This window comes from Pelovirga sp. C15f (assembly GCF_057178085.1).
Genome location: NZ_JBXUCV010000006.1, coordinates 1 through 56,514, shown reverse-complemented (window position 1 = coordinate 56,514; position 56,514 = coordinate 1). Strand labels below are relative to the sequence as shown.

Sequence of the window (56,514 nt, the reverse complement as noted above, 5' to 3'; positions counted from 1 at the left end):
CGATGAAAGCTGGCAGAATCTGCCGGTACCTGAAGGTTTGACCTATGCCTGGGATAAGGAATCAACCTATATCCGCCGGCCGACCTTTTTTGATTCGCTGGAGATTGCGCCTGGTTATCCGGGGGTTAAAAATGCCGGATTGCTGGCCCTGCTCGGCGATACCATCACGACCGATCATATTTCTCCGGCCGGATCGATCAAGGCAAGCAGTCCGGCAGGAATCTATCTACGTGAGCACGGGGTGGAAGAGAAGGATTTCAATTCCTACGGATCACGCCGCGGCAATCCCGAACTGATGGTCCGTGGCACCTTTGCCAATATTCGCCTGCGCAACCGGATGATTCCAGGCAGTGAAGGGGGGGTCACCAGACACTACCCTTCCGGTGATGATCTGAGTATCTATGATGCATCGCAACGCTACATCAACGAATCGGTCCCGCTGATGGTGGTGGCAGGCAAGGAGTACGGCACCGGTTCCAGCAGGGACTGGGCGGCCAAAGGGACGTTACTGCTTGGGATCAAAGCGGTACTGACCGAAAGTTACGAGCGTATTCATCGCTCCAACCTTGTTGGTATGGGGGTATTGCCGCTCCAGTTTACCGGCGAAGACAGCGCTGACAGTCTGGGGTTGGACGGTAGTGAAACCTTCAACCTGCCAGCCGGCCCAGCCCTGCAGGCAAAGCAGAAACTGCCGCTTGAGATTGTTCGTGCAAACGGTCAGCGCCAGACCATTGAGGTGCTATGCCGGATCGACACCGATCAGGAGGTGGCTTTCTTCCAGAGCGGCGGCATTCTTAACCATGTACTCTTGGAGCTGATGAAAAAATAAGAACATATCAGGGCAGGTCGATCGTGACAACGCCGGTGGAAACAACCATTTCCCCCGGCGTTTTTTTCTGGACAAGGATTCAAACAACCTCGATATCGCTGATAATGATGTGTGCGCCCTCGACCTGCCAACGGACATTGTAGCGGTCGAGGCGACAGCCGTAGGAATGTTGGTCGTCCCTCTGATGGCGATAAGCCGGACGTGGATCGAGGGCCAGGGTTTCGCGGATCAGGGTTTCCAGCTCCGGGGTCTGAGAAGAGAAATCGCTCAGTTTACGACGGGCCGGAGCGCTGAAAATAATCTCCAGACAGGATGTTGGCTCGCTGTCGGCAAAACCACCCTGCGCATTCGGAATATTGTCAGCGTAAGGGATATATGGCTTGATGTCGATGATCGGCGTTCCATCGATCAGATCTGCTCCCAGAATCTCCAGGGTTATCGTCCCGGCTAGGTTGTGAATGTCCAACAGTTTGACGGCGGATAAGCCGATGGGGTTGGGGCGAAACGGGGAACGCGAGGCGAAAACCCCGACCCGGCGATTTCCTCCCAGCCGTGGTGGTCGCACGGTTGGGCTCCACCCCTGATCCATATGCTGGTGAAAGACAAACAGTAGCCAGATGTGACTGAACCCCGCGAGTCCGCGCACGGATTCGGTTGAGTTGAATCCGGGTAGAAATTCAATCAGCGCTTTTACTGATGGTGTCAGACCGGATTGGCGTGGCGTGGCGAACTTTTCTTTGAATGGCGACCGAATGACAGCAATCGGGCTTAGAGAGATCTTGTCCATCACGAAACTTTCGCAGGTTGCACCGAGGAAAACGGATCGTTCCTGCTGCTGAGCCAGACCCCGAAAAAGACCAGAATACAGGCAAATAATTGAGACATATTCAGTTTGTCCCCCAGAATAATCATCCCCATGATCACCGCGAATACCGGAATCAGATTGACGTAGGCGGCAGCACGGTTAGCTGGTATTCTGCTGACCCCGAGATTATAACAACCATAGGCCAGACAGCTGATGGCTACCCCCAGGTAGATGACGGCCAGAGCCGGGACGGTTTCCCAGCTGGTTGGCAGCCCCGCACCCGGCAACAGCAGAAATGGCAAAAAAAACAGACTGCCGATAAACGCCTGAAAAGCTGTCAGGAACAGGGGCGGGTAGTGACTGCTTAGGTGTTTTACCGAAATGGTATAACCGGCAGCGCAGACCATCGCCAGAAACTCCAGAAAATTACCCAGCAAGGGGCTGGGAGCGTTGTCACTGCTGTCTCCAGCCAGGCTCAGCCAGACAACACCAACAATAGCTACCCCGAAGCCGATCAGGGTCTGGCGACGGATCTCTTCTTTGAGCAGGCCCCAGGCCAGAACAGCAACCAGCAGCGGCAGAATAGCCGAAACCATTCCTGCCTGGGAAGCACTGGTTAATTCGAGGGCCCTGGCTTCAAACAGAAAATACAGACAAGGTTCGCAAAAAGCCATTAACAGCAGGTATTTGATATCCCTACGGCGGAATTTCAGGCGGCTGAAGGCCGGGATAAAGATGACGAAACATAAGGTTGCAATCAGCATGCGACCGAAAACCACCTGCATCGGGTGGTATCCCACGAGGGCCAGCTTCATGGCCACAAAAGAGCTGGCCCAGAGAACCATCGCCAGCAGCAGACAGATTTGTGGTAACCAGTGGTTGAATTTGCTCACGTAAGCCTCCCTAAAAAGATCCTGACGAAGATAATACCCGCTGAAAAATCTTGCCAGAGAAAACTGAGAGAGGTGGTCAGTTCGTGTCTGTCTATGCGAGAATCAGATCTTATGAGTTCAGGACTGACTAAAGCTGGTAGTTTTTTAGCAGCTGGACAAATAACCTGGAAAGATTCCGTTCACGAAAAACCATTACCGGAGAACAAGATGCCAACGCGTGAAACCTGTATGTCTTGTTTAGATGCTATTCGTCAGTTTTTTATGCAGCGCCTGAAAACCACACTGCTGCTCTCTGTCAGCAAGAGGCACTGGTTAAATTCGGCCTGTCTGCTCAGTTTAATTCTGGTCCCGGTGGGGGCCTTTTCAGCTCTGGCAGCGGATATTCCGTTGCCTTTTGACGACGCTGACTCGGGAATAAACAGCGACTGGCGTGAACAATCTTTTCGTGCAACAGATCCTACCCGGTATCGGTTGACAGAAGAAGGCGATGCAGTGGTGCTTGAGGCTGAAAGTCACAAGCAGGCGTCAGGATTGATTTATGAAATTGATGTGGATCTGGCGAGCTATCCGATTCTGGTGTGGCGCTGGAAGGTAGACGGCATTATTCCTGCCGGCAATGCCCTGACCAAAGAGGGGGACGATTACCCCGCCCGCGTCTATGTGGTGTTCCCCCACTGGTTCAAGCCTAAAACCAGAAGTATCAACTACATCTGGGCCAATCGTCTGGTGCAGGGGGAGGTTGTTCCCAACCCCTTTTTCGGCAACGCCCGTATGGTGGCGGTGCAAAGCGGTAATACGCAGGCCGGAACCTGGGTCGCCGAATGCCGGAATGTCTATCAGGATTATCAGAAGATTTTTGGTGAGGCGCCACCGCAGGTTGGTGCCATAGCGTTGATGACCGATACCGACAATACCGGTGGGAAAGCCCGCGCCTGGTATGCTGATATCCATCTGGTAGCCGCAGAAAGGGATGCTGATCCGTCCGCTTACTGTCCTTAAACACAATACCGGTCCACCCTTGTCGAAGCCCCGGCAGCAACAAGGTGAGGCACGTTCTTATTGCTTGCTTTCTTGTTTTTTAAAAGCCTCAAGGTCGGGAACCAGCAAAGAGCGATAGGCGGTTTGAAGAAGCCCGGCGCGTTTGAAATGGGCAATTTCCTCAGCGACAGCTTCACGGGTTGCCCCCACAAGGTAGGCGATATCCTTTTGGGTAATTGCCAGCCGGATGCCGTTTTCTTCCTCGATACCATGGCGCTCTATCAGGCGTAGCAGGGTTGTTTTCAACCGGTCGGCCACTGATTTAAAGGCCAGATCCTGGAGCCGGGTTTCTACTTCGCGCAGGCGAAAGCCGATCAGTTTCATGATATTGAAGGTCAATTCCGGATGTTCTGTCAAAAACTGCTGGAAATCGTTACGCGAGAAGATGCAGACCAGGCTGTTCTCGGTTGCTTCGGCAAAGTGCGACCGATGCTTTTCATCGGCAATAGCGAGTTCGCCGAAAATTTCACCAGGGCCAAGGACATCAAGGCTGATTTCATTGCCATCGGCATTCACCATCCCCAGGCGAACGCGCCCTTTTTTAACCAGATAAATCTTGTCACTGACATCACGTGACAAGTAAAAAGGCTGGCCACGCAGGCACTCTTCCATTTTGCTAATATCTGCCAGATATTTCTGGTCCTCATCACTGAGGCTGGCAAAAACGCCGCCGGTATTCTTGATGTACCAGATTTTGTCCTGCATTGCTTCTCCTCTGATAAACGTTAAGACTCCACTTTAGCAGGTTTTTACTTGATTAAAATAATTAACTTTGCAAATAAATCAACAACTTCGTCCGAAAAGTAGTCCAGCTTATATTTTCAAGGGCCCAAAGAGCGGTCTAATGACCGTAAGGCACTCAACATTCTTCAGGAGTCGAACCGATGAAAAAATATTACCCCGCCAAGAAAGATCTTTATTGCGCAATATTTTTCATCATGCTGACATTTTTTTCTGCTTCAACTGCGTTGGCCCTAATAACCGGAGATGCCGCCCCTGAGTTTGCTGTACGCGATATGCAGGGCATTCAGAGAACCTTGACGGATTATCAGGGGCAGGTCGTCATTATTAATTTCTGGGCAAGCTACTGTCCTCCCTGTCGCCAGGAGAAACCATCGCTTGAGCAACTCTACCAGGATAAGAAAGATCAAGGGTTGCAGATCCTGGCGGTAACCGCTGAAAAAGAACGGAAGATCACACGATACCTGAAAAAGTATCCGTTAAGTTTCAGCGTTTTACACGATGTTGAAGGCACCATGCATCGCGATTACGGAGTGTTAAGTTATCCACAGACTTTTGTTGTAGATCGTTCGGGAGCAGTTGTTCAGATTTTTTTTGGAGCCCAGGAGTGGACCGGTTCAATGGTGGCGGAGATGATCGGTCCACTCCTGGCCGAGTAAACACTCAATAGCGGGAGAATACAGATATGGGTGTCGATGTTACCATCTGGGTCGCTTTTTTTGCCGGTATTCTGTCGTTCTTGTCTCCCTGCGTGTTACCCCTGGTGCCTGCCTATCTGACCTATATCTCTGGTCTTTCCTTTGCTGATCTTAAAGACGAACAAACGCCTTCGGCCGGCAGAATCCATGTTTTATGGCACGCTCTGTTGTTTGTTACCGGCTTTTCTCTGATCTTTATCGTCCTAGGTGCCCTGACGGGTCTGGCCTCCGCATCGGTTAATTTTTATCTGCGTGATGCTTTGGGGGTGATTCAGAAGGTGGGCGGAGTGCTGATTTTTCTGTTCGGTATCCACTTGAGCGGTCTTTTTCGCTTCGGCCTGCTGTTGAGGCAAAAGCAGATCCCTCTGCAGCATAAACCGGCCGGGCTGATGGGCACTTTTCTGATCGGTATTGTCTTTGCGGCCGGCTGGACACCCTGTGTTGGACCAATTCTGGGAGCTATTCTGGCGGTTGTTGCGGGCAGTGGTGGCGGCGTCGAGCAAGGCACCATCCTGCTCAGCTTTTACTCCGCCGGTCTGGGCATCCCCTTTATTCTTTCTGCCCTTGCATTTAACCGTCTGGTCGGCATTTTTGACCGGATGAAAAAACATATGCACTTGCTGGAAGTGATCACCGGTTCGCTCCTGATGGTTACCGGTTTGCTTTTGTTTTTTGATCTTTTCAGTGAAATTACCTGGTACTTGTATGAGCTGATGCCGGAGGGTCCGGGTTGAGGCAGGCGCGGAGCTAATGGCCGGGAGTTGCCCTGTGAAGTGGAACCGCGAGAAGACAAAAAATTCCAGCGGCGGTCCTGGCTGCAGGCCCGCCGCTGGACAAATCCGGTCACTAACCCCCGGTCTTGTCTTGCTCAACGAGATGCTCGTTGATATCAAAGACAGCACCACAACTGGGACATTTGACCATGGTCGGTTGGCCGGCTGCGCAGGCGGTCAATGACAATGCCAGCAGTAAAAGAACACTCCAACCCGCTAATTTTTTCATAGTATTTCTCCTTTCTTAGAGATCAAAAGACTCGATCGAGTCGCCTTGTTAATTATAATAGTAAGAGACGGGCGACAATAAGAATGTAGTCAAGAATACAATTGCAGAAATATTTATGATTTTTTTTGAAAATTAAAATAAAAGTTAAATTTAAAAAGTAGTCATGATTACATTCTCCTTTGTAGATAGCAGGTATGTATGCCAAAGGGTATGAAAGATTTTTTAAATAAAAGGAGAAAACAATGAAATATTTAACAGGAGCAAGGTTTCTTTTTTTATTGTTTCTACTGGGACTTGCTGTGGGATGTGCCGGCCCTGCTAAAAGGTTGGATCCAGTCAATGCCATTGCCTTGTCTGCTCCAATGGCCCCAGAGTTTGAGTTACATCGGCTTAGCCCCGATCTGGGTCTTGTTCTTGAAATTTTACCGGAACATTGGCAGGTCAGCTTCGAGGTCACGCCGCAGATGATTGAACATCAGGCCGAACATGAAGAGGAGAATGCTATCAATGCCGGAAAGCAGATCTCCAGAGCAGAGGCGAAGGAACGCGCGCGCCGGTTTTTTGAAAACAGCAAGGATCTTCATTTCCTGAACACTCGCAGTGAGGCCCATTTTTTGTTCAGTTTTGCCAAACTCAAAGCACAGCAACCTGAACCGACTGCCGACCATGTTGCTGGCTCGGTCCTTGCGGCAATCTCCGGGGTAACCGCAGAAGGGTGGACCAAGCATGCGCAAAGCCATCGGTCTGTCCAGGTCAGGGGCGCCCAGCACGCCCACTATTTTGAAATAGATTATACCCAGCATGATGAACGCCAGATATTTCAAGGTGTGGTTGGTTATGCACAGCCCTACTGGTTCTGGTTTTATACCTATGACCATCTGCAGGACCCACAGGATCAACTTCTGTTGAAGCGGCTTCTTGAGACATTCGAAATCCGTACCGGTAAGGCACAATAAAGTTCTTTCTGAAACAATGACTATTGGCCGGAAGGCTGTGCAAATCCGGTCAATAGCTCCTCAACCTTCTCTTCTTTAAAAGCCACTCTGCTTTCTTTCTGTTTTTTCTGTAAAAGTAATTAAAACGACATTTTATTCATTCAGAAACCGCTAGATTAAAAATAAACTCGGTTTTCCCACCCGGAGACCAAACGCGCAGCTGAGCAGTTACCCGTTGTTTTTGCCGGATGCGACTCTGATGAAAGTTATGCTATGTGGGATAAAATTGATTATCTGAAAAAATTGAAACTTTTTAACGGTTTGGCTGAAGATGAGCTGTGTCGTTTGACAAAAACAGCGGATATGTTGCGCTGCAAACGCAATACAGTTGTTTATGTCGCCCATGATCCAGGTGACAGAGTTTTTGTCCTTTGCGAAGGACGGGTCAAATTATCGCGTTCGAGTGCTGAAGGTCGTGAAGTTGTTCTTGATGTGCTCGTTACCGGAGAGCTGTTTGGCGAGATGGTCATCTGTGGGGAGTCTCTGCGAACCCACAGTGCGGTCGCGATCGATGATTCTCTGCTTTACGCACTCAAGCGACAGGATGTTGAGGTGGTATTACAGGAAAATCCGGACCTGGCGATGCAAATCTTGTGTCACGTTGGAGACCGCTGCGCAGAACTGGAGCTGCGTCTGGAAGATCAGATATTCCTGCCGGTTGAGCAGCGACTCCTGCTGACCCTCTGCAGGCAGGCGGGTCGGCATGGGGAACACTGCGTCGATGGTAGTGTTGTCATCCGCCTGATTCAGAAAGACCTTGCCCATCTGATCGGCGCTTCACGTGAGACAGTGGCGGAGCTGCTTGCCGCCTACAAAAAAAAAGGCATTCTGACAACGGGCTATCGGTCGATCAGGCTCATTGATGTTGATGCGATAGCATCCGCACTATCTGCTGAAGGGGTTTGTGACTCAAGGAACATTCAGTCCCATAACGGCTTCAGGCAAGGCTGTCGGTTGCCATAGCGCAGTGATCTACCCCCTCCAGCACTTATCTCCTGACTGGAAGTGTCAAGTTAGATATTCTCCTTCCTGTTCGGAGGGTTTTTTTTTCAAATCCATAAAAGCAAAAGCGTCATTAAAACCTGCCGGAGTGTAAGCTGTGTTACATTCTATCTTCACTGATATCATTAGCATTAAAACCAGGGATTATTTAAAACAGTTATTGACACGAAGAACAATCATTGAACAATTGATATCAGCCGTAATGAACCCCGTGGTTATCTCCAGCCACAGACCCTTGAGGGGCTATAATCCGGGTTCGACCCTTAAAAGTGTCATGCAGAAACGGGTCATGCTCGGATATCATCGTTGCTATTCCTGCTTTGCCTGCGCTACCAGTTGCTCTGAAGAGGGTGGATAATGACATGCTTACACCTGGGAACGGATGCCCTCGGGTAACTCTTCAACCCCGACCCGGTGGTAAGGACGGATCTGAATGATTCCATATTTTACAAGAGATCGTGAGAGGTTGATATGACGGGTCACTGGAAAAAAATTCTGACGGTCGGCATTATTGCCATTTTTTTGGTGTTGTTTTTTGTGTTTGACTTACACCAGATGCTGACTCTGACGGAGTTGAAGGCACGCCAAGAGGCTTTTTATCAGTATTATCTTAATCACCGCCTGCTGACCCTGGGAGGCTATTTTGTTCTCTATGTCCTGGTAACCGCATTGTCGTTGCCGGGCGCTACCGTTATGACCCTGGGCGGAGGAGCCCTGTTCGGTTTCTGGCCGGCCCTGCTGGTTGTCTCTTTTGCCAGCACCATCGGTGCCACTCTGGCTTTTCTGGTCAGCCGTTTTCTGTTGCGTGACTGGGTCCAGGGGAAATTTGGCGAACGCCTGAAGGCCCTTAATGACGGCATCGCCAAAGAAGGGGGCTTCTATCTGTTTACCTTGCGGCTGGTACCGCTTTTTCCTTTCTTTGTGATCAACCTGCTGATGGGGCTGACCCCGATGCGCACCTGGACCTACTACTGGGTCAGCCAGGTCGGGATGCTGGCAGGTACCGTGGTGTATGTTAACGCCGGCACCCAGCTTGGCCAGATCCAAAGTCTGGGCGGGATTTTATCGCCGGGACTGCTCTTTTCTTTTGTTCTGCTCGGAGTGTTCCCCCTGGTTGCGCGTAAAGGAGTTGATATTGTGAAGAAACGCCGCACCCTGAAGAAGTTTATCAAACCGAAGTCCTTCGATTACAATATTGTCGTCCTGGGCGCCGGTTCCGCCGGTCTAGTCAGTTCCTATATTGCGGCGGCGGTGAAGTCTAAAGTCGCTCTGATCGAGCGTGACAAGATGGGGGGCGATTGCCTTAATACCGGGTGCGTGCCGAGCAAAGCCCTGATTCGTTCAGCAAAAATCCTTAACTACGGGCGCCGGGCCGATGAGTTTGGCCTGCGCCGAACGGATATCGATTTTGATTTTTCCGAGGTGATGGCACGGGTTCAGCAGGTCGTAACAAAGATTGAACCCCATGACTCGGTGGAACGTTATACCGGTCTCGGCGTTGACTGTATTCAGGGCGAAGCGCGAATTACCTCTGCGTATACAGTGCAGGTCGGAGAACGCATCCTGACCACCCGCAATATCATTGTCGCTACCGGCGCTGCCCCCTTTGTGCCACCGATCCCGGGGCTGGATCAGATCGACTATCTGACCTCGGACAATCTTTGGCGACTACGCGAATTGCCGCAACGCCTGGTGGTGCTGGGCGGCGGTCCAATCGGCTGTGAAATAACCCAAGCCTTCGCCCGCTTTGGCGCGCAGGTGACTCAAGTTGAAATGGCGCCGCATCTTATGGGGCGAGAGGACACGGATGTCGCAGATTTTGTCCGCCAACGTTTTGTCGCCGAAGGAGTGCAGGTCCTGACCAATCATGCAGCCAAAGAAGTGGTAGTCAAGGGCGAAGACAAACTGCTGATTTGTGATCACCAGGGGGAGAGGGTGGAGATCCCCTTTGATCAACTCCTGGTTGCCGTCGGCCGCAAGGCCCGGGTTGCCGGGTTCGGCCTGGAAGAACTGGGCGTCCGTCTGAACGACCGCGGTACGGTCGATGTCGATCCTTTCATGCGGACCAACATCCCCAATATCTTCTGTGCCGGCGATGTGGCCGGCCCGTACCAGTTCACCCATGTTGCCGCTCACCACGCCTGGTATGCAGCGGTTAACGCCCTGTTTGGCGAGGTAAAAAAGTTTCGGGTTGATTACCGTGTGATCCCCTGGTGTACTTTTACCGATCCCGAGGTCGCCCGTGTTGGCCTTAATGAAGCCGACGCCCGCGCCCAGGGAATCCCTTTTGAAGTGACCCGCTTTGAGCTGGAAGAACTCGATCGCGCCATCGCCGAAGAAGAAACCCACGGTTGGGTCAAGGTCATCACTGTGCCGGGCAAGGATAAAATCCTCGGCGCCACCATTGTCGGAACCCATGCCGGCGATCTGATTGCGGAATATATCCTGGCGATGAAACAGGGTCTGGGTTTGAACAAGATTCTTGGCACCATCCACCCCTATCCGACCCTGGCGGAAGCCAACAAGATGACCGCCGGGGCCTGGAAAAAAGCCCATGCTCCGGAAACACTTCTGGCCTGGGTAAAGAAATATCACGCCTGGCGACGGGGTTAATATGGGTGGGACGCTGCAAAAAAGAAAACCACTGTTTATGCATATGGAAGAGCAGATCAGCAAAGAACCGGAGCCGATCTGTATGCTCTGTTTTTTTCAACCCGGCCACTTTTTTCTTCCAGCCAGGCAGACCGGTGCCGCGATTCCTGAGGGTCTCCTCCCGGCAGGATTGACAGCCGCTATCTGACTGATGGTGGTGAGGCCGACGGACTGCTGACAGCGCCACCGACGCTGCACCGGTAAAAGACTGGGGAGCTCTTCAAAAATAAGATTGCGGAACCTTATTCGGGGCACTAAGTTGTTTTAATTTGAGCGTTGGGAGTGATTGGGCATGTTTTGTAGGTTGATGCTATTTGTTTATTTGTTGTTATCTTCAGTCAGTTCAGTGGTTGCTGCGCCTTATTCAGAACCGGATAAAAAGTCAAAGTACTTTGATACGTTCACCGTTTATTGGGAGAATGATCTGTTTGCCGGGACAGACCGCGACTATACCAACGGGATCAAATTCAGCTGGAGCACTCCTTTTGGTGAAATGGCAAAAACCAGCCTCCCTGAATGGAGTTATACTTTTTTCGAGCAACTGCCTTTTATCGGCAGAGCAGACAGCAATCATGCCGTCAGCCTGTCATTGGGGCAGGACATCTATACTCCCGAAGATACAGAAACAGCGACGCTGGTCAAAGACGACCGTCCCTATGCGGGGTACACTTATCTGGCGGCGGGATTTCATAGCCGGAAAGAACGCCGCAAGGACAATTGGGAGTTTCGTATAGGGATCGCCGGCCCTGCGGCGCTTGCACAGAAAACACAAAATATTGTTCACGATCTGATCGCGGCCGATCGAGCTGAAGGCTGGGATAATCAGCTGGAAAACGAGCTGGCTATTGACTTGATTTACGAAAGTCAATGGCGCTGGTGGTCGGCTCCAATCGGGGGCGGTTTTGGGGTTGACGTGATTCCGCATGTGGGGGGGCGCATCGGCACCGTCAATGTGTACCTGAATGCCGGTGCAGAGGCGCGTTTCGGCTGGAATCTACCCAGGGATTTCGGCAGCTGCCCGATCCGTGGAGGATGTGAAACCAACAGCGCGTTTAGTGATTACTCTGGGATTCGTTCGAATTTTCAGTTTTTTCTGTCGGTCGACGGCAAAGTCGTCGCGCATGATATGTTTCTCGACGGTAATCTGTTTCAGGACAGCCACAGTGTCGATAGAGAGCCCTTTGTCGGTGAGCTGATGGGTGGTTTTGTCTGGCAACCAGGTTTAACGAAACTGACCTATTCGTATATTTACCGAACCAAACAATTTGACTCACAAAACGATAATCAAACCTACGGATCCCTCAGTTTATCCAGGTCATTCTGAACATCGACAGTAGCGGCATCGTTACCGCAGAAATGCCAATGAAAAAAAGTGTAACCAGGTGATGTTTCCTGTACGAAGAGAGGAAGGGGGTTTGACGCCGATTTTGATATAGCCTCAATTTTTTTGCTGCAAATCAAAAATCAGGCAGTTCATCAACTCCTCTTTGGTTGCGCCGTCCAATTCAAGAAAATTGACGGCGAAGCCACCATCAAACAATCTGACAACCGTCGCTGATATTTCAAATGCCAGGGTGCCGGATGATTCACTCTTCAGTGGTAGTTTGATCCGGACATTTGACCCTAAAGGCAGGGTCTCTGTCTCTGTTAAAATGGCACAACCACTGGCCGAAACATCGACCGCCTTGCCGTTGAAGACCTGGGCGTCATAGTGCACGGCGATCCAGGTGTTTAACAGATTAAAGCGTAACCCCTGCCTGCGTTGTTCCTGATTGAGCAGTTCATCAGCCTCCGCCAGGGTGCTGACATAAACAGGTTTATAGCTGCGGATGCGCGCCGACAGGTTAATGAGTTGGCGGAACACCGTGCTGTGTTGATCGACAACGCGAATGACTTCACGTGCGCCACAGCTGACGAGATAATGCATGATATTGCGCAGAGCGGGCAGGGCCGCCAGCTGGAAATGTCGACAACCGCTCATATCTTCAACAACGTCGAATCCGGGCTTGAGATCCGGCACCCGATCCTTCATGTCGGAGAGCAGGCTGGTGAGACCATCTGGGGTGCTTATGTCACTGAAAGTACAATAGAGGCGGTTATTGCGGATATCGGCGCGAATGTTTGATAATATGCCGTTGACGGTCATTGGTTTCCTGTGCGGATGATGAGGTCATGTCATCATGTGTTGGGTTGATGTTATGTTAATAATCTTACAATCCGGTCAAAACCCTTTGGCCCCCAATATTAGCCTTTGCTTAATTTCTAAGCAATATAAATTTGTCCTGGTGGGTACGCATTGCCGGATTGACTATCGGGTGATGATAATGGAAAAAATCAGTGGGGTGCAGGGATGAATCTTGTTTATCTGAATGGCCAATTTATCGAAGAGGAGCGGGCCTGTATTTCGGTGCTGGATCAGGGGTTTCTCTATGGTGACGGAATTTTTGAAAGTTTTCGTTCGATTAAGGGTCAGCTCTATCAGTTTTCTTTACACTATAAGCGCCTGGCCCAGTCGGCCCAATCTTTGTCTTACCCGGTGATGTTTTCGCAGGCAAACCTGGAGGAAAAACTGCTGGAACTGCAGCGCCGTAACCAGATCAGCAATGGTTACTTTCGTATCACCATCACCCGTGGCCCGGGAGAGATTGGTTTTTTGCGTAATATGGAGAGTCCCTTAACCTGCCTGATCGTTGCTCGCGAGTTTAAGGGGCTCAATGAACACCTGTATCAGCAGGGGGTGTCCCTGGCGGTGGCGCAAACCCGGCGTAACGCGCCGGAGGCAATCAATCCAAAGATCAAGTCCATCAGTAACCTCAACAGTCTCCTTGGTAAACTCGAGGCCAGGGCCGCCGGGGCGATCGAGGTGATTATGCTCAACAGTCGTGGCCACCTGTGCGAAGGGTCGGCCTCCAACCTGTTCTGGGTGCGCGACGGTTGGGTTTTTACCCCTGATGCGTCCACCGGCCTGTTAGAGGGGGTGACGCGCTCGACGATTATGCGCCTGTGTGAAGACAAGCTGGGGTTGCGCCTGATCAGTGGTGAATTCCGTCTGCAGGATCTGCACTATTCGGATGAAGTCTTTATTACCTCAACGTCTCTGGAGGTGTTGCCGGTGGTGCGGGTGGATGACTTTATTATCGGTAAAGGGGAGGTCGGGCCAGTGGCGCAGAATTTACGCCGAGAGTTGCAGCGGGATATGGGGGTGGCGCTACCTTCCTGAAAAGCTATGGGGTCCACGGAAGGCACGGAAAATTAGAGCATTATAGGAAAAAACAACTGGCCAAGCTTACTAGAGAGTAACCTTCTATGTTTTTTTCTTTTGTCGGGGTATTCCGTGTTTTCTGTGGATAAACTGTTTCAATCTTTTAATTTCCAGCTCGTCCCTTCCCTGCTGTCGAGTAACTCAATGCCGCGCTCTTCGAGCTCAGAGCGGATCTGATCGCCGCGCTCAAAATTCCTGTTCTGGCGAGCAACAAGGCGTTCGTTGATCAGGGTTTCTATCTCTTCCTTGCTGATGTCCAGCCCTGCCAGTCCGGCCATGCGGACACGCTCAAGCCATTCTGCCGGTTGTGAGCCGAGAATGCCAAGAACGCTGCCAAGTTCAGTGATGGTGGTATGCAGGTCTTTGACCTGGGCGACCAGATCCGGTTTTTTGGCGAACTTTTTGGTAGCGACCAGACGGTTGATGGTGCGCACCCCTTCAAACAGATGGGCTATCGCCAGGGCGGTATTGAAGTCGTCATTCATCGCCTCGACAAACTGCAGCTTGAGTTCGGCACCCAGGGTACTGGAAGGGGCAGCGGGATCGGCGGGAATGGCGGAGGTCTGTTCGGCACTCTGCAAGGCCTCATAGAAACGGCTTAAGCCCGTACGCGCTTCCTTGAGGTTGTGGTCGGAAAAATCGATGGGTGAACGGTAGTGGGCGGTAAGGATGAAAAAGCGCACCACTTCGGCATCGTAGACCTTGAGAATGTCACGGATGGTGAAAAAATTACCCAGGGACTTACTCATTTTCTCCTGATTAACATTAACAAAACCGTTGTGAATCCAGTATTTGACGAACGGTTTGCCGCTCGCTCCTTCACTTTGAGCAATCTCATTCTCATGGTGGGGAAAGATCAGGTCGCGGCCACCACCGTGGATATCAAAGCTGTCGCCGAGCAGCGAAGAGCTCATTGCCGAACATTCGATGTGCCAGCCCGGACGCCCCGGTCCCCAGGGCGAATCCCAGCTCGGTTCGCCCGGCTTGGCGGACTTCCATAGGGCGAAGTCCATCGGGTTACGTTTCAGCTCCCCCGGGGCAATCCGCGCGCCGGCGAGCATCTCATCTTTGTTGCGTTTGGAGAGCTTGAGGTAGTCGGGAAAGCCGTCCACCTGATAATAGACATCGCCACCGGCCTCGTAGGCCAGTCCCTTGCTGATCAGCTGTTGGCTGATACCGATAATCTCATCGATGTAAGCCGTGGCACGGGGCTCATGGGTCGGTTTGACTAACCCTAAAGCCTCCATATCTTCATCAAACGCACGGATAAATTCCTCGGCCAGCTCCTGACTCGGAATCCCCCGTTCGTTGGCGCGGTTGATGATCTTGTCATCCACGTCGGTGTAGTTGCGCACGTAGGTGGTGTCGAAGCCGATATACCGCAGGTAACGGAAGATCACATCGAACACAATGTTGGCGCGAGCATGACCGATGTGGCAGTAGTCGTAGACAGTAACGCCGCAGACATACATCTTGACCTTGCCCGGCTCTAAAGGTTGAAAGTCCTCTTTTTTGCCGCTCAAGGTGTTATAAACACGTAAACTCATATTGTCTCCAAAAAAACGAGATTACCACTCAGGGCACCAGATACATAGCTTTCCTGATATTGTCCGTGCCCATGTGCCTTTAAGTGGTAACATATCTACTTGATCTTCTCCCAGGTGTCCCGCAACGTCACAGTCCGGTTAAAGACCGGTTTGCCTGGTAGAGAATCCTTGCTGTCGATGGTAAAGTAGCCGACCCGTTCAAACTGAAAGGTCGCGCCTGTTTCTTCATTCAGCAAGCCTGGCTCCGCTAGACCTTGATTTTCCTTGTATGATTCCGGATTGAGGGCGTCGAGAAAGTTGTCTGCCTTATCCGGATTCTCGAGTTGAAACAAGCGGTCATATTGGCGGATTGTCACTGGCTTGGCATGGTGCGCAGACACCCAGTGGATGATCCCTTTAACCTTGCGCCCATCCGCCGGATTTTCCCCCAGGGTATCAAGATCTGCACTGCAGCGTAATTCTACCACTTCCCCCTGTTCATCGCGAATCACCTCATCACAGCGGATGATGTAGGCATTGCGCAGGCGTACCTCACGCCCCGGCCCCAGACGGAAGAACTTTTTTGGGGGATCTTCCATGAAGTCATCGCGTTCAATGTAGATTTCTCTACAGAAAGGGAGCAGCCGCGTTCCGGCTTGGGGGTTCTGCGGGTGGTTGGCGGCCATCAGTTCATCTGTCTTGTCTGCTGGGTAGTTGCTGATGGTGACCTTGAGGGGCTCCAGAACGACCTGGCGACGGGGCGCGGTTTCGTTAAGCTGTTCGCGTACGCAGTCTTCCAGGACGGATAGATCGATCCAGCTGGCGGAGCGACCAACACCGATGCGCTCGCAGAAGGTGCGGATCGCTGCCGGCGGATAACCGCGCCGGCGCATCCCCACCAGGGTCGGCATGCGCGGGTCGTCCCAGCCGCTGACGTGATTGTCTTTTACCAGTTGCAGAAGCTTGCGCTTGCTCATCACCGTGTAACTCAAATTGAGACGGGCAAATTCGATCTGCTGCGGTGCAAAGATACTGAGTTCGCGGATAAACCAGTCGTAAAGCGGACGGTGATCTTCAAATTCAAGGGTGCAAATGGAGTGCGTAACCCCTTCAATGGAATCTCCCTGACCGTGGGCGTAGTCATACATGGGGTAGATGCACCAGCTGTCGCCGCTGCGATGATGATGGGCATGAAGAATCCGGTACATGGCAGGATCGCGCAGATTGATGTTGGGGGAGGCCATATCGATTTTAGCACGCAACACGTGGCTGCCGTCGGGAAATTCCCCCTTCTTCATGCGCTCGAACAGATCCAGATTCTCGGCGATCGAGCGGTTTCGATAGGGGCTGGCGACCCCGGGTTCCGTCAAAGTGCCGCGATTGCAGCGCATTTCTTCGGCGCTCTGACTGTCGACGTAAGCCTTCCCCTGTCTGATCAGTTCAATCGCCCACAGGTAAAGCTGCTCAAAGGTGTCAGAGGCATAGTAAAGGTGTTTGCCCCAGTCAAAGCCAAGCCACTGGACATCCTCTTTAATGGCCTCAACATATTCCGTCTCTTCCTTGCTCGGATTGGTATCGTCGAAGCGCAGATGACAGCGCCCACCGAATTCCTGCGCCAGGCCGAAATTCAGGCAGATACTTTTGGCGTGACCGATATGCAAGTAGCCATTGGGTTCGGGGGGAAAGCGGGTGACAATCGTTTTGCGGCGACCACTGGTGAGATCGTCGCTGATGATGGTACGGATAAAGTTGGAGCCAGATGTCATCTCCGGGGTTGTCATGGATTACCTCTGTATCAGGTTAACAGCGCGGCGCGGCGCGCTTGTTCAATGGTGGATGGACGGGTGATCAGGGCGACGGCATAGGCCGCTATCCCTTCGCCGCGGCCACAAAAGCCGAGGTGTTCCGTGGTGGTGGCTTTGACATTGATTTGTAGCAGCGGCACCCGGCAGTCAGCGGCAATGGTTGCGATCATGCTTGGTATATAGGCTGCCAGTTTGGGCTGCTGGCAGACGATGGTCGCATCGATGTTGCCGAGCAGGTATCCTTCTTTGCCGATCAGCTCTATTGTCCGGCGCAGCAGTACGCGGCTGCTGCATCCCTTGTAGGTCGGGTCAGAGTCAGGAAAGTGACGGCCGATATCGCCCAGACCGGCAGCTCCTAAAAGGGCATCACAAATGGCATGAATCAGCACATCAGCATCTGAATGACCCAGCAGCCCCAACTCATAATCAATGGTAGCCCCACCAAGGACCAGCGCCCGTCCCGGCACCAGCTGATGAACGTCGTAGCCATGACCAATGCGCATCATGCCGATTTCTCCTTATAACTGTCAAGCAGAGCCGTAGCGACCAACAGATCAGCCGGCGTTGTAATCTTGATGTTGCGATCTTCACCTTCAAGGACCTGAACAGGATAACCGGCAGCAGCAACCAGGGCGGCATCATCGGTCGCCGGGGCGCTGCTGTAATCCTGTTGCTGAAAAACCTTGTGGAGGATGTCGAAACGGAACCCTTGCGGGGTCTGGGCCTGCCACAGCTGATTTCGCGGTGGAGAGTCGACAATCTGCTCCTGAATAACCTGCTTGATCGTATCCTTCGCCGGAATGGCGACAATACAGGCCCCGCCGGTAGCGATCCGATCCAGTAGCGCCGACAGCAAGTCGACATTGAACAGGGGTCGGGCGCCGTCATGAATCAGGATCGGGCGTTGCGGTTGGTCGTAGCCATCCTCAATCAGAGCTGCCAGTCCGTTACGAACGGAATCCTGGCGCTCTTTGCCCCCGCCTACCAGCCGCCGAACGCACCTGAATGGATATCGATCCAGAATCTCTTGCTGACAATAGACGATATCCGTTGCGGGTACGATAGGATAAATCGCCTCCACCAGGGGATGTTGATCAAACAGGGCGATGGTGTGAGCCAGCAGCGGTTTTCCCTGTAATTGCAGATACTGTTTGCTGGTCGCTGTTCCCATGCGGCGCCCCGAACCGGCAGCTGGAATCAGTACGATGGCCTTTAAGTTTGAAGATGGCAGCGCAGGCAACACAGGCTCCTTGATGTAAAAAAAGACCAGGCACTATAGCACCTGGTCTTGGTTGTTTGAAAAGGAAATTCGTGGAAACAATAAATCAGTGGAAAATGTTTTCCAGTCGCTGCATGACTTGATCTTCTTTTGCTCCTTGAGCGAGGGCGACTTCGGTCACCAGAAGTTTGCGTGCCTGTTCAAGAACCTTTTTTTCACCGTAGGAAAGCTCCTTGGCGGTCTTGATCTGGTACAGATCGCGCAGTACCTCGGCAACTTCCAGCAGATTGCCGGTTTTCAGCTTATCGTTATATTCACGCTGACGACGACTCCAGGAGGCAATCTTGCCATTTTCGGTGCGCTCAGCAAGGGCATCAAAAATACCGGTAATCCGCTGTTGATCAATCAGCTGGCGCATGCCGACACTGGTGGCATTGCCTACCGGAACCATAATCCGCATATCGCTGTCGACCAGACGCAGGATATAATATTTCAGGGTTTGACCGGAATACTCCCGGACTTCGATATCCTCAATCACCCCGACCCCCTGAGTCGGGTATACTGCCATATCACCAATTTTAAACAAAGTGGTACTCCTTTAGCTCGACCTTCAGAGGATAGCACAAGTGTCCTCGGGCGTCAATGCCTCATTTTCAGATAACACACTGATTTATAGGAAGAAAGTTTTTAACTAAAAGCCGATGGAAAGAGTGTGCTAGGATTTCATGAGGCGATCATCGTCGTGCCGGGAGGTGAAGTAATGCGTACTGCCATTGTTGGGGCCGGAGCCCTTGGTCTGTATTATGGCGCCATGTTGCAGCGCAGCGGCGTCGATGTTCGCTTTTTGCTGCGGCGCGATTATCAGGCCATTATTGCCGGCGGGTTACAGGTTCGTTCGGTCAATGGAGATTTTTATCTGGCGCAGATCAAGGCATGTAGAACCCCGGAGGAAATCGGGGCAGTAGATCTGGTTATCATCGGTCTAAAAACCTTCTCAAATGATCAGATGTGCGAGTTGGTCAGACCTCTTGTGGGTAGCGAAACAGCAATCCTGACCCTTCAGAATGGCCTCGGTAACGAGGAGCTGCTGGCAGAAACCTTTGGCCCGGAACGGGTTCTGGGCGGTATCGCTTTTCTGTGCAGTAACCGGGGTGAGCCGGGGGTCGTTTGCCATCTTGGCGAAGGACGGATTCGTCTCGGTGAATTCAGCGCGGGGCTGACATCGCGCAGTGAAAAGCTGGCCCGGATGTTCAAAGATGCCGGTGTCCCCTGCGAAGCGGTGACGGATTTGCGCCGGGCACGCTGGGAAAAGCTGGTCTGGAATATCCCTTTCAACGGCCTGTCCGCATTGTTGGGGCAGGACGTCACTGATATTCTCACCTGCAGTCACACCCGGGAGCTGGTGCGTGAGCTCATGCTGGAAGTAATCGTTGGAGCCAATGCCCAGGGTCTAAGTAAGGAAATCGATGGCCCGGCATTCAGTGAACAGATGATAACTTTTACTGATCACATGGATCACTACCGGCCAAGTATGCAGATTGACCGGGAAGAAGGTCGTCCTCTGGAGCTTGATGCGATCTTTGCGATTCCGCTGCAACGGGCCGTTGCTGCCGGAGTCCCGATGCCCCGGGTTGACATGTTGTACCGGCTGCTGGCCAGTGGCGAGAAGATGTCTTAATAAAAAAGCTTGGCAACTACCCAGTTCAAGTGTCAGCGCCTTACCGGAATCAGATAGCTCAGTGCGAAAATGATGCAGGCAGCAACCACGATGCTGGGCCCGGTGGGCGTATCCCACTGAAAAGATCCGTAGAGTCCGCCACCGACGGAGACACTTCCAAGCAGGCAGGCCAGAAGGGCCATCATTTCCGGATTACGGGCAAAGCGCCGGGCCGTAGCTGCCGGGATAATCAGCAGGGAGGTCACCAGCAGCAAGCCCACCACCTTCATCATGACCGCAACGGTCAGGGCGATCAGGGCCAGGAACAGGCCGTTGATGCGCGTCACCGGCACTCCTTCGACACGCGCCAGATCTTCATGAATGGTGATCGCCAACAGCGGTTGCCACAGCCATAACAGCCCGATCAGCGCCCCTCCGCCCCCGAGATAAATCCACAGCAGATCACTGTTGCCGATAGCGAGAATATCTCCAAAGAGGTAGGCCATCAGATCGATGCGCACCTCCGGCATGAAGGCCAGGGTGACCAGACCCAGGGAGAGCGCCCCATGAGCAAAGATTCCCAGCATGGTGTCACTGGCCAGTTGCCGCTGGTGCTGACTGATGAACAGGAGTCCTGCCAGCAACTGACAGACAATAATCACCCCAAGGGTCAGGTTGATGTGTAGCAGAAAACCCAGAGCAACACCGAGCAGGGCCGAGTGGGCAAGAGTGTCACCAAAATAGGCCAGGCGCCGCCAGACCACAAAGGCACCGAACGGTCCTGCAACCAGAGCCACGCCAATGCCGCCGAACAGTGCCCGCAGGAGAAAATCATCAATCACAGGAACAGCCTCCATGATCATGATGATGTGTCCGATCATGCTGGTAAAGGGCCAGCTGGCCGTACATTTTAAGATATTCAGGGTCGCTGGTGACGACGGCAGGGGTACCGCTGCAGCAGATGTGACGGTTCAGGCACAGGACCCGATCGGTGGCCGCCATCACCAGGTGCAGATCATGGGAGACCATCAGTACGCCGCAATTGCGTTCATCGCGAATTTTGCCGATCAGTTGATAGAGTTCAACCTGACCATGGACATCGACCCCTTGCACCGGCTCATCAAGAACCAGCAGATCAGGTTGCCGCAGCAGCGCGCGGGCGAGCAGTACCCGTTGCAGTTCGCCGCCGGAAAGATGCTGCATGGCGGAATCCACCACATGTTCAGCGCCGGTCTCCTCCAGAGCGGTTCGCAATGTAGCAGCGTCACATCCCTTGCGTGCAAAGGATAAAAATCGCTTGACCGACAGGGGAAAGGTTGGGTCTAGCTGCAGCCGCTGGGGCATATAGCCGATGGTCATTTGTGGTCGATGATACAGGGTTCCTGCGGTTGGTCGCAACAGCTCAAGGGCCACCCTCAACAGCGTCGTTTTCCCCGCGCCATTGGGACCGATGACAGTCACGATTTCTCCGGAACGGATCGCGAAGCTGATATCTTCCAGCAAGGTAGTGCCACCCACTACCAGGTAAAGATCAGTGGCCTGAATCAATGTGTCGTGCGTTCTTGTCATGTCACGTCAACCTCAGCTGAGCAGCCAGGGCATAGTCCCATGACTTCGACCAGACGATCCTGAACCACAAAGCCGCACTCGCTGGCGCTGCGATTGATCTCACAGGTGATGGCTGCGGTGTGGAGTTCGGCGCAGGTCCTGCAAGAGGTGCAGATTAAAAAATATCCCTCGTGAGAGGCTTCCGGATGGGCACATCCGATAAAGGCATTCAACGAAGAGATCCGATGAATCAAGCCAAGGTTCAGTAAAAAATCGAGGGCCCGGTAGACCGTCGGGGGGGCGGTGCGCGCCTGCTGCTGCAGCTCATCCAGAAGCTGGTATGCCCCGATCGGTTTATGCTGCTGCCAGATCAGTTCAAAGACCTTACGTCTGATGGCGGTAAAGCGCTGCCCCTGCTCAAGGCAAATCTGTTCGGCCTTGGCTAAAGCACTGCTGATGCACTGTTGATGGTCATGGTCAGGATTGATGAAGCTCGGTGAGTGCAAGAGGGCCAACCTCTTTCTACAGTGGGGTGCTTGACTTCAGTAAATGTTATAATATAACGTTGCGGTTTGAAGCTTATGTTACCCTATTCTATGGAGAAAAACAATGCGAAGATCCCTTTTGTTATGGCTGCTGATCTGTAGTTTTGCCCCTGTTGTATGGGCACAACAACCTGCCGCACCTCATGTTGTTGTCAGTATCAAGCCGATTCATTCACTGGTGGCAGCTGTGATGGAGGGGGTTAGTGAGCCGCAACTGCTGGTCAAGGGGGCCGGGTCACCTCATGGCTATGCCCTGCGCCCCTCTGAGGCCCAGATGCTGGCGCAAGCAGAGCTGGTGATCTGGGTCGGCGAGGGACTGGAGACGTTTTTACCGCGCCCTCTGGCCACCCTGGGTAAGTCAGCAAAACAGTTGGTGCTTGCCGATCTCCTGCAGGATCGGATGTTGCCGGTGCGCACAGGAGGAACCTGGGAGAGCCACGCTCATGCTCGCCAGGATGATGACCACAAAGATGACCATCACGCTGACGACCACAAGGACAACTATAGCGCACACGATCACAAGGATGATCATGCCCATGCCCATGCACCACTTGAATCACTGAACCATCACATCTGGACCAGCCCGCTGCTTGCTAAAGATATTGTCGATCTGGTTGCGGTGACCTTGAGTGACATGGATCCGCTCCATCAAGGTCAATATAAAAGAAATGCCGCAGCGTTGCAGGGAAAGCTTGACCAATTGTATCGGGAGGTCAGTCAACAGCTGGCGCCGGTTTCTGCTCGGCCTTACATCGTATTCCACGATGCCTACCAGTATTTTGAACGGGATTTCAGGTTGAATGCGGTAGGTTCGGTGACAATCGATACGGAGCGGTCTCCCGGCGCCCGACGGATTAAAGAGGTGCGGGAAAAAATAACGGAACTGGGCGCCCGGGCGGTTTTCAGCGAACCGCAGTTTCAATCTCGAATCGTTGCCACGGTTTTAGAAGGGACGGAGGCGAAAGCCGGTGTCCTTGATCCGTTGGGGGCGGATCTGGCCGCGGGGCCTGAGGCCTATTTTTCACTGATCAGAGCAATGGGGGCGAGTATTCTCAGTACCTTAAACTGATTTGAATACAGGGCTCAGCCGAAACAGCGCAGGACTGTTCGGCTGAGCCCTGGTAACGATGATCATGCTGCGGCAGACAGCGACAGGAGATCGGCAAGAATCTTTTTTCCTTCCTGAACATAGTGGTCATCACTCAGGGATTCGATCAACACCTCTTCCCGGCTCTTGTTGTCATTGTCCGTCTGTGCTGAGGGCATTCCGTGTGGGGTGGTGTTCAGGTTTTTTTGTTCTTCCTGCAACTGGCGGTGCTCCTTCAGCATATCGTCGAGACGCAGGGACTGGGTCGTCAGCTGGCGGCGTTTTTCAGCGCGCTGTGAAGCTTGCCTGATGTTGAGAAACTCCTCGCTGTTGTTGATCCGCTCTTGACTGCGTTGCTGCAGTTTCTCAAGGTTGCCTGCCCGGGTCTTCCAGGGAGTATAGTTGGCGGGGGCAATACGATCCCAGGTCAGGGCATTCTCCATGTATTTTTCACCGCTTTCGAGCCCATCGAGTCGTGATGGGAGGATGATATCGGGGATAACACCCCGTTCCTGGGTTGAATCACCGGTAATCCGGTAGAATTTCTGAATTGTTACCTTAGCCGCTCCCAACGGCATATATTGCGACATGCCACGTAGCCGGATAAACCGATCCAGATCTAAAACCGCCTGTACTGTTCCTTTACCATGGGTGTGTTCATCACCGACGATCAGGGCGCGGCCGTAATCCTGAAGGGCGCCGGCCAGAATCTCTGATGCCGAAGCGCTGAAGCGGTTAACCAGTACAATCAGCGGGCCCTCATAGGCAACGTCCTTGTCGTCATCACGCAGAGAACGAACATTTCCGGAGCTGTCGCGCACCTGAACCACCGGGCCACCATCAATAAACAGGCCACTCACGCTGACTGCATCGGTCAGGGAGCCGCCACCATTATTACGCAGATCAAGGATTAAACCGGAAACCCCCTGCTGTTGCATCCGCAGCAGTTCAATGCGGGTGTCGTCAGTGCTGTTGCGTTCAGTTTTGCCACTGTGATCACGGTAAAACGAGGGGATTTTCAGGTAGCCGATGCGGTTGCCATTGACTCCATCAATCACCGTACTCTGAACGAAGGATTCTTCAATTTCGACAACATCACGAATAATCGGCACAATCAAGCGGCGACCGTCCGGTTTACGCAGGGTTAAGCGGACCTCGGTTCCTTTTTTACCGCGAATAAGAGATACCGCATCGCGCAAACGGGCGTTGGTGACCTCAACCGGTTCGGCAGTTCCTTCAGCAACCTTGAGAATAATATCGTCCGCTTCGAGTTGACCCTGACGTGACGCAGCTCCGCCGGGAATCACCCTGACCACGCGGATAAAGCCGTCATCGTCACGCAGGGTGGCACCAATCCCTTCCAGCGAACCACTCATCTGGATGTCAAAGTCTTCCTTACTGGTCGGTGGCATGTAGTTGGTATGAGGATCATAGGCCCGGGCGATGGCGTCGAGGTAACGATCGTAATGATCTTGCTCGGTTTCCGCAAGCATCCGCTCTAAAAAAGTGTTGTGTGATTTGACAACATTTTCACGCGCCCGGGTTAACAGGTCAGCATGGGTCTGTTCATCAACGGGAAGAAGCTCACCCTCATCATCAAGGCCGATGTCGATTTCGCGCAGGCTGATATAGCGACTTAATATCTGAAATTTTATATTTTTACGCCAGAAATCTTTCAGTTCCGCGAGGCTGGCAGAAAATTCATATTTGTCCGGGTCCGTTTCGATCGCCTCGGCAGCATCGGGGTCGAGGGATTCGTCAAGGATGGCGGCAGTGATGGTTTGGACCTGCTTGATCCGCTCCTGCAAGATTTCTCGCCCGGCCAGGGGCAGATCCAGGCGGCCGCGGCTAATGGCGCTGTCGATCTGGTTGCGGTGAACCTTAAGCTGTTCAACATCTTCCAGGAGAAGAAAGCGTTTTTGCGGATCGAGCTGTTTTAAGTAGAGGTCGAAAGCTGTCTGCGACAGTTGTATTTCGCTGAGGTTCTGGTTGTAATGCTGGCTGCCCAGTTGCTGATGCAGAATGTGACCAAGCAGGCGGGCACGGTTGGTGTTAAGAGGTTCATCTGCTAAGCCAATGGAAGCAGACGGAAGCAGAAAGATCAGAGCAATAAAGAAACTGCGAACCATTGTTTTCGTGAACCAGGACATAAGCTCTCCAACGCCCAAAGATGGCGGATGTTAAGTGAATATCGGGGCAGTGTACCCCCGCCAAGCATTTCATCGCAAGGTTGAATTTCTGCACTTGTCAGTGTGCAATAGCGCAAGTCGTTTTGATTGGCCCATTGTTATGCTAAAGGGGAATACGCATTTTTTTGCAAAAACTGCGCAGGACCATTTCGGCTTGATTGAGACGGGTGATGCGGTAGTTTTTCTGTTTTAGCGCGTCAACGTCATCAAGGGCAACCGTGACTTGTCGCAGTTCACGCTGCACCATTTCAAGATTGCTGAGCAGGACTTTGATCTGTCCCGGCGTATGCCCTTTCAGCATGGGCGGCGATAGGCGGATAAAGCCTTCGGAAAGCGCCTGGGCAAATTTTTTCGGATTACCAGAAATAGACATCAAGGTTCCTTTATATCAAAGGGAGTTCAGCCGAACAACAAAAACGCCAACAGGGTGACAAGGGCTCCGAGCAGAGCCCCAAGAAAAACCTCGCGCGGGGTATGGATGCCCATCAGCAGTCGACTCTGGCTGACCAGTAGCGCCAGAATCAGCACCAACAGGCCGATCAGCAGTCCTGCACCGGAAAGCAGGGTTGATACGGCGATGGAAAAGGCAATGGCAGAATGACCGCTGGGCATTCCTCCATGCAGAGGGGAACCGTGGTTGAAGCGCGCCTTGAGGAGAATCACCAGAATAATAACCGCCAGCAGGGCGCCGACCGGAACCGTGCCGTCTGGCTCGCGGGAGAGGGTTTGGGAGCTGTCAAAGAGTGGGAAGATATGGCCGGACAGTACCAGATAGCCGAGCACCACGGCGCCGATACTGGTGACCAGCACCGCCCCGGCAGCGACATCTTTGGCGAGTTTCGCCAGTTCGTGATAGTCGGGAGAAACCAGATCAACGACTGTTTCAATCGCGGTATTGATCAGTTCGGCAAAGATCACCAGTAGCGCCGCCAGCACCAGCAGAAAGAATTCCAGTGCCGATACATGAAAGAACAGGGCGAGAAACAGCACCGCCAGCGCCGCGACCAGGTGGTACCGAACGTGGCGCTCACTCTGGGCGGCCCAGAGAATCCCCTCGATGGCGCAGTTAAGACTTTCAAGCCAGCTTCTGGGTTTCATGGTTCCCCGCCGGGTGTTGGTGTTGGCAGTACCTGGAGCATGCAATCAAAAATAAAGATAACAGGTTCAGCTACTGCACACCAAGACCAATTGCAGCGTTTACTTGGGAAGGACAATCAAGGTAATCTTGCCGGCGACACGATTATGACTACCAGCGCGATCGCCAAAGGATGAAGAACATGAATGAGGATATCAACGACGACGAATCAATGGGCATGGACGATGAGGATTTTGCCGCCATGTTTGAGGCCAGTCTGGCCGGGGTTGGGCAGGAATTGCATGCGGGAATGAAAATTACCGCGACAATTCTGCAGACAGGTCCTGAGTGGACTTTTCTTGACGTCGGTCAGAAAGGTGAGGGGGTGCTGGCAACGGCGGAACTGCTCGATGCTGAAGGGGAGTTAACAGCGGCCGTTGGGGATCAGATCAGCGTGTATTTTATCTCGCGCAAGGACGGCGAATTGCGCTTTACCACCAAGGTTGGCGGTTCCGGATCGGGTACGGAACAGCTGCAACAGGCTTATCAGGCCGCCATTCCGGTTGAGGGACGGATCGACAAAGAGATCAAGGGGGGGTATGAGGTCGCCCTGTCAGGCAATGTACGGGCCTTTTGCCCCTTTTCCCAGATCGGATTGCGAGCGCTTGTTGCGAGCGAACTGATCGGACGCAACCTGTCTTTTCGCATTACCCAGTTTGGCGAGCGCGGACGCAATATCGTCGTTTCTCACCGGGTGCTGCTTGACGAGGAGCGCAAAGAGCAACGCGAGTCGTTACGCCAGACTCTCAAAGAGGGGCAGCTGGTCACCGGCACGGTCACAAATCTGCGCGATTTTGGTGCCTTTGTCGATATTGGCGGGATCGAAGGTCTGTTGCCGATTTCCGAGGTCAGCTACGGTCGGGTGGAAGATATCAGCACGGTTCTGGACGTTGGTCAAGAGCTGGATCTGATCGTCAAAAAAATCGACTGGGCCAATAACAAATTTTCCTTCAGCCTGCGTGATACCCTGGCGGATCCCTGGCTCAAGGTTGGGAGCAGCTATCAGGTTGGTGGAACATATTCGGGCACGGTGAGCCGCCTGGCACAGTTCGGGGCTTTTGTCACCCTCGAAGAGGGGATCGACGGGCTGCTGCATATCTCCAAAATGGGGGACGGGCAGCGTATTCGCCACCCGCAGGATCTGTTCAGGGTCGGGCAGTCGCTTAATGTAGTGATCGAAAAAATTGATGAAAGTGAAAAGCGCATTTCCCTGGCCCTGGCCGGCTCGGCCGATGAGGTAACTGAAACCAGTTACAGTGAGGAAGCCGGCGGCGGCATGGGAACCCTGGGGGAACTGCTCAAAGCCAGTCAGCAGAATAAAGAGCGACGTCAGCGTAAATGAGCCAGTCTGTCTCGCGCTCCGCCGTGCTCTTTGCGGTCTGCATGGCACATTTTCTTATGCCCTTTATGATGTCATCGGTAGGGATTGCCCTGCCGGTGATTGGCCGTGAGTTTCATGCCAGCGCTTTGCAGCTGGGGCTGGTGGAAACCACCTACGTCCTGTCAGCCTCGATTTTTCTGCTGTCGATGGGGCGCTTTGGTGATATCCACGGGCGACGCCGAATATTTCAGAGCGGTTTGCTGGTTTTTGGCGGCATGGGGGGGCTGATCTCCCAGGCCTGGTCGATCGAAACCGTGATCGTCCTGCGTTTTTTACAGGGGATGGGAGGGGCCATGGTCATGGCGACCACCATGGCGATGCTGGTATCGACCTTTCCCGTAGCGGAGCGCGGCAAGGCGCTGGGAATCGCTGTTGCCAGTGTTTATGCGGGCATCTCCTGTGGTCCTTTTGTCGGCGGAATTCTGGTTGAGATGTTGGGCTGGCGTTCCATTTTTTACTTGATCTTCCCTTTAAGCCTGCTGACCTGGGGAGTGACCAGGCTCAAAATCAAAACCGAATGGGCCGAAGCCAAAGGGGAGCCTTTCGACTGGCGTGGCGCCATTACCTACGCTACGGCGGTGATGCTGCTGGTGATCAGTGTCACCAATTTAAGCAGCGGTGGCTGGGCCTGGGCAACTCTGGCACTGGCCAATCTGCTGCTTGGCTTGTTCTTTTTTCAACAGTCGCGTCACCCCTACCCCCTGCTCAACCTCGGATTGCTGCTCAATAATCGGGTCTTTGCCTTAAGTAACCTGGCCGCCCTGTTCAATTATGCGGCGACCTTCGGCGTCACCTTCTTTTTGAGCCTTTATCTGCAATACGTCAAAGGGATGAGTCCATCCCAGGCCGGTCTTGTCCTGATTGTTCAACCTATCGTCCAGACCCTCTTTTCCCCTTTTTGCGGGCGCTTGTCCGACCGGATTCCGGCTTCTTACGTGGCCACCACCGGCATGGCTCTGTGCGCGGTTGGTCTGGCAGTCGCCTCGACCCTGCATGTGACATCTGATCTCGCAGTGGTTTATCTGTTACTGGTATTGATGGGGCTGGGGTTTGCCTTTTTCTCTTCCCCCAACGTCAGCCTGATCATGGGCAGTGTCGAATCGAAATATCTGGGGGTGGCTTCCGGCCTCAATTCAAGCATGCGTACCCTGGGGATGTTGACCAGTATGATGATCATCACCCTGATTTTTGCCTATCTGATGAATGATCAACCGGTAACACCAGCTACCCAGTCCCGGTTTCTTGCCAGTATGCGACTGGCGCTGCTGATTTTCAGCGGCCTCTGTGTGGCGGGTATCGGTTGTTCTTTAGGACGTATCACTGGTATCAATAACAGGTGAGAGTGCCGCTTTCCCTCGCAGGTTTTTAACGAGTTGGCATGAATAATGTAAATGACACAATGTTTGTGGCTGTCTCTGCCGTAACATTGTGTTGGGAGTGAGCGATGCGCGTACGTCTGGCGATCAGGTATACATTCTTTTCCAGCTGCATTCTGCTGGTGATCATGCTTACCTCTTCATACTTTCATATTACCAAGGTTCAGAAGATATTTGCCGAAACATCCATTCAGGATGCTGATGCCCTGGCCGACCTCATTCTACGTAACTCCTACCATCTGATGCTGGAAAATGACAGACAGAACCTGCAATTGATGATGGAAGAGGTGGGAGAAAGTAAACGGATCGAGCGGGCGAGGATTCTTGGCCGCGAGGGGGTTGTCAGCTTTTCAACGAATGCTGATGAGGTCGGTAGTATCATGATTATGCAGGATAAGAGTTGCTCATTCTGTCATATTTCTGAATCTGAGGCGTTGGTGAATGTGCCGGTGCACGAGCGAATACGGGCCGTTTCCGGTTACCAGTACCTGAATGTCACCAGGGGAATCTACAACGAACCAAGCTGTTCAACGGCGGCCTGTCATGCTCATCCACCGGAACAGGAAAAAATCGGCGTGCTCGACATGGTCATTTCCCTGGATCAGATGGCGTATTTGACCCATATTCACCACAACGATGTTATCCTGTCCACCCTGGTGATGCTGATATTGCTGTCGGTTTGTCATTACATCATGACTAGACGATTTATCTGCAAACCGATCGAAGGATTGTTACACGAAACCAAGGCCCTAGCGCAAGGTGACCTGAGCGCTCGGGTCACTAATCCGTCCAGTGATGAAATAGGAGAACTCGGGCGTTCCTTTAACCAGATGGCCGAAAATCTGGAGCATGCCCAGGAAGAGCTTAAAGGCTGGGGGGCAACCCTCGAACAGAAGGTTGAAGAGCGGACAACAGAAAAGCAGGAAATTCAGAGCCAATTGATCAGATCTGCCAAGCTGGCCTCGATGGGAGAGCTGGTAGCGGGGATCGCCCATGAAATCAATAACCCGCTGACCGGTATTCTTATGTTTGCCTCTTTGTCATCTAAGCACAAAGACATTCCGCCGCAAGTCAAGGACAACCTTGAGCTCATCGTTGCAGAAACCGGGCGTTGTGCCAAGATTGTCCGTGGTTTGCTGGAGTTTGCCCGCGAGTCGGTTCCGGAAAAGAAACCCGTTGTGATCAATTCCATTATCGAGCAAACCCTCGAGCTGGTTTACCACCAGTCCATTTTTCAGGACGTTGATATCGTCTGTCAGCTTGGCGAGGATATTCCTCAGGTTGAACTGGATGCCGACCAGTGGCAGCAGGTGTTTGTCAATATGATCATCAATGCCGGTCAGGCCATGCCGCAAGGAGGTACATTAACCATCGCAACCCACTTCCTTGGGGCAGAGAATAGCGTGCGCATTACTATAGAAGACACCGGCACCGGGATCAGTCAGGAAAATCTGGATAGAATTTTTGATCCCTTTTTCACCACCAAGGCCCAGAAAGGCTTTGGCCTGGGATTGTCGGTTACCTATGGCATTATTCAAAACCATGGCGGCAAGGTTGACGTGCAGAGTACTGAAGGGAAGGGAACCCGATTCAGCATCCTCCTGCCGGTTGAAAACCAGGGCTGGACGGGAGTTGGAGATCAGGGTGAGGGGGAAGACAACAAAGACGAGTAAAGACTACCCACCAAGTTACAGAGCGGCATGATCCTTGGCAGAAATTCCGAGCTTTTTCAACAGGGCCTGAAAGTTGGGGCGCAGCATGCCGGTTTCTTCCGCGGCCTTGGTAATATTCCACTGATTTCTCTCCAGGGCGGCCAGGACGAAGGCTTTTTCGATCGGTTCAACTGCCTGCTCACGCACTTTGCGTTTGGCTTCCTTTAACTCTTCGCTGTTTAAGGGTGTTGATATCTCTTCGCTGCCTGAGGTCTGTTCCTGGCTGCCCGGCAGCTCCAGGGCATCACGTTGGATAATCTCTCCTTGAGTTAATACCACCGCCCGCTCGATGATGTTTTCCAGCTCGCGGACATTGCCACGAAACGGATACTGGTGCAGAGCAATCTGGGCATCAGCCGATAACCCCTTAATCTCTTTGCCGATCTCATGTGAAAATTTGTGCAGAAAATAGTTGATCAGCAGTGGAATATCACCGTCGCGTTCGCGTAGTGGCGGTAATTCGATGGGGATAATATTGAGGCGAAAATAAAGGTCTTCACGAAAGGTCCCCTCTTTAACCATGACATCGAGGGCACGATTAGTGGCAGCGACCAGACGGATATCGATGGGGGTTGCCTTGGTCCCGCCGATCGCAGTGACTTCGCGTTGTTGGAGAACCCGTAACAATTTCGCCTGGGTGGCCATGCTCAGGTTGGCGATTTCATCGAGAAACAGAGTGCCGCCGCTGGCAACGCTGAAGAGTCCCGGCTTCGAATGGGTTGCACCGGTGAAAGACCCTTTGACATGCCCGAACAGTTCGCTTTCGAGCAGGTTTTCAGGTAGCGAATTACAATCGATAGCAACGAAGGCCTCCTGGCTACGGGTGCTGTTGCTGTGAATTGCCCGGGCGACAAGCTCCTTGCCGGTACCGCTTTCGCCGGTAATCAGAACCGTACTGTTGGTCGGGGCAACCTTGGTAATGCGTTGAAAAACCTTCTGCATTGGTGCGCTTCTACCAATAAAGAAATCGGGAATTCCCTCAATAAGAACGTTTTCAGGATCCTCTTTCTGGTCGCCAAGATCCTGAATTCGCTGACGAATAGCAGATCCAACCTTTTCAACAATGCTGTCGGGAAGAAAGGGCTTGGTGAGGTATTCAAAAGCACCGTTTTTCATGGCATCGACAGCCGAATCGATGGTAGCAAAACCGGTGATAATGATGACCGGTACTTCCGGCTGCAAGATCTGTATGGTTTTAAGAACCTCGATGCCATTCAATACGGGCATTTTCAGGTCGCTGATGACGACACTGAATTTGTCTTTTTGGAGCTTTTCCAGGCCGATCTTGCCGTTAGCGGCAACCTCTACCCGGTATCCCGACATGGTCAATGCCTGACGAATCCCTTCACGGATAATCGCTTCATCATCAATCACCAGAATTTTATGTGCAGCAGTTTCATCCATGCCGATAACATCACCTTTCAGCACCTGTGCCAGCGAACATCAGACCAGATGGACCCACTCATCTTTCATGGGTGCCCTAATGATGGCAGTAAGGGTAATTGATAGCGCCATCCGTCTGTTCGCAATTTTTACGCCAAGTCACATCTGGAGGCTGCAATGCCGCTCCGTGTTTAGCCATTAACACTAATTATATTATGCTCTTAACCCGCTTTGATGGAGCCGGTGTGACAAAGATAAAAACATTTGATATTTAACAAAAATTCATACTATGGACAGGGGCAGAAGCAGTCAAGGCTTTACTTGCAGCCAATGTGAACCTCAGTGGGAGCACTGTCCAGATTGTTGAAACCCATTTAAATACAAGGTGTTTGTTAGGCAAAGAACATCAGGCCCGGGTGGCGGTCTTGTTTGGTAGCCGGTGTATATTTAATTCATTCACCCATCGGGGCGACTTTTAAAGGGCTGCAGGGGATGGAAGGGCGAATATCAAATCCTTTCGGAGGAGGTGTATACACTTTTTGTTCGCAAAGAAAAACATTTTAAATCAGCAGTTTATGTCAGTATTGCAGAGTCTTCAAAGGGCCTGGTTGTCTACCAGTATAAATATTTTATACAGTCAGTCCTTTCTTTTCCTTCTCCGGGTAAAACCTGAAACACCATAAAAATACAGTAAAAACAGAAAGTTAGCTCTTGTATGAAAAAAAGATTCAAGACTGGCATGCCCTCTGCAGATGCCCGCACTGAGCTTCGGATAAGCTGTGGGCATTTTTCTAAAGGGACTAAATCTTATATTTCAGGGAGAGAGAGATGATCGATTTTTTTCTAAATGTCGGACAGGTAGAGCAGATTTACACGGTGGTAGATTTTTATACCTACATCAAGGGCCTTGAATACCTGATTTGTCTCTTGTTGTTTACCACCTTCCCGATCTTTTACCGTTATATCCATGGTGGAAACGACAATAAATAGTGATCCCCTGACCGGGTGGATCGAGTCATCTGTTGCTTTGTCTGCTAGTGAATAACGGCAGAGCATTTTTTCAACAAGGAGCTGAAGCTATGGTTAATACCGGAAAAACATTCATGACAGGACTGGCGGGGCTGATCATCTGCTGCCTGCTCATGATGAATTGCTATGCGATGGAATCTTATCCGGAAGAAATAGAGATTGATGTCCTGGCCGAACTTTATGAAGGGGTCGTTTTTGATCATGGTCTTCACGTCATGATGACTGATGGTTGTGCGGTTTGTCATCACCATACAACGGGCACTCCGGTTGTCGATTCCTACTGTGCAAAATGCCACACTGATGAAGAACCGATGGCGACCGTATCCTGCCGGGATTGTCATTCATCCGAGCCGGTTACCGCCGGGAGTGTCCGCGATAAAGATGCCTATCTTTTCCACGATGACAAACCGGATTTAAAAGCGGCTTACCATTTAAGCTGTCTTGGTTGTCATCAGGAGATGGGCGCGCCGGTCGGTTGCCAGGATTGTCATGCTCGTACTGAGGCAGGAGATGCCTTTTTCCGCGCGGGACAATTCGCCCCGACAGGATCTGCCGGCAGCTCCGGGCACTGATGCTATTGACGGGTTATTGAGGAATACAATCAAGGAGAGAAGGCCATGAGTAAAATAACACGCAGAAAATTTCTAGCCGGCAGTATGGCAGGGGGTGCAGCCATTGCCATGGCTCCGACCAAAAAAGTATTCGGGGCAAATCTTGCAGGGTTTCCCGACGGCATGGGTGTGCTGGTTGATATGACCCGCTGTGTCGGCTGCCGTAGCTGTGAAGCAGCATGCAACAAAGAGCAAAATCTGCCCGAACCGGATAAATCATTCGATGACTATTCGGTGTTTGACGAGATAAAACACGGAGAAAAACGCCGCCCTACAGAAAAAGCTTACACTGTCGTTAATCGTTATGAACCAGAAGGAAGTGAACCGGTTTATCGCAAAATTCAGTGTAACCATTGCAACGAGCCGGCTTGCTTAACCTCATGTTTTGTTAATGCCTATACCAAGACCCCGGAAGGCGCCGTTATCTACAACGACAAGGTTTGTGTCGGCTGCCGTAATTGTATGATCGCCTGCCCTTTCAGCATTCCGGGCTACAGCTATAGCTCCGCCATCAATCCGATCGTTAAAAAATGTATTTTTTGCTATGACACCCGTTTAAAGAATGGCCAGGCGCCGGCATGTGTTGAAGCATGCCCACAGCAGGTCATGGTCTTTGGTAAGCGCAAAGACCTGATCAAGATAGCCCATGATCGGATCAGAAGAAGTCCGGGTAAATATGTGGATCAGGTTTACGGTGAAAAAGAAGTCGGCGGGACCGGATGGCTTTACCTGTCGGGAGTACCTTTTCAGGAAGCGGGCTTTAACGTTTCCCTGCCGAGTGATCCAATTATCAATAATGTTAAGGATTTCCTTGCTATCGTGCCGATGGTACTGGCGATCTGGCCGGCTCTTTTCACCGGTTTCCATCTGCTCGCGACAAAGGGGAAGTCACATGGGCATGGAGACGATCACAGTCATGATGGGCAGGAGGAACACTAACCATGAAAAAATTAGCTGCAAATGGGATTAAGCCACATGATGCTGAAATGAAAGCTGATGGGCGAAAATTCAGCCTGATGGAAAAGCTTTTGCTCGGACTGACCCTCGATCAATATGTACAGCAGGTTATTCGCAATAAATTCAACTGGCTGCTGGCGTTGATTTTTGTGATCGGTATTCCACTGATTATCTACCGTTTTATCTTTGGTCTCGGGGTTGTTACCCATAGCTCATACGATTACCCATGGGGGCTGTTTCTGGGTTTTGGACTGTTCTGTATGGTTCCATTATCAGCGTCAGGATTCATGCTGGGGACAACCGTAGAAATTTTTGGCCGCCATGATTTTGAACCGATCGAACGGCTGGCGTTGCTCAACGGTTTGCTGGGATACTTCTTTGCCGTAGTGTATCTGCTCGTCGATTTAGGACAACCGTGGCGACTGGCCTACCCGATGGTCTATTCTTTCGGACCGGCTGCGGTTTTGTTTCTGGTTGGCTGGCATGTTGCTACCTACCTGTCGGTACAGGTCGCGGAAGTTTCAACCGCCTTTTTTGAGTGGATCGGTTTTCGCCGCGGCTACGAGTTTATTCGGAAGGGCACCATCGGTCTGACGGTTTCCGGAATCATCCTGTCGACTCTTCACCAGGGTGCCCTGGGAGCTCTGTTTGTCTATGCGCCAGGCAAGGTTCACCCGCTCTGGTACTCAGCCTCCTTTCAGTGGATTCACTTTTTCGTGTCATCAATTCCTGCCGGCCTGTGCATGGTCATCTGTGTCAGTACGGTTGTTATCTTTACGATGAAGTGGCGCTGTGATCAGCGCTTTATCGACAGCCTTGACCGGATTACCATTTCCCTTGCCAAGGGTGCAACCATGGGCCTCTTCACTTATCTGTTTATCAAGTTTCTGGCGGTTGCTCATGACAACGAGTGGGCTTATCTGGCAACCGGATGGGGAGCCTGGTGGCTGTTTGAGATATTTTTCGGAGTCATCCTTGCGTTGATTTTTCTGGGTGTCGGTATTCATCATAAGAGTGTCGCCCTCTGTCGCCTGGGAGCACTGATTACCGTGCTTGGTATTTTGCTCAATCGCCTGAATACGGCATTGATCGCTTTTAACTGGAACCTCTATCCGGAAATACCGCACATTTTCGAAGTCATTATTTCCATAACAATATTTGCTATTTACGTTACAACCTACCGGTTTATATTGAACCGGTTGCCAATCCTGTACCAATTTAAAAGCCGGGCTGAGGCCTAGAGGGATAGCGATGGAAAACCCGGTCGGCAGAGATCCTCTGCTGTCGATCGGGTTTCTGTTGATCTCTGATACGGCGCAAGGAGTCCCCTATGTTTGATAACCTGATCGCCAGAGCCATTGTTCCTGTTACCATCGCTGTGACAGGTTTTGTTATTTTCGGTTGTATCTTTTTGTACTCATTTATCAAGGTCGATATGACCGCAGAAGCCGTCCGCCATGTTGATGGTCTCGCTGAGACGGTTGTGCGGGCTACTCACTATGCGATGATGGAGGATGATCGTGATTCGTTGCGGAATATTCTTGCCAATGTCAATCGCCTGGAAGAGGTAGAGCGTATCAGGATTTACGACCAGCTAAGTCAGCCTAAATTTTCCGATCTGGAAGGGGTTACCGCTCCTGGTTCCTTTTCAGTTCGGGTTGATGAATGGTCAAAGAGCATTGTTTCCGGAAATGACGACGAGCGTATCGAAACCCTTCATCGGGTGGATCACGATTATGGTTTTATTGCAGTCAACATGCCTATCCTTAATGAACCAAAATGCTCTACGGCGGCCTGTCACTTTCACGCCGAAGATGAACCGATTCTGGGGTTTTTAAGCCTTGGTTTTTCCAGCGCCCATCTGGAGAAAACCCTTGCTCTGCTTAAAACCCGAATGATAGCATTCAGCCTCATGGTGCTGTTTCTCACCGTCGTTGGGGTGGCAGCATTGCTGAGGATAAACCTGTTTCTACCCATCCTCAGGCTCACCCATGAGATGGAGCAGGCCGTGAACGGGGTTGCCGAACCCGACCTGCCTAAATCTAATCGCAAATTGGGAAAACTTGGCAGGGACTTCCGATTGTTAGTGAAGCAGCGCGATGAGGCCTTGCTCGCCAAGGATGCAACTAAAGCAGCCAGAGGAAGCGATGACAGACCCGAACAAGCCGATAGCAGAAGAAGAACCTCTGCCGGACATGAGCCCACTGCAACAACAGGTTCAGGCGAAAATTAAGCGTTTTGAGCTGTTATCAGGTACCGGGCTTTGGGTTCTTGCACTTTTCACCGCGCTCAGTATCGGAGCTTCTCGTAACTTTGATTTTCTCCCGCCTTTAAGCGCCGGGATTCGTAAGATCCTCGGGGTTGGCCCGCCAATCAGTTATATCAACTGGGCACTGGTGGTTTATGGCTTTTCCGCTCTGATTCTGGTTCTTGCCCAGATGGCAAACAATAAAAGGCCCCGTGGTGCCCTCGCTCATTTTGGGTACCTCGGAGCATTTTATCTTTTCTATCACTTTTCTGATGGGTTACAGGAAAACTTCTGGGCCATATTTGTTGTTGGACTGACAATTCTTGGTTTGCAGAGCTATCACGTCTGGAACTACTATCACGAAAAAATCCACGAACAAAAAGAAATTCTTGAAGAACTGAACAAACTTGCCGGTTGATGCTCCGCTTTAGTAAAAAAGAAGGCAGCCCGTTAGGACTGCCTTGATATCACTGCATTTTATCCTCTACATAGAGACAATCTGCCGAGCTCTTATCTACGCACCCGGATGATCTGTAATCGGATCAGTTATCTGTTTTTTACTGTTGCCTGGATGGTTTTTCTTTTGGCTGCCTGTTGACCCGCCGCTTTCGTCATGCCGAAGAGAGCCAGAACCGCCGGGATCAATTGGGCCACAATCAGCAGGGCACAGAAGCCGACAAACAGCAGAACCAGCAAACCACTGTTGTAGGTGACGGCGGTATCCACAGCAAAGACCGGTGAAATCATGAGTAGAACCAGGGTCAGGGTTGACAATAACGACTTGACTGGAAACATGGTCTTCTCCTTTTCAGCGCTATAGTTTGTTAATGTGTTTTCCTCGTACTTTTTGAAGGCACATAGAATCGCCTCGTGTATTTCTACGAAATGATCGTCTGCGGTTGGTCGCAGGGCATGATAAAAGATCCCCTCCTGACGGATTTTTTTCACCAGATTCATCGGCATATCATCAGTAACCAGAATGATAGAGATATTCCGGTTACACTTTTTCAACAGGGGGACCAGTTTCGCGACATTGTGCTCATTGTAAAGCCCGTCCAACACCACAACCTGAATTTCTTTGTTGATAATCGCTTCAAGTGAATTTGCGACCGAATCTGTAGTGACCACCCGGTACTGATTGTTTGTGAACAGACTGGCAAGTTTGTCTCGCGCCGTGCTGTTTTTATTCGCTATAAGTAGTCCACGCATGGTTGGCACCTCTTTCGTATCCAATAAAAAGTTTTTAGCGAGAAACTTTGGCTTGCTTCTGATCCCGGCCAAACAGTCCACGCAGAATACCAATCAGCATGAGTACTGCGGGGACCAGTTGAAAAACAATGATCAAGGCAAAAAAACCGATAAACAGCGCGACGAGCAGGCCGCCTTCACCGGCGCCAGTGGCCTCTGCGGCAAAAGCGGATGACGAAAGGGCGGTAAGGGCGATCAATGTACTTTGCAGGATGCGTTTCATATAGTCCTCCTTAAAAAGACTTGGTAATCAGTGTGATCATTGTTCTAAACTTAATGCAGAGGCTGTGCCAAGGTGATATGGAATTTAGGTGGAAGATGTAACTATCAGATATGTATGACTAATTGAAGTGTGAGCGGAGAGTTTTTATGGTCAGATTGAACAGGGGTGTATGTTTGCTCAATACAGCTACTACTTGAAAGATTTTCCCGTAGTTGTTTTTTCCAGCTTCAACGTTCTGTAATTATTAACAAAAAGAGTAAAACATCAGGTCTGTAGCCAAATCTGACGGGATATGAAAAAATTATTCCGCTGACTTACTCGGAAATAGAGTAAGATTCGGCAGATTGACGGATCACCACGCTGTTCAGGAATCGCTGTCCTAGTTTGAATCAGGATGAAAATCCTTGCTGGCTTTTTTTTCCAGTTGTCGATTGCGCCACTTTAAGTAGGCAATATGAACAATGAGAATAAAAAAAATCAAAAAGAGAATGATAACAACCGGCATGGGCGTTCCTCTGTTATTTAACATTATGACATGATGATCTGCGAAAGCACTCAGTATGCCTTATTTCACTATCGTTGAACAGTGCCCACTCGCTTTACCGGGATCGGTGCTGAGGCTCCCCCGGAGATGAAGTCACAGCGGCGAAAGGGCGTTTCCGGTAATCAGGCACGGTTTCAAACACCGTTGATGTTTGGCACCAGAGCCGTTAGTATCGCGCCTGTAGAGAGATAGATACTGATGTGCTGATCACATCAGTAAGACCGGATGGTATCAACAAATGGACCAACAGCCTCTGCCGGATCCAAAAGAATATGCGGCAGAATTGAAAAAAATTCGTTTTCGGCGTTTGCTGTTATGGCTGGTGATCGGTGCCTATCTGCCGGCAATGATGGTTGCCCTCGATTCACCTGACTATCGCAAGTGGGCCACGGTTGTTTTTGTCAGCTGGATTGTGCTCCTGATTCTAGCCGTCGGTTATGCCTGTCTGGCTCGCTGCCCACGCTGCAGAGAACTCTTTCATACCCATGGCCCGACCTTTTTGCCGTTACGTCGCTGCCTGCATTGTGCCTTGCACGTCAATGCAGATAAAAGGCCACCGGAACAAACCCACCCGCGCGCCAAGTTTTCAAAAAAGCGCTAAACCATGCTTTGGTAAGGCCTGGGAACTTACAGCAGCAAGGAGACACAATGGACAGTTATACAGAGGTCACATCGGAGGAATTGCACGCTGGGCTGCGGATTGTGCGTATGCGCCGCTGGTTTTTATGGCTGTTGATTCTGGCGTACGTGCCGCTGATGATGATTGCTCTGGCTGCCAACGATGCCAAGCGGATGGTGGTGATAGCTTTTGTTGTATGGTTGTTGTTATTGATTGTTGCCGTTGCCATGATGGCTCTGGCACGGTGTCCACGTTGTGGCCACTGTTTTCATATGAGTGGTTATCTGTTTCGGCCGGTGCGCCGTTGTTTTGAGTGTGACCTTCATCTGACGGCTGACAAACAGGAAAAAAAATCAAGCCGAAAAACGGTTAACAAGGGTCACCACCTGGAAGGGAAGAAATAAAGTGAACTACTGGCTGATGAAATCAGAACCGGAGGCTTTCAGCATTGATGACCTGCAGGCGCGACCCAACCGGATTGAGCCCTGGGACGGCGTCCGTAATTATCAGGCGCGAAACTTTATGCGCGATGACATGCAGGCTGGAGATCAGGTGTTCTTCTACCACTCCAACTGTGACGAACCCGGCATTGTCGGCATCATGGAGGTTGCCGGCAAGAGCTACCCGGATGTCACTGCTTTTGATCCTCAGAGCAAATATTTTGACCCGAAAAGTTCCCCTGACCAGCCGCGCTGGTTTCTGGTTGACGTTAAATATATTCGCCATACCCGTCGCACCCTTTCGCTGGCCGAGTTGAAAGAACACGACCCCCTGGAGAATATGCCCCTGGTACGCAAAGGTAACCGCCTGTCAATTATGCCGGTAACAAAAGAACAGTGGGACTATATTTTGCGCCTGGAATAATCTGATTCTATCAGAAAAGTACCAACCGTTAGGTTGTTGAAAAGCGAGTCAAAAAATGGCTAATCAGTATCTTACCCCTGTTCAGTTGGCGGAACGTCTGGTTGACTGGGGTAGAGAAAAAAAGGGATTGTCAGGGGTCAGGCTTTTAGTCCTTGGCTTTCTGGCCGGGGTCTATATAGGTTTTGCCGCCCATTTGGCGACGGTGGTCGGAACCGGAGATTTTGCCTGGATCGGCTTGCAGAAGTTTTTTGTCGGAGCGGTGTTCAGTGTTGGCCTGATGCTGGTGGTGATTCCCGGCTCGGAGCTATGGACCGGAAATACCATGATGACTGCCGCCTGGCTCGAAAAACGCCTGACCCTGACAGATATTTTACGTAACTGGTGTTTTGTCTACCTGGGCAACCTGCTCGGCTCGGTCTTTCTCGCCTGGATGATTGTCAGCCAGACCGGCTTGATGGATGGCGCTTTCGGTGGAGCCGCCCTGCAAATCGCCTCGAACAAGGTGTCCGAGGAGTTTGCCACCACATCCCACGGCAGCGCCTATTTTTTTCGAGCGATCGCTTGTAACTGGCTGGTATGCCTCGCAGTACTGCTGGCGATGGCGGCTAGAGACATCGCCGGCAAGGTTCTGGGGATTTTCTTTCCGATCATGGCGTTCGTTGCTGCCGGCTTTGAGCACGTTGTCGCCAACATGTATTTTATCCCGGCGGGGATCTTTGCCAAGACCCTGCCCGCAGCCCGCGCTGCTTCCGGCCTTGATGCCGCTCTGCTCGCTCAACTCAACTGGTGGACCCTGTGGCAGAACAACCTGCTGGTGGTCACTGTCGGTAATCTGCTCGGCGGGGGATTCTTTGTCGCTGTAATATACTGGTGGTTGTATTTGCCGAACGTTCAACTGAAAAAGGGAAAATAATGAGGATATACAAACGGGTTCTTGTCTATTTGCTGTTGCTGACGGTCACCGCCTGCGCTCCTTTTTTCCCAGGGTTTGAGACTCCGACCGCCAGCTTAAGCAGTTTGCGGGTACTGCCGGGTAATACCATTGTCCCTACCTTTGAAATCGGTTTGACGATCAGCAATCCAAATCGGGTACCGCTCACATTAGATGGGATGACCTATGTGGTGTACCTCGAAGGGGAACCGGTACTCAGAGGTCTGAGCAACCAGTTGCCGGTGATTGCTGCCTATGGTCAAGGGGAGGTCTTGATCCAGGCCCGCCCTGATGTCTTCAGTACCATCAATCTCTTTACCCGCTGGTTGAATCAACCAGGCGATGTCTTCAATTACTCATTCGAGGCCCAACTCGATGTTGGCCGCTTTATACCAAGGATAACCATTGTCCGCTCGGGTGAAATTTCCCTGACACAAGCAGGAAACAGGTAGCAACAGGGCCCCCGGCCTGGCCGGGAGCGGGCTGTGTTTAATAGGATTTACGAAAAACTGTCTTATGGCATTTAGGACAAGGGGGAATCCGGGCGGTGCGCTTCATGTGGAGTTCCTCCTGACAGTTTTTGCAGGTCAGGGTGCCGGGACTGGTAATTTCACCGGTCTTAAACTCCAGATGTCCTTCCGCCTTTTGCGCCCACTCACTGAGCTGTTCTGATGTCGTTGTCAAGATTCTGGCGAACAGGCTCTGGGCACCGGCTGCGAGGCGGTGGGGAGTGACGGCTCCTTTGAGGGATTCCGTGGTTTTGCTGACATGCTCGGCGGCGTGGCCAAGGTCGCGTTTAACGTAGCCGGCAATCCGCTCAGACTGCTCACGGGTGAAGTCTCCCGCTGAAGTTAAATCTTCACTGGCTTTTTTCAGGGCTTCATCCAGGGTTTTCCGCCCGCTTTCCATTAACTCTTCGGTTCGTGATACAATCCTGGCGTACAGGCTGATCTCTTCCTGCTCCTGCTCCTGCTTCTGAGGACTGTTCTTGGTCATGACGGCGCTCCTTGAAAAAAAGTTACGTCCAGAAAACCTTAACGTCAGATAACACCCGAAGTATAGCAGATTTAACGCTGGACATTGGCTGATTGACAAAAAGGAACAAACAACAAACTCTCTACAGATCAAAGGAACATCAATGTTTCGTATCCGTCGTATCTACGATACCGTGTTGCCGGTCAACCAACAGGCGATCTCCCAGGTTCAAGGAATTCTGAAGGCTCAATTTCCGGATCTGGCTCAAAAAGATATCAGAAAACTGCCCGATCAACTGACAAACCCTTTGAAGTATCGCTTTCGCTCGATTCTCTCAGTAGCTGAAGGAAGTAAAGGAGATGTCAAAGGCTTTGCGTTGCTGCTTCATGCCGCCGATTTGAATTTCTGTTATCTGGAATATGTCTCTGCCGCAGAAAAAATGACGGGGCGGGGGATCGGCGGTGCTTTATATGAACGCATCAGAAACGAAGCGCGGGCCTTGGGGGTCGTCGGTATTTTCGGCTTTGTTCAATCTAGGGTTGGATAGTGCTTTACAGTAAGATCAGAAAAATATCTCTAGTGTTCATTTGGGGGTTGAAAGTGTATTCATGTTGTGATAACCTCTTTTGTGCAATCTAGGGTTGAAAGGAGACCACAGCATGGCAGTAGCAGGTAACGGACATTCATCACTCGCAGACTTTATCTGGAAGAACGCTGACGACCTTTGGGGGGATTTTCGGCACACGGACTTTGGTAAAGTGTTGTTGCCTTTCACCCTACTCAGACGACTCGAATGTGTTCTGGAGCCAACAAGGGAAGCGGTGTTGGCTGCCTACGAAGAGCATCAAGATTCCGGCATCGACATGGATTTGATTATGCCGGAGGTTTCAGGCTACCCCTTCTACAACACGTCCAACTACACTTTGGCAACCCTGGGTGCAACAAAGACCCGGCAGAACCTGGAAGACTTCATTTCCAAGTTTAGCGATAACGCCAGGGTTATCTTTGAGCAGTTCGACTTTGGCAATACCATCACCAAGATGGATAAGGCCGGCGTTCTCTACAAAATTGCCAAAAACTTCGCCGAGATCGATCTGCATCCCGATATCGTTCCCAACCGGATAATGAGTAATGTCTACGAACACCTGATCCGGCGTTTCGGAGCGGCCGTCAATGAAGCGGCTGAAGACTTCATGACCCCGCGTGACGTGGTTCGCCTTGGCACTGCACTGGTACTTCATGCGGATTCTGAGTTGTTCGAGCAGAAACCCGGCATCGTCCGCTCATTGTACGATCCGACTTGCGGTACAGGTGGATTCCTCAGCGATGCCATCTCTTACGTTGAGGAGATGCAGAACAAGAACAAAATCCCGCCACGTCTCGTCCCATTCGGACAAGAGCTTGAGCCGGAAACCCATGCTGTGTGCCTCACCAGTATGATGATTCAGGGGTTCGATACCAAGAACATCAAGCTGGGTAGCACTCTGTCCAACGATCAGCTCTCTACGCAAAAATTTCATTACGGCCTCTCAAATCCTCCTTTCGGTAAGAAGTGGGAGAAGGATGCTGATGTGGTCAATAACGAACACAAGGAGCTTGGGCTTGCCGGTCGCTTTGGGCCGGGACTGCCACGTATCAGCGACGGCTCCATGCTGTTCCTGCAGCACCTGGTTTCCAAGATGCAGCGGATTGAAGAGGGTGGCGGTCGTGCGGCCATTGTTCTGTCTGGATCACCCCTGTTTAACGGAGGAGCCGGGTCGGGCGAATCGGAGATTCGCCGTTGGCTGTTGGAGCATGACTACATTGATGCCATCGTTGCCTTGCCGACTGATATTTTTTTCCGGACCGGTATAGGCACTTTTTTATGGATCGTCACAAATAAAAAAGCCAAGGAGCGCAAGGGCAAGGTTCAACTGATCAATGCCACCGAACTGCATACCCCTATGCGCAAAGCTGAGGGCAACAAGCGCCGCGAGATCAGCGATGAACAAATGGATGAGATCCTTCGTATCTACGATGCCTTTGACGACCACGATTTGAATCGCATCATGGATTATCAGGAGTTTGGCTATCGTCGAATTCGCATCATGCGCCCCTTGCGGATGGCGCTCCATGTATCGCCGGAAGGCTTGGATCGGCTACATGGCGAAAAAGCATGGGACAAGCTCGACGCCAAACAGCAGGCGGCCTGGGATGAATTGTTTTCCGACTATTTTGGCACAACTAAGCCTTATGCCTGGGCCGAAAAGATTGTTCAGGATGAACCCTTGAAAAATCTCCGGCTCGGGAAAGTCACCAAAGCATTCCAGAACGCGATCATCAAAGCGTTAGGTGAGAAAGACCCCTCAGGGGATCCGGTCATGAATAAGAATGGTGATATTGAACCTGACAAGGACCTGACCGACTACGAACAGGTCCCGCTGGGAACCGATATCCGCGACTATTTCGCCGATGAAGTCCTGCCCCATGTCCCTGATGCCTGGATCGATGAAACGTACACTGACGACCGTGACGGCGAAATCGGCAAGGTTGGGTATGAGATCAATTTCAATCGCTATTTCTATAAATATGAAGCCCCACGACCCCTCCACGACATCGATGCTGATCTGAAGCAGATTGAGGCAGAGATCAAGGAGATCCTGGACGAGGTGACGGAATGAGTCATTACAAGCCATATCCGTCGTACAAGGACTCTGGGGTTGAGTGGTTAGGAGAGGTGCCGGAGGGGTGGCAGGTGAAGCGACTGCGGTTTGTCGCGACCTTGAATCCATCTATTCGTTCGGACCTTTTGAGTAATCTAAGTCGCGAAGTGTCCTTTTTGCCGATGGAAGCAATCGGAGAGGACGGTACTCTGAACCTAGCGCAGAAGAGATCTGTGAAAGATGTACGTAATGGATATTCCTACTTCGAGGACGGTGACGTGGCTTTTGCCAAGGTTACACCGTGCTTTGAAAATGGAAAAGGTGCATTAATGCAAGGGTTAGAGGGTGGTGCAGGATTTGGTACCACAGAGTTGACTGTTTTGCGACCAATTCATACCAACATCAACGCCCGTTATCTGAATTATGTTCTGAAGAGCACCCAGTTTATGGGTTTTGGTGCCGGTGCCATGACCGGAGCGGGTGGTCTCAAGCGTGTGCCGGATGAGTTTACGAGAAACTTCTCGATTGCAGTTCCTTCCTCTAGCGAGAGAAAGTTTATTTGCGATCATATCGACCGTGAAACCACCCGCATCGACACCCTCGTTGAAAAGAAAACCCGCTTCATAGAACTGCTCAAGGAAAAGCGCCAGGCCTTGATCACCCATGCCGTCACCAAGGGGCTCGATCCGAACGTGAAGATGAAGGATAGCGGGGTTGAGTGGTTAGGAGAGGTGCCGGAGGGGTGGGAAGTAAAACCTCTGTTCAGCGTAGCATCCGAGCGATCTGAGTCAAATAAAGGAATGGTCGAAGACAACTTGCTTTCGCTCAGCTATGGAAGAATAGTTCAAAAAGACATCAACACTACTAACGGGCTTCTACCGGAGTCTTTTGAGACATATCAAGTCGTCCAACCTGGCGATACCATTTTTCGTCTAACAGATTTGCAAAATGACAAAAGAAGTTTGCGGACGGGCCTTGTCAAGGAAACAGGGATTATCACTTCCGCTTACGTTGCAGCTATCCCAGACAAAATAGATCCAGTCTATTTCAACAACCTTTTGCATTCTTATGATATCCAGAAAGTGTTTTATGCAATGGGTGGAGGGATGAGGCAGTCTCTGAAGTTCAGTGACATCAAAAGGCTTCCTATCGTGCTCCCTAAAGAGAATGAACAGAAAAACATTTCCAGATACATCAAAAGCGAAACCTCCCGCATCGACACCCTGATCCAGAAAACCCAGCGTAGCATCGACCTGCTAAAAGAGCGTCGTTCGGCCCTGATCACGGCCGCAGTGACCGGCAAAATTGACGTGAGAAGGGAAGTCTCTTTGCCCCAATCCGAAGCGGTTCCGGCATGAGTAAAGACACGCAAAGTCAGAGAATTATCTTGTTTCTAGGTAACCTTGCGCATTTCCAAGGCGGCCAGGTTGATGATCACCTGTTCGCCGCACAGAGAATTACCGATGGCACATATTTTATTCCTCACCCCGATCCAGAGGGACAGGAAAGAGGCCTCCTCATCGCCCATTGGCAAGCAGACCCGGAAAGAAAAGCGGTTGTTCTTGGCACCCAGATTGCCGAGCATGAAATTATCACAGCAGTAAAGCACTGGGTTACGACTGGCGACATGGAGGATGAACAGGCGTCCATCGAGCACCTGTTCCAGCACTTCAAACATAAAACTGGAGCCAGCCTCCATTTCACAGCGGAAAATAAAGTGTTTTCCAGCACCATTAACAGGCTTTTGAGAGATGTGGGCTGGTCTGCATTTAAGAAGCTTATTGGTCTATAGGGGGGTAAATGAGCCAACCACACCACGAAATACAGTTTGAATCCTATATCGTCGACCAGCTCCTGAAGCAAGGTTGGCTTGAAGGCACCTCGTCCGACTACGACACGGAACGCGCCCTCTACCCCGAAGACGTTCTGGCCTGGGTGCAAACCTCCCAGAAGGAGAAATGGGAGAAGCTGAAGGCCAACAATGGACTGCGTGCCGACGTTGTTTTACTGGATCGTCTTGCCAGTGCCTTGCAAACCGAAGGAACGGTCAAGGTTCTCAGGCGAGGCTTTAGTGTTGCTGGAGGCGGCCACCTGGAGATGAGCGAAGCGGCCCCGGAAGATAAGCGCAATCAGGCCGTTATCGAACGGTACAGGGCCAATCGTCTGCGTGTGGTGCGCCAACTCAAATACAACCCTGCTCATGCCTGGGCTATCGACCTGGTGTTCTTTATCAACGGTATCCCGGTCGCAACAGTCGAGCTGAAGACCGACTTCACCCAGTCCGTTGATGACGCTATGGCGCAATACCGCAAGGACCGCCTGCCCGTTCACCCTAAGACGAAACGCAAAGAACCCCTGCTTACCTTCAAGCGTGGAGCTGTCGTTCATTTTGCCATGTCCGACTCGGACATTCGAATGGCCACCAAACTCGATGGCGACAAGACGTACTTTCTGCCATTCAACATGGGGAACGAAGGGCGTGCAGGAAATCCTACTCGGAAAGACGGCGAATATCCTGTCGCCTACTTTTGGGAGCGGGTTCTGCAACCTGATGCCTGGTTGCGAATCTTCCATAGCTTCGTCTATACCGAGAAGAAAAAGAAACAGAATGCTCAAGGAACCTGGTTCACCGCAGAAACGCTGATCTTCCCCCGGTTTCATCAGTGGGATGCCGTCAACAAGATGATCACTGACGCCAAAGGCAACGGCGCGGGGCAGCAATATCTGTGCGAACACAGTGCCGGCTCCGGCAAGACATCAACCATTGCCTGGACCGCCCATGATCTGATTCGTCTGCGAAACGATCAGGGCGATGCGATCTTTGATGCCGTCATTATCGTAACTGACCGGAATGTTCTGGACAGCCAGCTTCAGGAGGCCGTTAAGGATATTGATCATCAGTTCGGGGTAATTGCAGCAATTGACCGGCAAAAAAGCTCGAAGTCAAAGAGCAAGCAGCTCACTGAGGCTCTACTGAATGGGACGCCGATCATTGTGGTGACCATCCAGACCTTCCCCTTCGCCATGGAAGCGATCTTGACGGAAAAAAGCATGGCGGACAAAAAGTTTGCCGTCATCATCGATGAAGCCCACAACTCTCAGACCGGCACCACCGCCTCAAAGCTGCAAGCGACCCTCTCGCTGAAGGATAAGGGAGAGATGGGAGCGATGACGATTGAAGAGCTGCTGGAGCATATCCAGAACTCTCGCAAACGCCCCAAGAATGTCAGTCATTTTGCTTTCACTGCAACGCCCAAACATTCCACCATGATGCTGTTTGGACGACCTACAGACCCGTCTCAGCCTTTAGCAGACGACAATCCACCTAAGTCCTTTCACCGCTACCCCATGCGGCAGGCCATTGAGGAAGGTTTCATCCTCGACGTGCTGCAGAATTTCACTCCCTATAAGGTGGCTTTCAATCTGAGCGAACAGATCAAAGACGATAAGCGTGTTGACAAGAAGCAGGCTAACCGCGCTCTGGCGAAATGGATGACCCTGCATCCAACCAATGTCACGCAGAAGGTGGAGTTCATCATTGAGCACTTTGCCCAAAACGTAGGACATCTGCTGCGTGGTGAAGCCAAGGCCATGGTGGTCACCAGCTCGCGGGCAGCGGCTGTCAGATACAAGGTCGCTTTTGACAAATACATTGAAGACCATCCGGAATATCGGGACATCAAGGCGCTTGTGGCCTTCTCGGGGAAACTCAAAGGAAAAGAGGTTAATCATCCTGGGGATGAGCGACTTAAAGATGATGTTCTCCGAGTTCAGGAAGATGATGAATTCACCGAAATTTCCATGAACCCAGGCATTCATGGCAGTGACTTGCGTAAAGTGTTCGAACGTCCGGAATACCGGGTCATGCTGGTCGCCAACAAATTTCAGACTGGATTCGATCAACCGAAACTGGTGGCCATGTATGTCGATAAGAAAATTGCCAACGAGGTCGAGATCGTCCAAACCTTCTCCCGCCTGAATCGAACTCATGCCGGGAAAGACATCACCTATATCATTGATTTCATCAATAGCCCGGAAGTCGTTCAGGCAGCGTTCAGGCGCTATGATGCCGGCGCCCAGATTGATGCCGTCCAAGATCCGAACGTTGTGTACGTCATTAAAAATCATCTTGATGACCTAGCTATTTACGATGAATCCGATCTTGAAGCTTTCAAGCAGGCTCGCTTTAAGTTGATTCGCAGCAACATTGCCGAGAACACCATCCATAAAGCTTTGTATGCGGCAACCCAGCGGCCAACCGACGTGTTTAACAAGAAGCTCGACAGCCTGAACAGTGCGATTGCCACATGGGAAGGTGTCTATGAGAAGGCACGCATTCAGGGCGACGCTAACGGGATGGAACATGCCGAGCATGAGCGCAGCGAGCATGCCGCACAACGCGAAACCTTAATGTTATTCAAGGCGAACCTTGGTCGCTTCTGCCGCACCTATGCCTATGTGACACAGTTGATTCAGTTTGGTGATCCTGATCTGGAAAATTTTGCCGCCTTTGCCAAGCTTCTGGCAAAACGACTGGATGGGATCTCTATCGAGAATGTTGATCTGAAGGGTTTAGCTCTGACAGGGTTCGATATGAAATTGAAAGAAAAACCGGAAGAACCCCCGGAAGAGGAAGATTTGGACCTTAAGCCGGTCGGCCCGGGGTCAAGCCAGGGACGTGACCGTGAGAAAGAGATGTTGTCCGAAATCATTTCTCACCTCAATCAGATTTTTGGTGACGCAACGCCTATCCAGGATCAAGTGGACTTCTTTAACCAGACCCAGCGCATTGTCTCGGAAAACGATGTGGTGATGGCTCAGGTAGAGCACAACACCCGATCCCAAGCAATGCAGGGAGATCTGCCAGAAGCTGTTCAGCGGGCGATTGTCAGAGCCATGACCTCACATAAGGACCTGGCAACACACTTATTGAAAGCCGACAAGCAGGCGATGGGTGCCTACATCAATATGGTCTACGATGCTGTGAAATCTGGGAAACCCTTGTCTCTCGGAGACTGAAAAATGATCGACCTGCTGCGGCTACCTGGGTTAATCCCAGTAGATATTCGTGAGGACGGGCGGGCGCTTGTAATTAGCGCTGAGGCAGAGGTTCCAGAGGTCCCTCTTTGCCCAGATTGTGCTCGACCTATGTATCGGCATGGGAAAAGAACAAACTCTTTTGCCGACACCCCAATAGAGATGAGGCCGGTAGCTATCGAAATAACCCGGCAACGTTTCCGCTGTCATGCTTGCGGAAAAATACATCTTCCCGAATTGTCCTTTCTGGACGAAAAAAGACACACCACCCAACGACTTATCAACAATATCCGTGCGTCTTGCCTGTCGCGATCATTTCATGACCTGTCAGATCAGACAGGTTTGGCGGTAAACACAGTCCGGAACATTACTCTGGATCTCATCGAGGAGCTTGATAAGCAGATCATGTTCGAAACTCCTCGTATCATGGGGATTGATGAACTGAATATCGCAGGGGGAATGCGCTGTATCATTACGAATCTCGCCAGAAACTCCGTTTATAACCTTCTGGAGAAAAGAACACAGGAGCATCTAAAACCATTCTTCAAGAGCATGCCGAATAAGGATGCCATCGAATGGGTCTGCACCGACATGTGGAGGCCGTTTAAACGTTCATTCAAACCGTTCATTCCCAACGCAAAACTTGTCATCGATAAGTTTCATGTCGTGAAAATGGCATCTGAGGCGTTGGAGCATGAGAGAAAAAAGCTACAGAAAGCCGTCGATAAGAATGAGCGACTGCATCTCAAAAAATCGGTACGGTGGCTGACTTTAAAGCGGCCATCCAAGCTCACAGAAGAGGAAAAATACGAGTTGGATCTTGTCCGCCAGCATTATCCAGAGATAGCAATGGCCTACGACCTTAAAGAGGCCTTTTACAGCATCTATGATGAAACAGATAAAAGTGCGGCCATGTCCACCTTCGAGGCGTGGTCGAACGTGATCCCGGATAACATGGAGGCATTTCAGTCGCTGATAAAGACTGTCCATAATCATTACGACGACATCTTTGCTTACTGGGATGCTTCTGAGAACATAACCAATAGCTACACAGAAGCGATGAACGGGGTCATGAAGGTGGCGAACAGGATTGGTCGGGGGTACAGTTTTGAAGTCATACGAGCAAGGATTCTCTATGCCAAAAACGCCCGTGAAATCAACCGAACTTTTGTCGCCCCTAAACCGGCTTGGCAGAAAAGTATGCCCTCAACCGCAATAGGTTATTACACCGGCAATACGGGACAACAATCTCAAAAAAGAGGTCGCTTCGTTGAATTCGGCCCTGACATAAAAACCTTGGAGGAGATGGCCGAAAACGGAAAGTTCGATTGAGGCTATTGATTTTCAACCTGGGCCAACTTCACAAAGAGCTGTTCATCGTAGGCGTTTTCAACCAAAGGACGCAATCTCCCTCTTGTAAAAAATATATTTATTCAACCCTCAAATGAACAAAGCCGTATTTTCATGGAATGCCTGCCCGACGATCCGAAGCTCTGTCGCGACCCCTCTATCTTAGCGCAGAATAAAGCGCGTCTGAAATTTTACGAGCAGTACGGTGCGCGTCCCATCATTGGCAGCGCTTACGAGACACCGGTCAAGGAAGGGGACGACAACCCTCCCTATCTGGTGTTTGACGGCCTGGGGGAAGTGTCTGAACTGCCTCAACAGCAAGTGAAGAAGATTGTTCGGGCCATTCTGGAGCGGAAGTATGCCCTTATTTGTTCCCAAGCCTACATTGATATGGTTGTCGCCTCGTTTGTAGAAGATCCCGTCCAGCTGCGGAATTTTCGCTATCTTAAAAAAACAGGCGCGACGATAAAGGCTCAGGCCAAGCCGGTTGTGGACCGACAGATTGCACTGATTGTCAATGATCAGCATGATATCCACCATATCCGCGAACGCGGTTATGTAGAATCGCCGGTGCGTATCCGTTCCATCTTAAAGGAGATCGAGCCGACCGGGCTTTTCTATCGCGCTCCGGTCAGGCGTTTTGCCATGCACCATTTAAAAAAAATTCATGCCGCTGATTTTGTCGATTATCTGAAATTGATGTGTTCCGGGCTACCGGAGAAAAAAGCCTTGTATCCCTACGTGTTCCCGATTCGCAATGCAACGCGACCACCCAGGGAAAAAGCGGTCAAAGCCGGATATTACTGCATCGATACCTTCACGCCGCTGACCCACAATGCTTATCCAGCAGCCAAGCGGGCTGCCGACTGCGCCATGACGGCGGCACGCCTGGCGCTTGGCGGGCAGCACTTGTCGTACGCCTTGGTGCGACCTCCGGGGCACCACGCTGAGTACCGTGCCTTTGGCGGGTTTTGTTATTTCAATAATGCCGCTTTAGCGGCGCAGGAGCTTTGCAGCCAGGGTAAAGTCGCCATCATTGATATCGACTACCATCACGGCAACGGCACACAAAATATTTTTTACCGCCGCAGTGATGTGCTGACCATCTCGCTCCACGGACATCCACGTTTTGCCTATCCTTATTTTAACGGTTTTGATGATGAAACCGGTGACGGGGATGGCAAAGGCTTCAATCTGAACATACCCTTGCCTGAACATCTGGATGGGGATGGCTATGCCACTGCTTTGGATAAAGCGCTTCGCAGAATCAAGCGCTTTAAACCAACCTTTCTGGTGATTGCGCTGGGGCTTGATACGGCAAACGGCGACCCGACCGGGACCTGGAGTTTGAAACCCGCTGATTTTTTTACGAACGGAAAAAAGCTGGGAAGCCTTGGTCTGCCAACTGTCGTGATTCAGGAAGGAGGGTATGACAATCGCTCTCTGGGTAAAAACGCCAGACAGTTCTTTCAGGGACTCTGGGACGGAAGTTTTGAAAGTTCCCGCCCGCTGGTCGGCAAATCGGCGCCTGTAAAGAGAACCGTCGATGCGGTCAGGACCAAAGCCACAACTTGAATGATTGGTTGCAACCGCTGCAAGTGGATACAAGAGCGACCGGTACTGCAATCATTACCGTACGCGGTCCGTTTATGGTCAGGCCGGATGTGTCATTTCGTCGCTTCCGGTCAGGCCTAAAGAACCCAGGCTCAGTCCCCAGATAGAGCGGAAACCACGGAGCAGTACCCACAAAAACAATAGTGGCAGAATCAGGGTTTTAAGTATAAACAGGGCCATCAGGTTCAACATGGCCGGTACGGCAACCTCGACCTTATTTTTCAGGTTCTCGAAATTGAGCAGATCTTTTGCAGCGGAAAGTTTAGCGGCGATACCTGACTGCCATGATGTTTCACCGGGCACCTCGGATGCGGCCAGGTCATCAACCTCCTGCGACAAAATTTCCAGTTCTATCATGTTCTGTTGAGTCTTTTTATTGACATATACCTCATCAACCAGACCATTCAGCCCGACCGCCAGAATCAGCAAAAACCTGACCAGAAACGCCAGCAGGAACAACCTGAAGATCATGGTTGAAAAGTATTCCTTGCCGATCAATAGGCTTGCCAGTAACAGCACAGCCAGCAAGCTCAGAAGAATTTTGAAAAATCCGGTTGCCACCAGCTCAAGCATCACCTTCTGAATGACGAGAGAACCGATGGCCAGCTTCATGATCGCTGAATATTGCTCGACCAGATCATGGACCGGATCAAGAATCTCCAGGGGTTGCACGCTGACCAGAGCACCGACTTGAACTGATTTGGCAACGGTGATGCCGGCATTCAGTACCCTGGCGGTGGCAAAAGCGGCAAGGGCCTGAACCGTTGCTCTGTTGACATAGTTTTCCGTCTGCCGGTCGATGTAGCCGGACCAGGAAACGGCAACAATAAGCAGGATGCTCAGGAAGAGCATAAGTTGCCGTCTGCCTGAGGTTTTCTGTCTGCTGTTTAGCATTGTCATGCCCCTCTTCCAACCCTCCCATCGAATCTGAATAACCGCCGGTGCGCTTAAAAATCAGGTGATGAGTTTCTGATCAAAACGACGTAGCAGGATATTGACCGCTTCGCGCGCGCGGCGTCGTGGCAGCATGGCCGTCACTCCCCCCGATTCGATGCCGGTTTCGGGTTTTTTGCCTGCCAGAGCGCTGAGGATCAGGAACATGTCGGCGACAACCCAGGTTTCAAGGATCACTTCTTTCTCCTCGCGGCGAAGCGCCACCCAGATTGGCGCCATCACCAGCCGGTTTCCTTTGCGGTAAGTCCGTTGTTCACCGTTCCGGCAGTTCAAGTGAAATCCGGTTTCAGCCGCCCAGGCTTCAACCTGCGGCCAGAAGTCTTTGGGACAGGGGAAGCTGATGATTGTACGTCTGTTCATCTGTTTATACCTGACCAGGAACCGAGTTCATGGCCCTAATGAGAGTTGACATCAAGAATCAGCATCGGTCCATCGGGAACAATCGCCCAGCGGGCATCATTTCCGAAGCGCTCAAGCAGTTGTTCTACGGCTTGCGATATGTCGGTTACCGGGTGAAAATGAAAACGCCGCAGGGTGTCTGCAGCAATCCCGCCGCTATGAAGCCAGACCTCTTTTTTTGTCATTACCTGATAGGTTTCCTGGGCGCACCATTGGTCAGGGACAAAAAATTCCTTGTTCATCACCTTGTCGATAAACTCCTGGGGACTGGTTGCGTATTCAAACACCTCCTGATATTCGTCACTGCCAAAGCCCTCGGGACACTCACTGGCGATCAGGATGACACCCCCGTCACGCGTAGCGGCGGACACTCCGGACAAGCCCTTGGCGGTCTGATACAGATTACAGTCAAGGGGCGCACCGGCATTGGTGGTAACCACGAAATCAAGTGGTGCATCAAGAACCTTCATACAGTGCTGCGACAGAAACTCCACCCCGGCAAGATGGGCGTTAACCGGATGACCGGAGAAGACACCGGTGACCCGTTTGCTGGTATCAAGGGTGACGTTGACGATGAAATCAGCACCGGCTTTTGCCATGATTGCCAATCCCGCTTCATGAAATGGGTTGCCATCAAGGACTCCATAGCGGGTTTGTGGATGTGCCACCATTTCCGGACCGTGCATGAACTCGAGGGTTTTGACTGATGATATGCCCGGCAGGATCGATTTGCGTCCGCCGGAAAAACCCGCCCACATATGGGGCTCGATAAAGCCGGTGAGTATTTTCAGGTCAGCCTCGACATAGTTCCGGTTGACAAGGGCCGGAACCCCATCACCAATGTGGCCGACCAGCACCATATCTTCGTCCTGTTTCGACATGTGATTGATGATCCGGTAGTTGGCAGCAATGTCGGCGCCCACCAGCTTTTCCAGTTCTGCCCCTTGGTTGGGGCGATGAATACCAGTGGCAATCAGGATGCTGATGCTGTCCGCCGACAGTCCGGCCTGTTCGAGGCGGGCGATAATGACCGGTAGCAGCATCTGGTTAGGAACCGGGCGGGTGATATCGCTGATAACGATGACAGCATTTTTGCGACCCCGCGCCATCTCCGTCAGCGGCATTGAGTCGATGGGTGCTGTGAGCGAGCGATCCACTTCAGCAGCGGGGTCGCTCAGCGCCGAGGCTTCCGCCGGGTAAAGGACCCCCTTGAAGTTGGGTGTTTGTGGATATTCGAGAGGAATGGTGCCCGTGCCGTATTTCAGGTCCACAATCATGATTCAATCTCCTGACGTAAGATAGGTGAGGCCTGCAGCGCATTAAAAAGGTGATTATAACACAGGCAGATGTCATAAAAGGAATGAACCCTTACAACAAAAAAGGGTAGAGGAACGATGGCGCGATTTTCATGGGTGAATATTTTTTCAATGACATATCGGTGTACAAAAAAATCATCTGATTGTTTTATACACTTATTTTTTTGTTAAATATCAATAAGTTATGCCAAAACAGGGAGCTCTTCCGGAGGATTTCGATGGCTCGCCTGTATATTTTACCTATATATCTCCAGGGAATAAGAATGCATCACAGGCCTCCCCTGCCAGCTTTCATAAAAGTTTTTTCTCAATAGATTCATGTGGTTAAAGATTATTGTGGAGAAGTTTCCGAAGATTGGCACGCTCCCTGCTTTATAGCATGTCAACAATACGGCATGCTGATCTTCAGCTGCTCTTTATAGGAGGACACCATGAAAACCACGTTACGTAATACCCTGATCGCCCTGTTGACC

Annotated in this window: 56 protein-coding genes (1 of these 56 only partly in view); 32 read left to right on the top strand and 24 right to left on the bottom strand. The window is 51.4% G+C overall.

Annotated elements, in window-relative coordinates; genetic code table 11:
* Positions 1–829, top strand: the final stretch of a protein-coding gene (gene acnA, locus AC1931_RS12795) for an aconitate hydratase AcnA (RefSeq protein WP_483877665.1). The gene continues 1,829 nt to the left of window position 1, outside the view; the window shows 829 of its 2,658 coding nt (coding positions 1,830–2,658); its start codon lies beyond the left edge, outside the window; the stop codon is at positions 827–829.
* A gap of 79 nt (positions 830–908) precedes the next feature.
* Here acnA and tsaA read toward each other — a convergent pair whose 3' ends face one another.
* Both tsaA and AC1931_RS12785 read right to left on the bottom strand, forming a co-directional pair.
* Positions 909–1,616 carry a tRNA (N6-threonylcarbamoyladenosine(37)-N6)-methyltransferase TrmO gene (gene tsaA, locus AC1931_RS12790; protein WP_483877664.1) on the bottom strand — a complete coding sequence of 236 codons (708 nt, stop codon included), beginning with the start codon at positions 1,614–1,616 and terminating at the stop codon, positions 909–911.
* Positions 1,616–2,527 (bottom strand): DMT family transporter, encoded by a 912-nt coding sequence (locus AC1931_RS12785; protein WP_483877663.1) that lies wholly within the window; start codon positions 2,525–2,527, stop codon positions 1,616–1,618. Before AC1931_RS12785 ends, tsaA begins: the two co-directional genes overlap by 1 nt.
* Positions 2,528–2,734: 207 nt before the next feature.
* On the opposite strand from AC1931_RS12785, the gene AC1931_RS12780 reads away from it, so the two are divergent.
* Entirely contained in the window at positions 2,735–3,526 is a 792-nt protein-coding gene (locus AC1931_RS12780; RefSeq protein WP_483877662.1) for a DUF3047 domain-containing protein, read from the top strand.
* Between the two features lie 57 nt (positions 3,527–3,583).
* On the opposite strand, the gene AC1931_RS12775 is transcribed toward AC1931_RS12780, so the two are convergent.
* Entirely contained in the window at positions 3,584–4,270 is a 687-nt protein-coding gene (locus tag AC1931_RS12775; protein WP_483877661.1) for a Crp/Fnr family transcriptional regulator, read from the bottom strand.
* 179 nt (positions 4,271–4,449) lie between these two features.
* Here AC1931_RS12775 and AC1931_RS12770 point away from each other — a divergent pair, with 179 nt between their 5' ends.
* Together AC1931_RS12770 and AC1931_RS12765 are read left to right on the top strand one after the other, a co-directional pair.
* Positions 4,450–4,965: a peroxiredoxin family protein gene (locus tag AC1931_RS12770; protein WP_483877660.1), complete on the top strand. Its 516-nt coding sequence runs from the start codon at positions 4,450–4,452 to the stop codon at positions 4,963–4,965.
* Positions 4,966–4,991: 26 nt separating this feature from the next.
* Positions 4,992–5,738 (top strand): cytochrome c biogenesis CcdA family protein, encoded by a 747-nt coding sequence (locus AC1931_RS12765; RefSeq protein WP_483877659.1) that lies wholly within the window; start codon positions 4,992–4,994, stop codon positions 5,736–5,738.
* 112 nt (positions 5,739–5,850) lie between these two features.
* Here AC1931_RS12765 and AC1931_RS12760 read toward each other — a convergent pair whose 3' ends face one another.
* Positions 5,851–6,006, bottom strand: coding sequence for a hypothetical protein (locus AC1931_RS12760; protein ID WP_483877658.1), 156 nt, complete (start codon positions 6,004–6,006; stop codon positions 5,851–5,853).
* A 242-nt stretch (positions 6,007–6,248) separates the two neighbouring features.
* Between AC1931_RS12760 and AC1931_RS12755 the strand changes: the two genes are divergently transcribed.
* The 4 genes from AC1931_RS12755 to AC1931_RS12740 all read left to right on the top strand — a co-directional run bounded on the left by AC1931_RS12755 (position 6,249) and on the right by AC1931_RS12740 (position 11,979).
* Entirely contained in the window at positions 6,249–6,962 is a 714-nt protein-coding gene (locus AC1931_RS12755; protein ID WP_483877657.1) for a hypothetical protein, read from the top strand.
* Positions 6,963–7,214: 252 nt separating this feature from the next.
* Entirely contained in the window at positions 7,215–7,964 is a 750-nt protein-coding gene (locus AC1931_RS12750) for a Crp/Fnr family transcriptional regulator (protein WP_483877656.1), read from the top strand.
* A gap of 510 nt (positions 7,965–8,474) precedes the next feature.
* Entirely contained in the window at positions 8,475–10,616 is a 2,142-nt protein-coding gene (locus AC1931_RS12745; RefSeq protein WP_483877655.1) for an FAD-dependent oxidoreductase, read from the top strand.
* Between the two features lie 331 nt (positions 10,617–10,947).
* The gene (locus tag AC1931_RS12740; protein ID WP_483877767.1) at positions 10,948–11,979 is read left to right on the top strand and encodes a lipid A deacylase LpxR family protein; all 1,032 of its coding nucleotides are present in this window, start codon (positions 10,948–10,950) and stop codon (positions 11,977–11,979) included.
* Positions 11,980–12,093: 114 nt separating this feature from the next.
* Here the strand turns inward: AC1931_RS12740 and AC1931_RS12735 are convergent, their stop codons facing one another.
* Positions 12,094–12,801 carry a PilZ domain-containing protein gene (locus tag AC1931_RS12735; RefSeq protein WP_483877654.1) on the bottom strand — a complete coding sequence of 236 codons (708 nt, stop codon included), beginning with the start codon at positions 12,799–12,801 and terminating at the stop codon, positions 12,094–12,096.
* A gap of 204 nt (positions 12,802–13,005) precedes the next feature.
* Between AC1931_RS12735 and AC1931_RS12730 the strand changes: the two genes are divergently transcribed.
* The gene (locus AC1931_RS12730) at positions 13,006–13,875 is read left to right on the top strand and encodes an aminotransferase class IV (protein ID WP_483877653.1); all 870 of its coding nucleotides are present in this window, start codon (positions 13,006–13,008) and stop codon (positions 13,873–13,875) included.
* Between the two features lie 137 nt (positions 13,876–14,012).
* Here the strand turns inward: AC1931_RS12730 and cysS are convergent, their stop codons facing one another.
* From cysS to AC1931_RS12705, 5 genes are all read right to left on the bottom strand, one after another.
* The gene (gene cysS, locus AC1931_RS12725) at positions 14,013–15,464 is read right to left on the bottom strand and encodes a cysteine--tRNA ligase (RefSeq protein ID WP_483877652.1); all 1,452 of its coding nucleotides are present in this window, start codon (positions 15,462–15,464) and stop codon (positions 14,013–14,015) included.
* A 95-nt stretch (positions 15,465–15,559) separates the two neighbouring features.
* Positions 15,560–17,224, bottom strand: a complete 1,665-nt coding sequence (locus AC1931_RS12720) for a glutamine--tRNA ligase/YqeY domain fusion protein (protein WP_483877651.1) — start codon at positions 17,222–17,224, stop codon at positions 15,560–15,562.
* A gap of 14 nt (positions 17,225–17,238) precedes the next feature.
* Complete coding sequence (gene ispF / locus AC1931_RS12715) at positions 17,239–17,751, bottom strand: 2-C-methyl-D-erythritol 2,4-cyclodiphosphate synthase (RefSeq protein WP_483877766.1); 513 nt, start codon at positions 17,749–17,751, stop codon at positions 17,239–17,241.
* Positions 17,751–18,491 (bottom strand): 2-C-methyl-D-erythritol 4-phosphate cytidylyltransferase, encoded by a 741-nt coding sequence (ispD, locus tag AC1931_RS12710; protein WP_483877650.1) that lies wholly within the window; start codon positions 18,489–18,491, stop codon positions 17,751–17,753. Before ispD ends, ispF begins: the two co-directional genes overlap by 1 nt.
* 82 nt (positions 18,492–18,573) lie before the next feature.
* Entirely contained in the window at positions 18,574–19,053 is a 480-nt protein-coding gene (locus AC1931_RS12705; RefSeq protein ID WP_483877649.1) for a CarD family transcriptional regulator, read from the bottom strand.
* A gap of 126 nt (positions 19,054–19,179) precedes the next feature.
* On the opposite strand from AC1931_RS12705, the gene AC1931_RS12700 reads away from it, so the two are divergent.
* Positions 19,180–20,145 (top strand): putative 2-dehydropantoate 2-reductase, encoded by a 966-nt coding sequence (locus AC1931_RS12700; RefSeq protein ID WP_483877648.1) that lies wholly within the window; start codon positions 19,180–19,182, stop codon positions 20,143–20,145.
* A 32-nt stretch (positions 20,146–20,177) separates the two neighbouring features.
* Here AC1931_RS12700 and AC1931_RS12695 read toward each other — a convergent pair whose 3' ends face one another.
* From AC1931_RS12695 to AC1931_RS12685, 3 genes are read right to left on the bottom strand one after another with little or no spacing between them, the layout of a single operon-like run.
* Positions 20,178–20,966, bottom strand: coding sequence for a metal ABC transporter permease (locus AC1931_RS12695; RefSeq protein ID WP_483877647.1), 789 nt, complete (start codon positions 20,964–20,966; stop codon positions 20,178–20,180).
* A complete protein-coding gene (locus tag AC1931_RS12690) occupies positions 20,959–21,693 on the bottom strand; it encodes an ATP-binding cassette domain-containing protein (protein WP_483877646.1) in 735 nt (244 codons plus the stop codon). Before AC1931_RS12690 ends, AC1931_RS12695 begins: the two co-directional genes overlap by 8 nt.
* Positions 21,690–22,178 carry a transcriptional repressor gene (locus AC1931_RS12685; RefSeq protein WP_483877645.1) on the bottom strand — a complete coding sequence of 163 codons (489 nt, stop codon included), beginning with the start codon at positions 22,176–22,178 and terminating at the stop codon, positions 21,690–21,692. The genes AC1931_RS12690 and AC1931_RS12685 overlap by 4 nt, the downstream gene beginning before the upstream one ends.
* A gap of 103 nt (positions 22,179–22,281) precedes the next feature.
* On the opposite strand from AC1931_RS12685, the gene AC1931_RS12680 reads away from it, so the two are divergent.
* Entirely contained in the window at positions 22,282–23,286 is a 1,005-nt protein-coding gene (locus AC1931_RS12680) for a zinc ABC transporter substrate-binding protein (protein WP_483877644.1), read from the top strand.
* Positions 23,287–23,348: 62 nt separating this feature from the next.
* Here the strand turns inward: AC1931_RS12680 and AC1931_RS12675 are convergent, their stop codons facing one another.
* The 3 genes from AC1931_RS12675 to AC1931_RS12665 form a co-directional block, all read right to left on the bottom strand.
* Complete coding sequence (locus AC1931_RS12675) at positions 23,349–25,454, bottom strand: carboxy terminal-processing peptidase (protein WP_483877643.1); 2,106 nt, start codon at positions 25,452–25,454, stop codon at positions 23,349–23,351.
* Positions 25,455–25,596: 142 nt separating this feature from the next.
* The gene (locus AC1931_RS12670) at positions 25,597–25,866 is read right to left on the bottom strand and encodes a hypothetical protein (protein WP_483877642.1); all 270 of its coding nucleotides are present in this window, start codon (positions 25,864–25,866) and stop codon (positions 25,597–25,599) included.
* 26 nt (positions 25,867–25,892) lie between these two features.
* Entirely contained in the window at positions 25,893–26,591 is a 699-nt protein-coding gene (locus tag AC1931_RS12665; protein WP_483877641.1) for a diacylglycerol kinase, read from the bottom strand.
* Positions 26,592–26,770: 179 nt separating this feature from the next.
* Here AC1931_RS12665 and AC1931_RS12660 point away from each other — a divergent pair, with 179 nt between their 5' ends.
* From AC1931_RS12660 to AC1931_RS12650, 3 genes are all read left to right on the top strand, one after another.
* Positions 26,771–27,970, top strand: a complete 1,200-nt coding sequence (locus AC1931_RS12660; protein WP_483877640.1) for a 30S ribosomal protein S1 — start codon at positions 26,771–26,773, stop codon at positions 27,968–27,970.
* On the top strand, positions 27,967–29,349 hold the full coding sequence (locus tag AC1931_RS12655; RefSeq protein ID WP_483877639.1) for an MFS transporter: 1,383 nt from the start codon (positions 27,967–27,969) through the stop codon (positions 29,347–29,349). Before AC1931_RS12660 ends, AC1931_RS12655 begins: the two co-directional genes overlap by 4 nt.
* A 104-nt stretch (positions 29,350–29,453) precedes the next feature.
* Positions 29,454–31,058 carry a sensor histidine kinase gene (locus AC1931_RS12650; protein ID WP_483877638.1) on the top strand — a complete coding sequence of 535 codons (1,605 nt, stop codon included), beginning with the start codon at positions 29,454–29,456 and terminating at the stop codon, positions 31,056–31,058.
* 15 nt (positions 31,059–31,073) lie between these two features.
* On the opposite strand, the gene AC1931_RS12645 is transcribed toward AC1931_RS12650, so the two are convergent.
* Positions 31,074–32,501 (bottom strand): sigma-54-dependent transcriptional regulator, encoded by a 1,428-nt coding sequence (locus tag AC1931_RS12645; RefSeq protein ID WP_483877637.1) that lies wholly within the window; start codon positions 32,499–32,501, stop codon positions 31,074–31,076.
* 807 nt (positions 32,502–33,308) lie between these two features.
* Here AC1931_RS12645 and AC1931_RS12640 point away from each other — a divergent pair.
* From AC1931_RS12640 to AC1931_RS12615, 6 genes are all read left to right on the top strand, one after another.
* Positions 33,309–33,470 carry a hypothetical protein gene (locus AC1931_RS12640; RefSeq protein ID WP_483877636.1) on the top strand — a complete coding sequence of 54 codons (162 nt, stop codon included), beginning with the start codon at positions 33,309–33,311 and terminating at the stop codon, positions 33,468–33,470.
* Between the two features lie 89 nt (positions 33,471–33,559).
* Positions 33,560–34,081, top strand: a complete 522-nt coding sequence (locus AC1931_RS12635; protein ID WP_483877635.1) for a cytochrome c3 family protein — start codon at positions 33,560–33,562, stop codon at positions 34,079–34,081.
* A 45-nt stretch (positions 34,082–34,126) separates the two neighbouring features.
* Complete coding sequence (locus tag AC1931_RS12630; protein WP_483877634.1) at positions 34,127–35,059, top strand: 4Fe-4S dicluster domain-containing protein; 933 nt, start codon at positions 34,127–34,129, stop codon at positions 35,057–35,059.
* Positions 35,060–35,061: 2 nt separating this feature from the next.
* Positions 35,062–36,318, top strand: a complete 1,257-nt coding sequence (locus AC1931_RS12625) for a polysulfide reductase NrfD family protein (RefSeq protein ID WP_483877633.1) — start codon at positions 35,062–35,064, stop codon at positions 36,316–36,318.
* A gap of 89 nt (positions 36,319–36,407) precedes the next feature.
* Positions 36,408–37,310, top strand: coding sequence for a hypothetical protein (locus AC1931_RS12620; RefSeq protein ID WP_483877632.1), 903 nt, complete (start codon positions 36,408–36,410; stop codon positions 37,308–37,310).
* Positions 37,273–37,743 carry a menaquinol oxidoreductase gene (locus tag AC1931_RS12615; protein WP_483877631.1) on the top strand — a complete coding sequence of 157 codons (471 nt, stop codon included), beginning with the start codon at positions 37,273–37,275 and terminating at the stop codon, positions 37,741–37,743. Before AC1931_RS12620 ends, AC1931_RS12615 begins: the two co-directional genes overlap by 38 nt.
* 128 nt (positions 37,744–37,871) lie before the next feature.
* On the opposite strand, the gene AC1931_RS12610 is transcribed toward AC1931_RS12615, so the two are convergent.
* The 3 genes from AC1931_RS12610 to AC1931_RS12600 all read right to left on the bottom strand — a co-directional run bounded on the left by AC1931_RS12610 (position 37,872) and on the right by AC1931_RS12600 (position 39,301).
* On the bottom strand, positions 37,872–38,534 hold the full coding sequence (locus AC1931_RS12610; RefSeq protein WP_483877630.1) for a response regulator: 663 nt from the start codon (positions 38,532–38,534) through the stop codon (positions 37,872–37,874).
* Between the two features lie 34 nt (positions 38,535–38,568).
* Complete coding sequence (locus AC1931_RS12605) at positions 38,569–38,796, bottom strand: hypothetical protein (protein ID WP_483877629.1); 228 nt, start codon at positions 38,794–38,796, stop codon at positions 38,569–38,571.
* A gap of 379 nt (positions 38,797–39,175) precedes the next feature.
* A complete protein-coding gene (locus tag AC1931_RS12600) occupies positions 39,176–39,301 on the bottom strand; it encodes a hypothetical protein (protein ID WP_483877628.1) in 126 nt (41 codons plus the stop codon).
* 277 nt (positions 39,302–39,578) lie between these two features.
* Between AC1931_RS12600 and AC1931_RS12595 the strand changes: the two genes are divergently transcribed.
* The 5 genes from AC1931_RS12595 to AC1931_RS12575 are packed head-to-tail and all read left to right on the top strand — an operon-like array spanning position 39,579 to position 42,206.
* Positions 39,579–39,941 (top strand): hypothetical protein, encoded by a 363-nt coding sequence (locus AC1931_RS12595; protein ID WP_483877627.1) that lies wholly within the window; start codon positions 39,579–39,581, stop codon positions 39,939–39,941.
* A gap of 47 nt (positions 39,942–39,988) precedes the next feature.
* A complete protein-coding gene (locus AC1931_RS12590; RefSeq protein WP_483877626.1) occupies positions 39,989–40,363 on the top strand; it encodes a hypothetical protein in 375 nt (124 codons plus the stop codon).
* Between the two features lies 1 nt (position 40,364).
* Positions 40,365–40,823: an EVE domain-containing protein gene (locus AC1931_RS12585; RefSeq protein WP_483877625.1), complete on the top strand. Its 459-nt coding sequence runs from the start codon at positions 40,365–40,367 to the stop codon at positions 40,821–40,823.
* A 55-nt stretch (positions 40,824–40,878) separates the two neighbouring features.
* A complete protein-coding gene (locus AC1931_RS12580) occupies positions 40,879–41,736 on the top strand; it encodes a formate/nitrite transporter family protein (RefSeq protein ID WP_483877624.1) in 858 nt (285 codons plus the stop codon).
* The gene (locus AC1931_RS12575; RefSeq protein WP_483877623.1) at positions 41,736–42,206 is read left to right on the top strand and encodes an LEA/WHy family protein; all 471 of its coding nucleotides are present in this window, start codon (positions 41,736–41,738) and stop codon (positions 42,204–42,206) included. Before AC1931_RS12580 ends, AC1931_RS12575 begins: the two co-directional genes overlap by 1 nt.
* A 37-nt stretch (positions 42,207–42,243) precedes the next feature.
* Here AC1931_RS12575 and AC1931_RS12570 read toward each other — a convergent pair whose 3' ends face one another.
* Positions 42,244–42,750, bottom strand: a complete 507-nt coding sequence (locus AC1931_RS12570) for a zinc ribbon-containing protein (protein WP_483877622.1) — start codon at positions 42,748–42,750, stop codon at positions 42,244–42,246.
* 142 nt (positions 42,751–42,892) lie between these two features.
* Here AC1931_RS12570 and AC1931_RS12565 point away from each other — a divergent pair, with 142 nt between their 5' ends.
* The 7 genes from AC1931_RS12565 to AC1931_RS12535 all read left to right on the top strand — a co-directional run bounded on the left by AC1931_RS12565 (position 42,893) and on the right by AC1931_RS12535 (position 53,333).
* On the top strand, positions 42,893–43,276 hold the full coding sequence (locus tag AC1931_RS12565; protein ID WP_483877621.1) for a GNAT family N-acetyltransferase: 384 nt from the start codon (positions 42,893–42,895) through the stop codon (positions 43,274–43,276).
* A gap of 112 nt (positions 43,277–43,388) precedes the next feature.
* A complete protein-coding gene (locus AC1931_RS12560; RefSeq protein WP_483877620.1) occupies positions 43,389–45,389 on the top strand; it encodes a type I restriction-modification system subunit M in 2,001 nt (666 codons plus the stop codon).
* Entirely contained in the window at positions 45,386–46,729 is a 1,344-nt protein-coding gene (locus tag AC1931_RS12555; RefSeq protein WP_483877619.1) for a restriction endonuclease subunit S, read from the top strand. The genes AC1931_RS12560 and AC1931_RS12555 overlap by 4 nt, the downstream gene beginning before the upstream one ends.
* A complete protein-coding gene (locus tag AC1931_RS12550) occupies positions 46,726–47,163 on the top strand; it encodes a hypothetical protein (RefSeq protein WP_483877618.1) in 438 nt (145 codons plus the stop codon). Before AC1931_RS12555 ends, AC1931_RS12550 begins: the two co-directional genes overlap by 4 nt.
* Positions 47,164–47,171: 8 nt before the next feature.
* Entirely contained in the window at positions 47,172–50,390 is a 3,219-nt protein-coding gene (locus AC1931_RS12545) for a type I restriction endonuclease subunit R (RefSeq protein WP_483877617.1), read from the top strand.
* Between the two features lie 3 nt (positions 50,391–50,393).
* Complete coding sequence (locus tag AC1931_RS12540) at positions 50,394–51,740, top strand: ISL3 family transposase (RefSeq protein ID WP_483877616.1); 1,347 nt, start codon at positions 50,394–50,396, stop codon at positions 51,738–51,740.
* A gap of 132 nt (positions 51,741–51,872) precedes the next feature.
* A complete protein-coding gene (locus AC1931_RS12535) occupies positions 51,873–53,333 on the top strand; it encodes a histone deacetylase family protein (RefSeq protein WP_483877615.1) in 1,461 nt (486 codons plus the stop codon).
* Between the two features lie 78 nt (positions 53,334–53,411).
* On the opposite strand, the gene AC1931_RS12530 is transcribed toward AC1931_RS12535, so the two are convergent.
* Genes AC1931_RS12530 through AC1931_RS12520 form a run of 3 tightly spaced genes read right to left on the bottom strand, consistent with a single transcriptional unit; the run spans position 53,412 to position 56,002 of the window.
* Positions 53,412–54,266, bottom strand: a complete 855-nt coding sequence (locus tag AC1931_RS12530) for a hypothetical protein (RefSeq protein ID WP_483877614.1) — start codon at positions 54,264–54,266, stop codon at positions 53,412–53,414.
* Between the two features lie 60 nt (positions 54,267–54,326).
* Positions 54,327–54,686: a hypothetical protein gene (locus tag AC1931_RS12525; protein ID WP_483877613.1), complete on the bottom strand. Its 360-nt coding sequence runs from the start codon at positions 54,684–54,686 to the stop codon at positions 54,327–54,329.
* A gap of 35 nt (positions 54,687–54,721) precedes the next feature.
* Positions 54,722–56,002 (bottom strand): nickel-dependent lactate racemase family protein, encoded by a 1,281-nt coding sequence (locus tag AC1931_RS12520; protein ID WP_483877612.1) that lies wholly within the window; start codon positions 56,000–56,002, stop codon positions 54,722–54,724.
* Positions 56,003–56,514: the final 512 nt, after the last annotated feature.

What these genes read in the sequence shown, in the direction of transcription:
- tsaA (WP_483877664.1), bottom strand. Translation starts at nt 1,616, where the DNA reads ATGGACAAGATCTCTCTAAGCCCGATTGCTGTCATTCGGTCGCCATTC.
- AC1931_RS12780 (WP_483877662.1), top strand. Translation starts at nt 2,735, where the DNA reads ATGCCAACGCGTGAAACCTGTATGTCTTGTTTAGATGCTATTCGTCAG.
- AC1931_RS12775 (WP_483877661.1), bottom strand. Translation starts at nt 4,270, where the DNA reads ATGCAGGACAAAATCTGGTACATCAAGAATACCGGCGGCGTTTTTGCC.
- AC1931_RS12770 (WP_483877660.1), top strand. Translation starts at nt 4,450, where the DNA reads ATGAAAAAATATTACCCCGCCAAGAAAGATCTTTATTGCGCAATATTT.
- AC1931_RS12765 (WP_483877659.1), top strand. Translation starts at nt 4,992, where the DNA reads ATGGGTGTCGATGTTACCATCTGGGTCGCTTTTTTTGCCGGTATTCTG.
- AC1931_RS12760 (WP_483877658.1), bottom strand. Translation starts at nt 6,006, where the DNA reads ATGAAAAAATTAGCGGGTTGGAGTGTTCTTTTACTGCTGGCATTGTCA.
- AC1931_RS12755 (WP_483877657.1), top strand. Translation starts at nt 6,249, where the DNA reads ATGAAATATTTAACAGGAGCAAGGTTTCTTTTTTTATTGTTTCTACTG.
- AC1931_RS12750 (WP_483877656.1), top strand. Translation starts at nt 7,215, where the DNA reads ATGTGGGATAAAATTGATTATCTGAAAAAATTGAAACTTTTTAACGGT.
- AC1931_RS12745 (WP_483877655.1), top strand. Translation starts at nt 8,475, where the DNA reads ATGACGGGTCACTGGAAAAAAATTCTGACGGTCGGCATTATTGCCATT.
- AC1931_RS12740 (WP_483877767.1), top strand. Translation starts at nt 10,948, where the DNA reads ATGTTTTGTAGGTTGATGCTATTTGTTTATTTGTTGTTATCTTCAGTC.
- AC1931_RS12735 (WP_483877654.1), bottom strand. Translation starts at nt 12,801, where the DNA reads ATGACCGTCAACGGCATATTATCAAACATTCGCGCCGATATCCGCAAT.
- AC1931_RS12730 (WP_483877653.1), top strand. Translation starts at nt 13,006, where the DNA reads ATGAATCTTGTTTATCTGAATGGCCAATTTATCGAAGAGGAGCGGGCC.
- cysS (WP_483877652.1), bottom strand. Translation starts at nt 15,464, where the DNA reads ATGAGTTTACGTGTTTATAACACCTTGAGCGGCAAAAAAGAGGACTTT.
- AC1931_RS12720 (WP_483877651.1), bottom strand. Translation starts at nt 17,224, where the DNA reads ATGACAACCCCGGAGATGACATCTGGCTCCAACTTTATCCGTACCATC.
- ispF (WP_483877766.1), bottom strand. Translation starts at nt 17,751, where the DNA reads ATGCGCATTGGTCATGGCTACGACGTTCATCAGCTGGTGCCGGGACGG.
- AC1931_RS12690 (WP_483877646.1), bottom strand. Translation starts at nt 21,693, where the DNA reads ATGACAAGAACGCACGACACATTGATTCAGGCCACTGATCTTTACCTG.
- AC1931_RS12680 (WP_483877644.1), top strand. Translation starts at nt 22,282, where the DNA reads ATGCGAAGATCCCTTTTGTTATGGCTGCTGATCTGTAGTTTTGCCCCT.
- AC1931_RS12675 (WP_483877643.1), bottom strand. Translation starts at nt 25,454, where the DNA reads ATGTCCTGGTTCACGAAAACAATGGTTCGCAGTTTCTTTATTGCTCTG.
- AC1931_RS12670 (WP_483877642.1), bottom strand. Translation starts at nt 25,866, where the DNA reads ATGTCTATTTCTGGTAATCCGAAAAAATTTGCCCAGGCGCTTTCCGAA.
- AC1931_RS12665 (WP_483877641.1), bottom strand. Translation starts at nt 26,591, where the DNA reads ATGAAACCCAGAAGCTGGCTTGAAAGTCTTAACTGCGCCATCGAGGGG.
- AC1931_RS12660 (WP_483877640.1), top strand. Translation starts at nt 26,771, where the DNA reads ATGAATGAGGATATCAACGACGACGAATCAATGGGCATGGACGATGAG.
- AC1931_RS12655 (WP_483877639.1), top strand. Translation starts at nt 27,967, where the DNA reads ATGAGCCAGTCTGTCTCGCGCTCCGCCGTGCTCTTTGCGGTCTGCATG.
- AC1931_RS12650 (WP_483877638.1), top strand. Translation starts at nt 29,454, where the DNA reads ATGCGCGTACGTCTGGCGATCAGGTATACATTCTTTTCCAGCTGCATT.
- AC1931_RS12645 (WP_483877637.1), bottom strand. Translation starts at nt 32,501, where the DNA reads ATGGATGAAACTGCTGCACATAAAATTCTGGTGATTGATGATGAAGCG.
- AC1931_RS12640 (WP_483877636.1), top strand. Translation starts at nt 33,309, where the DNA reads ATGATCGATTTTTTTCTAAATGTCGGACAGGTAGAGCAGATTTACACG.
- AC1931_RS12635 (WP_483877635.1), top strand. Translation starts at nt 33,560, where the DNA reads ATGGTTAATACCGGAAAAACATTCATGACAGGACTGGCGGGGCTGATC.
- AC1931_RS12630 (WP_483877634.1), top strand. Translation starts at nt 34,127, where the DNA reads ATGAGTAAAATAACACGCAGAAAATTTCTAGCCGGCAGTATGGCAGGG.
- AC1931_RS12625 (WP_483877633.1), top strand. Translation starts at nt 35,062, where the DNA reads ATGAAAAAATTAGCTGCAAATGGGATTAAGCCACATGATGCTGAAATG.
- AC1931_RS12620 (WP_483877632.1), top strand. Translation starts at nt 36,408, where the DNA reads ATGTTTGATAACCTGATCGCCAGAGCCATTGTTCCTGTTACCATCGCT.
- AC1931_RS12615 (WP_483877631.1), top strand. Translation starts at nt 37,273, where the DNA reads ATGAGCCCACTGCAACAACAGGTTCAGGCGAAAATTAAGCGTTTTGAG.
- AC1931_RS12610 (WP_483877630.1), bottom strand. Translation starts at nt 38,534, where the DNA reads ATGCGTGGACTACTTATAGCGAATAAAAACAGCACGGCGCGAGACAAA.
- AC1931_RS12605 (WP_483877629.1), bottom strand. Translation starts at nt 38,796, where the DNA reads ATGAAACGCATCCTGCAAAGTACATTGATCGCCCTTACCGCCCTTTCG.
- AC1931_RS12600 (WP_483877628.1), bottom strand. Translation starts at nt 39,301, where the DNA reads ATGCCGGTTGTTATCATTCTCTTTTTGATTTTTTTTATTCTCATTGTT.
- AC1931_RS12595 (WP_483877627.1), top strand. Translation starts at nt 39,579, where the DNA reads ATGGACCAACAGCCTCTGCCGGATCCAAAAGAATATGCGGCAGAATTG.
- AC1931_RS12590 (WP_483877626.1), top strand. Translation starts at nt 39,989, where the DNA reads ATGGACAGTTATACAGAGGTCACATCGGAGGAATTGCACGCTGGGCTG.
- AC1931_RS12580 (WP_483877624.1), top strand. Translation starts at nt 40,879, where the DNA reads ATGGCTAATCAGTATCTTACCCCTGTTCAGTTGGCGGAACGTCTGGTT.
- AC1931_RS12575 (WP_483877623.1), top strand. Translation starts at nt 41,736, where the DNA reads ATGAGGATATACAAACGGGTTCTTGTCTATTTGCTGTTGCTGACGGTC.
- AC1931_RS12570 (WP_483877622.1), bottom strand. Translation starts at nt 42,750, where the DNA reads ATGACCAAGAACAGTCCTCAGAAGCAGGAGCAGGAGCAGGAAGAGATC.
- AC1931_RS12565 (WP_483877621.1), top strand. Translation starts at nt 42,893, where the DNA reads ATGTTTCGTATCCGTCGTATCTACGATACCGTGTTGCCGGTCAACCAA.
- AC1931_RS12560 (WP_483877620.1), top strand. Translation starts at nt 43,389, where the DNA reads ATGGCAGTAGCAGGTAACGGACATTCATCACTCGCAGACTTTATCTGG.
- AC1931_RS12555 (WP_483877619.1), top strand. Translation starts at nt 45,386, where the DNA reads ATGAGTCATTACAAGCCATATCCGTCGTACAAGGACTCTGGGGTTGAG.
- AC1931_RS12550 (WP_483877618.1), top strand. Translation starts at nt 46,726, where the DNA reads ATGAGTAAAGACACGCAAAGTCAGAGAATTATCTTGTTTCTAGGTAAC.
- AC1931_RS12545 (WP_483877617.1), top strand. Translation starts at nt 47,172, where the DNA reads ATGAGCCAACCACACCACGAAATACAGTTTGAATCCTATATCGTCGAC.
- AC1931_RS12540 (WP_483877616.1), top strand. Translation starts at nt 50,394, where the DNA reads ATGATCGACCTGCTGCGGCTACCTGGGTTAATCCCAGTAGATATTCGT.
- AC1931_RS12535 (WP_483877615.1), top strand. Translation starts at nt 51,873, where the DNA reads ATGGAATGCCTGCCCGACGATCCGAAGCTCTGTCGCGACCCCTCTATC.
- AC1931_RS12530 (WP_483877614.1), bottom strand. Translation starts at nt 54,266, where the DNA reads ATGCTAAACAGCAGACAGAAAACCTCAGGCAGACGGCAACTTATGCTC.
- AC1931_RS12525 (WP_483877613.1), bottom strand. Translation starts at nt 54,686, where the DNA reads ATGAACAGACGTACAATCATCAGCTTCCCCTGTCCCAAAGACTTCTGG.
- AC1931_RS12520 (WP_483877612.1), bottom strand. Translation starts at nt 56,002, where the DNA reads ATGATTGTGGACCTGAAATACGGCACGGGCACCATTCCTCTCGAATAT.